The following is a 44,949-nucleotide window of genomic DNA, read 5'->3' as shown; positions in this document are numbered from 1 at the left end:
CGGTGGAGCGGATGATGCGGGACGCGAAGATCACGCAGATCTACGAGGGCACCAACCAGGTCCAGCGCATCGTCATGGCCCGCAACCTCCCGTAACCACCCGGCCCGGCCGAAGCGAGACCACCCGGCCCGGCCGCGGCGAGCGGCCCAGGTGCCCACGGCCCCCGACCGCCCGTCCGCGGTCGGGGGCCGTTCGCGTCCCGCGCCTCGGCGTCCGGGGCCCCGCCGTCCCGCCCCGACGAAAATCGCGCGACGGCGGGCGCCCCGCTCCCTAGGCTGCCCGCCATGTCCTCAGCGTCGTCCGCGTCCTCCGTGTCCTCCGCGCCCTCCGATTCCGCCACGACCTCCGGGCCCGCCAGGCTCAGCCTGGCCGCCGTCACCCCCGCGAACATCGACGCCGCCCTCGCCCTGCGGGTGCGCCCCGACCAGGAGGACCTGGTCGCGCCGGTGGTGAAGTCGCTGGCCGAGGCGTACGCGTACGGGGAGACCGCCTGGCCCCGGCTGATCCTGGACGGTGAGAAGCCGGTCGGCTTCGTGATGGCCTTCTTCGACATCCGCTTCAACCCGGAGCGGCCCGACGACCACCCGCGCTCCGGCCTGTGGCGCCTGCTGATCGACGCCGACGCACAGCGCGGGGGCTACGGCCGCTTCGCCGTCGAGCAGGTGTGCGCCGAGATCCGCCGCCGCGGCGGCACCCGGGCCACCGTCACCTACGTGCCCGGTCCGGACGGCCCGGAAGGGTTCTACGCCCGCCTCGGCTTCCGCCCGACCGGCGAGCTGAGCCGCGACCAGGCGGTGGCGGAGCTGGACCTCTGAGGTCCGTAGCCGGGGTCCGACTCCGGGCCCCGGCTCAGTCGAGCAGTGCCGCCGCCTGCTCCCGCGCCCGCCGCAGCCACTCGGCGCGGTCGGCGGCGGTCGAGTCGGTGACGGTGCGGAGCACCGTCCGCCGTACGTCGGTGACGCCGACGTACGGCAGCACGCAGGCCGCCCAGATCCGCTCCAGCGGGTCGCCGAACTCGCTGCGCTCGCGGTCCTCGGGCGTGTCCGAGGTGTTCAGCACCAGGGCCCGCCCGGCCCGCAGCAGCCCGGCCGGTTCGCCGTCCGAAGTGCCGAGCTTGTAGGCGACGCCGGGGGCCAGCACCCGCTGTACCCAGCCGGCCAGGACGGCGGGCGGCATGCCCCACCAGTTGGGGTGGATCAGCACGAGCGCGTCCAGCGTGGCCACCTCGGCGCGGTGCAGGGCGAGGCCGGCATCGGCGGACGGGTCCGCCGTGTCCACCGTGCCGGTCTCCTCGGCGGTCAGCAGCGGCGCGAAGCCCTCCGCGTAGAGGTCGTGCGCCCGTACCTCGCAGCCGCGCCCCCGCAGTTCGTCGACCACGGCCTCGTACAGCGCGTGGTTGAAACTGCCCGGTCGCGGATGCGCCAGATAGACCCCGATCGTGCTCATCGCCCGTTCCCCTCCCGCTGGTTGACGAAGGCGATGCTACGTTCCGGGGGCGGCGGGTAGGGTGCCGGACCATGACCGAGCCGGACTTCCTCACCACGACCAGGGCCTTCTACGACACCATCGCCGCCGACTACGCCGACCGCTTCCGGGACGCGATGGACACCATGCCGACGGACCGCGCCGTGCTGGCGCTCTTCGCCGACCTGGTCCGTGCCGAGCGTCCGGACGCCAGGACGGCCGAACTCGGCTGCGGACCGGGCCGCGTGACGAGCCACCTGCACGGATTGGGCCTGGACGTGCGCGGGATCGACCTCTCGCCGCGGATGGTCGAGCTGGCCCGGGCGGCCTACCCGGAGGTCCCGTTCGAGGTCGGCTCGCTGTTCGACCTCCCGTTCCGCGACGGCGAGTTGACCGGCGCGGTGGCCTGGTACTCGATCATCCACACCCCGGCGGAGCGCCTCCCGGAGGTGTTCGCCGAGTTCGCCCGGGTGCTCGCCCCCGGCGGCCGGCTGCTGCTGGCCTTCCAGGTCGGGGACGAGCCCCTGTACCTGGAGGAGCCCTTCGGCCACCCGGTGTCGCTGGACTTCCGCCGGCTGCGTCCGGAGCGCGTCGAGGAGTTGGTCCGCGGGGCGGGCCTGCTGATGACCTCCCGTACGGTCCGCGAACCGGACGGCGAGGAGAGGACCCCGCAGGCCTACCTGCTGGCCCGCAAGCCCGCAGCCGACCGCCGGCCGTCCGTCGCCGCTCCGGTCGCCCCGGCCGCCCCGTCGTCCTAGGCGGCCTCGGACGACGGCTGCGAGGGGTGCGACGGCTGCGAGGGGTGCGAGGAGGGAGACGGCTGCGACGGCGCGCCGGAGGCGGTCACGATCACCTCGTCCAGCACCTCGCGCGAGCGCAGCAGGTCGTTGATCGTCCGGTCGATCCGTTCCCGCTCCGCGGTGAGCTCCTCGACCAGCAGCGGGGTGGCGATCTCGCTCGGGCTGCCGTCGGAGTCCCGCATGCAGGGGAGGATCTTGTAGATGGTGCGGCTGTGCAGCCCGGCCGCGAACAGCTCCTGGATGTGCACCACGCGGTCGACGGCCGCCTCCGGGTACTCCCGGTGGCCGCCGTCGGTGCGGCGGGCCACCAGCAGGCCCTGCTGCTCGTAGTAGCGCAACGAGCGCTCGCTCACGCCCGTCCGCCGGGCCAGTTCGCCGATCCGCATGCCGTCCACCCCGTCGTCCGATCCGAGCCCCGAAAGGGCTTTGCCCCGTGGGGACTTGAACCTGACACCGATGTTAGCTTCTACGGTTTCCGGCATGACGACGAACACCGAAACCACCGGTCTCTTCGAGCCCGCCGACCTGGGCCCGCTCCGCCTCCCCAACCGCCTGGTGATGGCACCGATGACCCGCACCCGGGCCGGCGCCGACGGTGTTCCGCAGCCGATCATGGCCGAGTACTACGCGCAGCGCGCCGGTGCCGGGCTGATCATCGCCGAGGCCGCCACCCCGAACCGGGTCGGCCGGACCTATACCAACATTCCCGCGGTCCACGCCCCCGAGCACGTGGCCGGCTGGCGCACCGTGACCGGGGCGGTCGCCGCGGCCGGCGGCCGGATGTTCCTGCAGCTCCAGCACGGCGGCCGGATCGGCCACCCGGAGAACAGCGGACTGCACCCGGTGGCGCCGTCGCCCGTCGCCCTGCCGGAGACCATCCACACGCCGAGCGGGCACCGGGAGGCCGTCGTCCCGAGGGAGCTCACCGCGGCGGAGATCCGGCAGACCGTGGCCGACTTCGCGGCCGCCGCCCGCAACGCCGTCGAGGCGGGCTTCGCCGGGGTCGAGGTGCACGGCGCCAACGGCTACCTGCTGCACCAGTTCCTCGCCCGGAACACCAACCGGCGCACCGACGCGTACGGCGGCCCGGTGGCGAACCGGATCCGCTTCGTGGTCGAGGTGGTCCGGGCGGTCGCGGCGGAGATCGGCCCCGAGCGGGTCGGCCTGCGGGTCTCGCCGGGCTTCACCGGCCAGGGCATGGACGAGGGGGACACCGCGGAGATCTACCGCGCGCTGGTCGGCGAGCTCGCCGACGACGGCCTCGCCTACCTCCACGTGGTCTTCGCCGACCCGGAGGACGCCGTCTTCCGGGAGCTCCGCAAGGCCTGGCCGGGCACCGTGATCGCCAACCCGGTGCTCGGCTGGGGCGGGCCGCTGCCCGAGGACGGCGGCCGGGCCGCCGCCGAGCGGCTGCTGGCGGCGGGGGCGGACCTGATCTCCTTCGGCCGCGGCTTCCTCGCCAACCCCGACCTGGTCGAGCGCCTGCGCACCGGCGCCCCGCTCAATCCGCTCCGCGACGGGCTGATGTACACCGGGGGCGCCGAGGGGTACACCGACTACCCCGCGCTGTCGGGACGGCTCGCCGGATAGCACGGTGCCCCTGACCTGCGGGCGCCCGGGGGCACCACGCGGTCGGCGAACGTTCGTGCCATGATCCCTGTATGAGTTCCAACGTTTTCTTCGACATCACCATCAACGACGAGCCGGCCGGCCGCATCGTCTTCAAGCTGTTCGACGAGGTCGTTCCGAAGACGGCCCAGAACTTCCGCGAGCTGGCCACCGGCCAGAACGGCTTCGGCTACGAGGGCTCCGGCTTCCACCGCGTGATCCCCTCGTTCATGCTGCAGGGCGGTGACTTCACCAAGCACAACGGCACCGGCGGCAAGAGCATCTACGGCGAGAAGTTCGCGGACGAGAACTTCCAGCTCAAGCACGACCGCCCGGGCCTGCTGTCGATGGCCAACGCCGGCCGCAACACCAACGGCTCGCAGTTCTTCATCACCACCATCGTCACCGACTGGCTGGACGGCAAGCACGTCGTCTTCGGCGAGGTCGTCGAGGGCATGGACGTGGTGAAGAAGGTCGAGTCGCTCGGCTCGCAGAGCGGCCGCACCTCCGCCACGATCAAGATCGCCAAGTCCGGCGTGGTCGAGTAATCACCGCTGCCCCTGGTACGCCTGCCGCCCCGGGGTGGGAAGTCGGTTCCGCCGACTTCCCACTCCGGGGCGGCGGCGTTCCCAGCCGCGCCGAGTCCCGGTCCTAGGCCCAAGGACCGATGGCCGGGTGCCCCCGGCCCGGCTGGAATGGGCGGATGGACGACGACACGGTGTACGAAGGCCTGACAGCCGCCGCACGGACGGCCTACCTGGCGCGGATCGGCGTGCCGGACCCGGGGGAGCCGTCGGCGGAGGCGCTGGCGCGGCTGCAGGAGGCCCATCTGAGGGCTGTCCCCTTCGAGAACCTGAGCCTCCACCTCGGCGAGACCGTGGTGCTCGACCCGGCGGCCCTGGTGGCGAAGCTGGTGGAGCGGCGGCGCGGCGGGTTCTGCTACGAACTGAACGGCGCCTTCGCCGAGTTGCTGCGCTCCCTGGGCTACCGGGTGAGCCTGTTGTCGGGCCGGGTCTTCGACGGGGAGCGCCTCGGCCCGCCGTTCGACCACCTCGCGCTGCGGGTCGACCTGGACGAGCCCTGGCTGGTCGACGTCGGCTTCGGCCGGTTCAGCCGGCTCCCGCTGCGCCTGGACGAGCGCGCTCCGCAGCCCGACCCGCACGGCGCGTTCACCGTCGTCCCGTACGGCGCCCACGGCGAGCTGGAGGTCCGGATGGACGGCGCCCCGCAGTACCGCCTCGATCCGCGTCCGTACCCCCTCGCCGACTTCGGCCCGACCTGCTGGTGGCAGAGCACCTCGCCGGACTCGCCCTTCACCCGCTCGACCACCTGCTCCGTGCTCACCGAGGACGGCGGCCGCACCACGCTCAGCGGCACCCGGCTCATCCGCTCCGCCGCCGACGGCACCCGCACCGAGCGGCAGCTCACCGGGGCCGAGGCACTGAGCGCCTACCGCGAGCACTTCGGCATCACGCTCGACCGACTGCCCGGCTGAGGCCGGGGCCGACCCGCGGCCGCGGCGCGGGAGGGGCAGGGTAGCCGGGCGGGGCGGCCGCCCGGGCCGGAACCGCGCAATCATCCCGACCGGCGCCGACGCCGTCCTACGCTCTCCTCGGACATGGGCCGAGGCGCGGCCGAACCCGACTTCCCGGCAAGGTGGTTCAGCGATGATCGAGCAGGGCGCCGACGACGGCGAGGTGACGTACGAGCGGGTGACGGTGGTCTCCCTGGCCTCCTGCGAACCGGCTTCCCGCGAGCCGGCCGCCGGGGAGCCGGCCGGCCCGGCGCGGTTCGCGGTCCGGGTGGTCCGCGAGGGCATGACCGTCAAGCGGGTGGCGGGCTACTGGGTGCGCTGGGACGAGCGCCGGGGCGAGGAGGAGATCCACCACCACGCGCGCTGGGTCGCCGACGAGGAGTACGTCCGGCCGGGCACCGGCAGCCTGGACGGCACGCTCGCCGTGACGGTCGCCGCCTACTGGACGGACGGGGCGCGCGTCTTCACCCGCCGTCCGAGCACGGAGACCGCGGTGATCTTCCGGCCCGGCGAGACCGAGCACGAGCTGGTGCTGGAGCAGGCCGCGCCGCACCGCCCGGCCGCCCTGTCGGTGCAGTTGGCGCACGCCCGCTGGCTGGGCGGCGAGGGGCAGCCGATCCACTACGGCTACTCGGGTGCCACCGAGGACGCGGGCGGCGAGGGGGAGTGGCTGGTCCGCTTCCCGGAGTGCGGCACCGGCCTGCTGCCGTACGCCGGTCAGGCCGAGGCGGGATAGCCCGGCGCGGACCCCGGAACCGGCGAGACCGCCCCGACTGGCCCCGGCTCCCCTCCGCGCAGCCGCCTTGGGCGCGGGCGTGCCGGCCCCGCCCGTCGGCCCGATCGCGCGGGCGGCCGGCACCCCCGTCCCGTGGAAACGCCGCCGCCTCCCGGACCGAGTGGTCCGGGAGGCGGCGGCGTCGGTGGTGGCGTCGGATCCCCGAGGCGGCAAGCGGGCACCCGCTCACCGCGGCCCCGTCGCCACCCGGGGCGGTCGCCTACTTGACGTCCGGCACCGCGGTGTCGTTCTTGAAGGCGTCGAAGACCTGCTTGGACTTGTTGGCGTCCCACAGCACCGCGGACTCGCCGGTCTTGGTCCGGAAGTCCGCGTTGCCGATCGGCACGGTCATCGACTTGCCGCTGCCGCCGTTGACGTCCTTCATGGCGAGGAAGAGCGAGCCGAGGTCGGTCAGCCCGCAGTCGTCGTCCACGATCAGGGTGCCGAGCGCCGAGTCGACCAGCGGGTAGAAGGTGAACGGATCGAGCAGGTTGCCCGGGGAGGCGGCCTGGTGGGCGAGGGCGCCGAGGAACTTCTGCTGGTTGCGCATCCGGCCGAGGTCCTGGTCGGCCATCTGGTGGCGCTGGCGGACGAAGGCCAGGGCCTGCTTGCCGGTGAGGGTCTGGTCGCCGGCCTGGAGGTCGAGGCCGGAGTCCTTGTCCTTGACCGGCTGGTCGATCTTCATCTCGACGCCGCCGATCGAGTCGACGATCCCGACGAAGCCGGCGAAGCCGATCTCGGCGTAGTGGTCGATGCGGATGCCGGTGTTCTGCTCGACGGTCTGGACGAGCAGGCGTCCGCCGCCGGCGCCGAAGGCCGAGTTGATCTTCGCGGTGGTGCCCTTGACCGGCTTGCCGTTGCTGCCCGCGTGCTCGGGGATCGGCACCCAGGAGTCACGCGGGATGCTCATCAGGGTGTTCCCGTTGTCCCCGACGTGCAGGATCATCATCGAGTCGCTGCGCTTGCCCTCGTCGTGGCCGGTGTGCAGGTCGTCCTGCTCGCCCTCGGTGAGGCCCTGGCGGCTGTCCGAACCGACGATCAGCCAGTTGGTGCCCTTGCCCGCGGCCGGGCGGCCCGGGTAGTCGGCGAGCACGTTCTCGTGGTTGAGCTTGGAGTCCGCCCAGAACCAGGTGGAGACGGCGGTCACCATGACGGCGATCAGCAGGCCGAAGACCGTCCACTTGACGATCCGGCGCCGCGGCCAGCGCCTGGCCTGCGCACCGGCCGGCCGGGCACCCGCGGGGCCGCCCGGGCCGCCGGGGCCACCCGGACCGCCGGGGCCGCCCGGGCCACCCGGACGCCCGGGACCGGCCGGACCGCCGGGGCGGACGCCCGGGGCGCCGGCCCCCTGCTGCGGAACACCACCGAGCCGGGACGGCCCCGGCTGCCCCGCCGGCTGCGGCGCGGGCGCCGCCGGCCCGCGCGGGTTCAGGGAGGCCGGAAGCGGCGGCTCGGCCGCCGCGCCGCCTCCGCCGTTGCCGCCGTACGGGTTCCCGCCGCCCCCCGGGCGGCCTTCCTGCCACGTGTTCATGCCGTCGAGGATGCCCGACCCCGGTCGGGCTGACTCCCCCCGGGGGCCCCACCGGGCCTCTTGTAGCAGTTTTGATGCACGTACCGGATCGTTCCGCCGCAAGGTCCGGACACCCCCGGCGTTCCACCGGCTGAAACGATTCTTGACCAGCGCGAACACGCCGTGCTTGCATGCCAGGCATGGATCAGCCTGCACTCACGCGTCGGCGGCACGTCGACCTGCGGCGCGGTGTGGCCTGTTCGCTCTGTCGCGGCTGACGCGCGCCCGTCGAAACCCGCCCGTCCTCCGACGTGGCGCCCCGGCACCGGACCCCACCCCGGTGACCCCACCGCAGCGCCTCCCCCGCTGCGCAGCGCCGCCCCGCTTCCAGCCAGAGGTGAACCCATGGCCGTCGTCCTGTCCGTTTCCGGATCCCCGTCCGCCACCTCCCGCACCACCCGCCTGCTGCGCCACGTCGACGCGCGGCTGACGGACCGCGGCCACCACGTCGTCCCCTTCGAGGCCCGCGGCCTGCCCGCGCACGCGCTGCTGTCGGGCGACTTCGACCACCCCGAGATCGTCGACGTCACCGAGCTGTTCGCCCGTGCCGACGGCGTGGTGATCGGCACACCCGTCTACAAGGCCGCCTACTCCGGCCTGTTGAAGGCCCTGCTGGACGTGCTCCCGCAGTACGCGCTCGCGGGCAAGGCCGTCCTGCCGCTGGCCACCGGCGGCTCGCCCGCGCACGTCCTCGCGGTGGACTACGCGCTGCGCCCGGTGCTCAGCTCGATGGGCGCCGGCCACATCACCCAGGGCTGGTTCGTGCTCGACCGCCACATCACCGCCGGGGAGGACGGGGCGACCCTGCTGGAGCGCGAGAGCGAGATCCTGCTGGCCCCGGTCGTCGACGGCTTCGCCACCGCCCTGGAGCGGCTGGCCGCACCGGCGCTGACCGCCTGCTGACCGGCTGCCGGCCATCTGCTGACCTGCCGGGCGACCGTCGCCGCGGCCCGTACGGGGCGTCCCCGAGACGGGCCGCCGCGACCCCTAGGGGGAGGCGCGCCGCGCCCCGTAGAACCTTGGTTGAGGCGCTTCATTCCGTCGGATGACGAGCCGTCCGCCGTCCACTCCTAACGTGGTTCACACATCCCCACCCGCCGGGAGGCGGCCCGAAATCGTCGGGTCCGGCAGCCAGGTCCACCGGGAGGGTGGGGCTGACTCCCGGTCGAGGACTACTGCCAGCACCATGTCGTGAGGCGGGCGGGCCCGTGAGGCTGGGGACCAACGGGTGAGCGCACCCTTCCACGAGGAGACTCCAGTGACGACGGCAGCAGCAGCCGTGTACGACCCCCAGCTTCCCGGCGGAGGCTCCGCCGTCGCCGCATCGGCCCGGCAGGTCACCAAGGCGTACGGCTCGGGCGAGACCAAGGTCACCGCGCTCGACGCGGTCGACGTCGACATCCAGCGCGGCCGGTTCACCGCGATCATGGGCCCCTCGGGCTCCGGCAAGTCCACCCTGATGCACTGCCTGGCCGGGCTCGACACGGTCAGCGGCGGACGGATCTGGATCGGCGACACCGAGATCACCGGCCTCAAGGACAAGCAGCTGACCAGACTGCGCCGCGACAAGATCGGCTTCATCTTCCAGGCGTTCAACCTGCTGCCGACCCTGAACGCGCTGGAGAACATCACGCTCCCGATGGACATCGCCGGCCGCCGGCCCGACCAGGCCTGGCTGGACCAGGTGGTGGAGACCGTCGGCCTGGCCGGCCGGCTCAGGCACCGTCCGACCCAGCTCTCCGGCGGCCAGCAGCAGCGCGTCGCGGTGGCCCGGGCGCTGGCCGCCCGCCCCGAGATCATCTTCGGCGACGAACCCACCGGGAATCTGGACTCCCGGGCCGGCGCCGAGGTGCTGACCTTCCTGCGCCGTTCGGTGGACGAGCTGGGCCAGACCATGGTGATGGTCACCCACGACCCGGTCGCCGCCGGCTACGCGGACCGCGTGCTCTTCCTCGCCGACGGCGTGATCGTCGACGAGATGCACGCGCCCACCGCCGACTCCGTCCTCGAACGCATGCGCCGTTTCGACGGCAAGCGCACCAGCTGAGCGGCGGGACCACACCACCATGCTGCTCAAGACCTCACTGCGGAGCTTCTTCGCCCAGAAGGGCCGGATGGCGCTCTCGCTCATCGCCGTCGTGCTGTCGGTGGCCTTCGTCTCCGGCACCCTGGTGTTCTCCGACACCGCCACCAGCACCTTCGACAAGCTCTTCGCCGCCACCGCCTCCGACGTCTCCGTCCAGCCGCCCAAGCCGGCCGAGGACGAGGAACAGCAGGCCGCCGTCAAGCCGCCGACCGTCCCGGTCGCGCTCGCCGACCGGGTCGCCGCGGTGCCGGGCGTGAAGAAGGCCGTCGGCCAGGTCATGGTCGGGAACGCGATCCTGGTCGACCCGGCCACCAACAAGCTGGTCGGCCCGACCAGCGGCGCGCCCACCCTGCTCGGCAACTGGACCGACACCCCGCGCAACCCGGTCACCATCACCTCCGGCCACGCGCCGCAGAACTCCGGCGAACTGGTGCTGGACGCGGACACCGCGAAGAAGGCCAAGCTCGGCCTCGGCGCCAAGGTCCGGGTCGAGAACTCCGGCGGCAAGCACGACTTCACCATCGCCGGCATCGCCACCTTCACCGCCACCAACCCGGGTGCCGCGCTCGGCTTCCTGGACACCCCGACCGCCCAGCAGGTACTGCTCGGCGAGCCGGCCTACACCTCGATCGAGGCCTTCGGCGACGGCAGCCGCGACAACGACCGGCTGAAGGCCGAGACGGCGGCCCGGGTCGGCGGCGGTTACCAGGTCAAGACCGCGGCCGAGCAGAAGGACGAGAACACCAAGCAGGTCGGCAGCGGCCTCGACTTCATGAAGTACGCGATGCTCGGCTTCGCCTTCGTCTCGGCGATCGTCGGCGGCTTCCTCATCATCAACACCTTCTCGATGCTGGTCGCCCAGCGCACCCGGGAGATCGGCCTGCTGCGCGCCATCGGCGGCAGCCGCCGGCAGGTCAACCGCTCGGTGCTGGTCGAGGCGCTGATCCTGGGCGTGCTCGGCTCGACCCTCGGGGTCGCGGCCGGCCTGGGCGTCGCGGTCGGCCTGATCAAGCTGATGAACGCGATCGGCATGGACCTCAAGGCGGCCGACCTGCAGATCGGGCCGGACGTGTTCGTCGCCGGCTACGCGCTCGGCATCGTGGTCACCCTGGTCGCCGCCTGGTTCCCGGCGCGCCGGGCGAGCCGGATCTCGCCGATGGCCGCCCTGCGCGACCACGGCACCCCGGCCGAGGGCCGCGCCAACCTGGTCCGTACGGTCGTCGGCCTGCTGCTGACGGCGGGCGGCGGCGCCCTGCTGGTGCTCGGCGCGCAGTCGGACAAGGCGGCCACCGGCGGCCGGTACCTGGGCCCGGGCGTGCTGCTCACCCTGGTCGGCTCCGTGGTGCTCGGCCCGCTGCTGGCCTCGGCCATCGTCCGGGTGCTCGGCGCGGTGCTGCCGGCCGTGTTCGGCCCGTCCGGGAAGCTGGCCCAGCGCAACGCGATGCGCAACCCGCGCCGTACCGGGGCCACGGCCGCCGCGCTGATGATCGGCCTGGCGCTGGTGATCGCCTCCTCGGTGTTCAGCTCCTCGGCGGTCACCTCGGCCAACGCGCAGATCGACAAGTCGGTGGGCGTGGACTACATCGTCCAGGGCGGCCGCACCGAGGTCACCCCCGAGATGCTGGACATCGTGCGCCGGACCCCGGGCATCGACCACGTCACCACCCAGAAGTCCTTCATGTCGAAGGTCCGGCTGCCGGACGGGCAGCAGGCGAAGACCGACCTGACCGCCGTGCCGTCCGCCTTCTTCGGCACCGACTTCCGGCCGACCGTCAGGACCGGTGCGGTGGACTCGATCGAGCGCGGCTCGCTCGGGATCGGCGAGACCTTCGCCAAGGACCACCACCTGAAGGTCGGCGACCGGGTGACCGTCGACTACGGAAAGGGCCGCACCCAGGAGCTGCCGGTCGGCGCGGTCTTCGCCAAGGGCGAGCTGTTCGGCAACGGCTCCTTCGTCGCCATGGACACCATGGCCGAGGTGGTTCCGGCCGCCGAACAGCCGCCGGTGTGGACCTTCTTCGCCAAGGCCGCCCCGGGCGCCGACGTCGCCAGGACGCTGGCCGCGCTGCAGGACGGGCTCAAGGAGTACCCGCAGCTGGTCGTCAAGGACCAGGCCGGCTACAAGGAACTGGTGCAGTCCCAGGTGAACACCCTGCTGTACCTGATCTACGGGCTGGTCGCCCTCTCGATCACGGTCGCCGTGCTCGGTGTGGTCAACACCCTGGCGCTGTCGGTGGTCGAGCGGACCCGGGAGATCGGCCTGCTGCGGGCGATCGGGCTCTCCCGTCGCCAGCTGCGCCGGATGATCCGGCTGGAGTCCGTGGTGATCGCGGTGTTCGGCGCCGTGCTCGGCACCGGGCTGGGCCTCGCCTGGGGCGTCACCGTCCAGGGGGTCCTGCGGGACCAGGGCCTCGGGACGCTCTCCGTCCCGACCGTCACGATCGCGATCACCCTGGTCTCCTCGGTGGTGATCGGTCTGGTCGCGGCCCTCGTCCCGGCCTTCCGGGCCGGACGGATGAACGTCCTCGCCGCCATCGCGACGGACTGATCCGGCGCCGGGGGGCGTCGGATCAGGAGCGGGGAAGCAGGGGCCGGGTGCGCGCAGCACCCGGCCCTTGCGGCATGCGCCGGCAGGTCGCTCCGGGGGCCTCCGTTGCCTGCCGCGAGCGGTGCCCCTGACGCGAGTTCGGCCCCCGGGCGGCTGAGATGATCGTCCGATGTTCCCCTCGGACGCCCCGCCGCTGCCCAGCGCCGCGCCCCTCACCGTCGCGGCGGCCGCCCGCTGGCGCGCCGCCCGTACGGCCTGGCGGCTGGACGGCCGCGGGCTGGCGCTGCTGCCGCTCGCGTTCGCCGTCCTGGCCACCGCCGTGGAGCCGAGTGCCGCCCGGTGCAACGCCGAAGGGGTCTGCCGGGACACCTGGGGTTCGGCGCTGGCCGGCTGGTCGGTCCTGGCCGAGGTGGTCCTGCTGGCGACCAGGATCCGGGCTCGGGCGCTGGTCCCGCCCGTCGTCCTGGCCCTGCTCTGGTACCTGCCCGACGGCCTGGTCACCCCGCTCGCCCGCTGGTCGGCGGTGCTGATCCACGTGCTGCTCACCGCCGTACTGCTGGGCGCCGAGGCCGGCCGCCGCCGCGCCCGCCAGCAGCTGGACGAGCTGATGGCCCCGCCCGTCCCCTTCCCGTGGACGGCCGCGGGAGCGCCCTCGCCCGTCCACCGCGACGGACCGTCCGTGCTGCGCCGCGCCCTCGGCGTCCTGCTGCTCGTCGTCGCCGCGGCCTTCCCGCTGTACGGGCTCTGGGCGCAGGCCAGGACGGACGCCGCCGCCGAGCAGGCCGCCCGGGTGACCGGCACCGCGGGCACCGCCGACCGGGACGGCGTGCTGACCGTCCGCTTCCAGCCGCCCGACGGCGGCCCCGAGCGCACCGCCGCCCTCGACGTCTGGTGGCAGCGGCGGCCGCAGCCCGGCGAGCCCGTCCCGCTGCTGGTGGACGGTGACTCCGTGCGCGCCCTGGGCGACGACTACGACCTCTCCGGCCAGCTGAGCGCCGGCGGCCTGATCGCCCTGCCCGGCCTGGTGCTGCTCGGCTCCGTCGCCGTCGCCACCGCCCGCCGCGACCGGCCGGCCTTCGAGGGCTCCGCCCCCGCGCTGGCCGTGCGGGTGCGGGCCGACGCCCGCGGTGACCTGCTGGTGCAACCACTGGACGGGCCGCCGGACGGCCCCGGCCTCTGGCGGCTGGTCGAGCGCGACCGCTACCGCTGGGCCGGCGGCGGCGCACCGGACGGGCAGGGCCCGGCCTGGGTGCCCGAGTACCTGCCGACCTGTGACGAGGACGCCGACTACCCCGACCCGCTGGCCCACCACGACCCGGACGACCCGGATGACCCGGACGGCTTCGACGACGTGGACGACCCGGACGACCCGGACGACATCGACGACCTGGTGGACGAGGACGACGAGGACCTCTACGACCGCGCGACCCCCGCCCAGGCCGCCGCCCGGCTGGCCCGCGCCGGTCGCAGCGTGCCCGCCGTGCTGTACCGCGGCCCCGACGGCATCGACCACCAACTCCTCGTCCGCCCCGGCCTGTTGGACGGCGACCCGTGCTGGGTGGCGGCGGTGGCCGCCCCCGCCGCCCGGGCCCCGAGGCTCAGCCGGCGCACCGAGCGCTACCGCGAACGCGAACTCGCCGTCGCCGCGCTGACCGCCGAGACGGTGGCCGCCGCCCCCGCGGCCGGACCGGACGCCGAGCCGGTGGCCGCCCGCCGCTGGGAGATGCCGACGCCGCTGCGGGCGGCGGCCGGGCCGCTGGCGGCACTGCTGGTCGCCACCGCCGTGGTCCTGCTGGACGACGACGGCTGGTGGGAGAACCTGGTGCGGCCGCTCTGGATCGGCTCGCTGGCGATCCTCGCCTGCGCCCAGACGCTGTCCTGGCAGATCGTGGCCGACCGCAACGGCCTGCGGGTGGCCACCGCGCTGCGCACCCGCAGCTTCCGCTGGGCGGAGATCAGCGCGGCGGCCGTGCACCGGAACCTCCTCACCATCCGGCTGTGCCGCGGCCGGGAGTTCTCGTTCGCCAGCCGTCCCGCGGTCTGGCTGGCCGGCCGCTTCGGCGACCGGTTCGACCCGGAGGCGCTGGCCCGGACGGTGGCCACCGCCGCCCACCGGCCCGACCTGCGCCCGGACCGCGCCCTGCCGGACCGGCTGGGCGGCCCGCAGCACCTGGTGAACCGGATCGCGCTGGCCGGCTACGCGGTGTTCACCGTCGCCCACTACGCGCTCTGAAGCGGCACCGGACCGGCACCGATCCGGCGCCGGATCCGCAGGGGGACGGCACCGGCCCACCCCGGTGGGGGCCCGCTCCGACCGGGGATGACGGTGTTCTTGATCACAGTGCCGGTGGCGCGCCGCGAGGTGCGCGCTGCCGCCCGGACCGGGACAAGACGGAGACGCGTCCGCACCGGTACGGTTGGCCCCGATGAACACCAAGGCTGCTGAGGAGCTGCCGGCTGTTTCCGTGATCATGCCGGTGCTCAACGAGGAACGTCACCTGCGCACGGCCGTCCGGCGCATCCTGGACCAGGAGTACCCGGGGCCGATGGAGGTGGTGATCGCCCTCGGTCCCTCCAGTGACCGCACCGACGAGATCGCCGCCGAGCTGGTGGCCGAGGACCCGCGGGTGCGGACGGTGGCGAACCCCACCGGCCGGACGCCCGCCGGGCTGAACGCCGCGATCCGGGGCTCCCGCCATCCGATAGTGGTGCGCGTGGACGGCCACGGCCTGCTCACCCCCGGCTACGTCGCGACCGCGGTCCGGCTGCTGGGCGAGATGGACGCGGCGAACGTCGGCGGCATCATGCACGCCGAGGGCGAGACCGAGTGGGAGCACGCGGTCGCCGCCGCGATGACCTCCAAGCTCGGCGTCGGCAACGCGGCCTTCCACACCGGCGGCCTGGCCGGCCCGGCGGACACCGTCTACCTCGGCGTGTTCCGGCGCGAGGTGCTGGAGAAGCTCGGCGGCTACAACGAGGAGTTCATCCGCGCCCAGGACTGGGAGCTGAACTACCGGATCCGCCAGGACGGCGGCCTGGTCTGGTTCACCCCGCAGCTCAAGGTGACGTACCGGCCCCGGCCCTCGGTGCGGGCGCTGTCCAAGCAGTACAAGGACTACGGCCGTTGGCGCCGGGTGGTCACCCGCTACCACCGCGGCTCGGTCAACCTGCGCTACCTCGCCCCGCCGGCCGCGCTGCTGGCGGTCACCCTCGGACTGGTGCTCGGCGCGGCCGTCCACCCGGCCTTCCTCGCGGTGCCCGGCGCCTACCTGCTGGGCATCGTCGGCGGTGCCGTGACCGAGGGCCGCGGCCTGTCCTTCAAGGCCAGGACGATGCTGCCGGTGGCGTTCGCGACCATGCACCTCAGCTGGGGCTTCGGCTTCCTCACCTCGCCGCGTTCGCTGGCGCGCCGGGTGATCGCCAGTGTGAGCCCGTCCTCGAAGGACGTGCTCTCCAAGACCGGCTGACGCCCCGCGAGGACCCGGGCCGGGCACGGTCGTCGACGAACGGGCCGTCATCCGCTCCGGGATGACGGCCCGCCACCTCTCCCGGTCCGCAGGGCGGAGGAGATCCCGGTACCGGCCTGCCCGTACCGCTCTACTTGGCGCAGGCGTCGGTGTCGTCCGCCTGCACCCGCTGGAGGTCCTCGGGCGCCTCGGTCGGCACCGCCGCCGGGTCGGTGGGCGCGGCCAGGACGTCCTTGCCGAGCACCACCAGCAGTCCGGCCTTCGGGTCCGCCTTCGCGGCCGGCTTGACCGCGTCGCCCGGCAGCCCGAGGGCGGCGGCCAGGGCGCCGGCCGCGGCCTCCTGGCCGGCCTGGTAGGACACCGTGGTGCTCGCGGCGACGGGGGCGTCACTGCCGACCGCGGCCTTGGCGAATCCCTTCGCCTGGAGCTTGTCGACGGTCGGCCCGGACTGCCCGCGCTTCCCGCTGCCGTTGCGGACCGTCACCTGGACGGCCTTGGTGTCCACGGCGGGGCCGGCGGCGGGCGTCGTCGGTGCGGCCGAGCCGGCGCCGTCGGGGGCGGGCGGGGCGGCCGTCTCGGTCAGTGAGCGGTCGCCGGCGACCATCGAGAAGAGCTGCCCTGCGTCCGGCTGCTTGAAGATGACCCGTTCCGGTTTCTGGGGGTCGTCCACGACGGGCACGGTGGTGAAGGTGATGTTCTTGGTGTCCACCTTGCTGATGTCCAGCGCGAGGTCCTTGAGCTTGTCCACGCTGCCGATGCCGGCGTCCACGGTGAGCGCCTTCGTGGCGGCGTCCGCGAGCTTGTAGAGCTTGGTCGGGCTGGTCAGGGTGTCGTCGCTCTTGATCTTGCGGATCATCGAGCTGATGAACTGCTGTTGCAGCGGGATCCGGGTGAGGTCGCCGCCGAACCCGACGGCGTGCCGGGTCCGGACGAAGGCCAGTGCCTCCTCGCCCTGGACCACGTGCCGGCCCTTGGTCATCTTCAGGTGCGAGTCCGAGTCGTTGATGTCCTTGGCCGCGCAGACCTCGACCCCGCCGACGGCGGTGGAGAGGGTCTTCACCGCCTCGAAGTTGACCTGGACGAAGTGGTCGACCCGGATCCCGGTGTTCTTCTCGACGGTCTTCCAGGTGCAGCCCGCGTCCCGTCCGCCCTGTCCGAGACTGTTGTTGAACTCGTTCCGCGGCGAGCCGGGGATCTTCTTCCCCTGGGCGCTCTGGCAGTCCGGGATCGGCACCATCAGGTCGCGCGGGAGGCTGATCACCGTCGCGTTGGAGCGGTCCTTGGCGATGTGGAACAGCAGGGTGGTGTCGGCGTGCCCGACGCTGCCCGCGTCGCCGTACTCGCGTCCGAGGCCCTCCCGGCTGTCGGTCCCGATCACCAGGACGTTCAGCGCCTCACCGGCGGCCTTGGGGCGCTCGGCCTCGTCACCCAGCTGGACCTTGACCGAGGTCAGGTTGCTGTTGAAGTGCCGGTACAGGTAGTACACCCCGCCGCAGCCCGCGACCATCAGCAGGGCCCCGGTGCCGGCGGTCCACTTGAGCGCCCGTCGGCGGCGCTGCCGCTTGGCGGCGGCGGCCGCCCGCCGCCGGCTGTCCCGGCGGCCCTCCCCGGCCGGTGCCTCGGGTGCCTCGGCCGCCTGGCGGCGGCGCTGCCGGGGGACACCGGGCGCGGGGTCCACCCGGTACCGGCCGGCTTCCGGTTGCTCCTCGTGCACGGGGGTTCCCTACGTTCGACCGGTCACGGCTCCGGCCCGCCCGTCCTGACGGGCCGATCCGGACACAGTAGACGAGCCGAATGGGGGAATCGTTCCCGGTGTGATCTGCATCATGTTTGAACAAAGCGGAGGTAAATCACGTTCACCCGGCCGCATTTGCCGATCACAGCCACGCCGACCTGCGGTGCGGCGAAGCCCGGCTGTGCGCCGCTCGGCGCGGCCCGCTCAGTGCTGCGCGCAGGCGTCCACGTCGGCGGTGCGTCCCTCGAAGGTGGGCGAGGCGCCCGCCGAGGGTGACGCCGTGGCCGTCGCCGTTGTCGCTGCCGCGGCCGCCTCGCCGGAGCCCGCGCGCGGGCTCGCGTTCTGTGCGGCGTTCGGTCCCGCACCCGGGCTGGCGTTCGGTCCCGCACCCGCCCCGGCGCTCGCTCCCGACGACGGCGCCGACCCGGGCGGCCGGACGGAGACCGGCAGGTCGTCCCGCAGCGCCGTGAACAGCTGGCCGGTCTGCGGCTGCACGAATTCGTCCCGGTCCGAGTCGTAGCGGTACGGGCGGCGCGGCGCGGTCAGGAAGACCACGTTGGCCGAGGGGATGCCGCGCAGGTCCTGGGTGAGGTCGTACAGCGCGCCGAGCGAGGACAGCCCGCTGTCCGCCCGGACGGAGGAGGTCGCGGCGTTCAGCACCGGCCACAGTCGGGCCGGGTTCAGCAGCACCCCCTGGGACTCCACCTTGCGGATCAGCGCGGCCAGGAACTGCTGCTGACGGCCCATCCGCTGGGTGTCGCTGCCGTCCCCCAGGCTCTCCCGGGCCCGGACGTAGCCGAGCGCCTGCTCGCCGCGCAGGGTCTGCCGGCCGGCGGGCAGGTCGAGCTTGGCGTCCTTGTCGTGGATCGGCTGCGGCACGCACACCTCGACCCCGCCGATCGCGTTCACGATCGTCTTGAAGCCGCTGAAGTCGAGGATCACGTAGTGGTCGATCCGGATCCCGCTCAGCTGCTCGACGGTGCGGATCGAGCAGGCCGGGCCGCCCGTCTCGAAAGCCTGGTTGAACTGCATCAGCACGGGCTTGCTGCGGGTGCCGTCCGGCTTCTCGCAGGCGGGGACGGTGACCATGACGTCGCGCGGCACGGAGACCGCCGTCGCGTGCTTCCGGTCGGCGGCCAGGTGCAGCAGGATCGTGGTGTCCGAGCGTTCGGTGCCCGCCTGGCCGCCGTAGGAGCCGTTCGAGCCGGAGCGGTCGTCGCTGCCGATCAGCAGGATGTTCTCGGCGCCCCGGGCGCCGGAGGTGCGGCTCGGCCGCTCGGCCTCCAGCTTGGCGAGCAGCCGGTCGGTGGTCGAGTCGGTCCGGATGTTGCCGTCCAGCTTGCGGTAGGCGATCCAGAGCAGCACCCCACTGGCGACCAGCAGGAACGCGACGACGCCGGCGGTGATCATCAGCCACCGCCGGCGCCTGCGCGGGCGTCCGGGCCCGTTCGGGGGAGCGTCCTCGGGGGGCGCGCCCGTCGGGGGAGTGTCGGTCGGGGGGTGCTCGGTGTCGTCCTCGGCCATGGCAGGGATCCCTACCCGCCCGGCCGGGGCTCGGGGGTCACCCGAGGCGCAGTGTCACCCGTTCGGATTCGATCCGCTTCTCCCACTGCTCGGCGCCCAGCGCCTGGGAGTTGCGGCACAGCACCACCGAGGCGCCGGCGGCCAGCGGCGCCAGCAGGCCGGCCTCCAGGCCCGCCCAGTCGTCGTAGGAGAGGGTGGACAGGACCCGGTCGCCGGGCTTCAGGTCGAGGCGGGCCGCCCCCTCCCGGGCCAGCGCCACGGTCTGTTCGCCCGTCAGCTTCAGCGGCAGCCCGTCGACCGCGGTCTCCAGCGCCTGGCCGTCCGGGGCGACGGGGGAGTACGGCGCGAAGCGGTCGCCCTGGCCGGGCACCTCGGCGGCGTAGTCGAGGAAGCCGTCGGGGCGCTGCGGGAAGCGGCCGCCGAGCGGGCGCAGGGCGAGCGCCACCCGCTCGCCCTCGCAGGCCTGGGCGGCCTCCAGTCCGTCCGGGCCGCTGACCACCAGGTCCGCGGCGGCCGGGTCGCCGCCAGGTACCGCCGCCACGCCGACCGACCAGCAGGCGAGCAGCCAGACGGCGCTCTGCCAGTGGGCGGGCAGCAGCAGTGCCGCCCGGTCGCCCGGGCCGGCGTTCAACTCGTCCTGCAGGAGGTTGGCGGTCTTGGCCACCCAGTTGTCGAAGGTCCGGGCGGACAGCTCCACCCGTTCGCCGGTGGCGTCGTCGTAGAAGGTGACCAGCGGGGCCGCGGGATCGACCGAAGGGGTGCCGCCGCGCAGGAATGCGTGCAGCAGCTCGACGGGGGTGCGGGCATCGGCAGCGAAAGGCGCAGTCATGGTGCGCCCCAGCCTACGGCCTTCGAGTGGGAGGTCGGGAGGGGCGGCGGGCGGTGTGCGCGAGCGGCGTACGCTGACGTGGCGGCAGTAGCGAATTGTCGTCAATATCCGTTTTATGCGTATCTCACTTCTCGCCGGCGCGGCCACGAGCTGCGTCGCCGTCCTGCTGCTCCAGTCGACCGCCGTCTCCACCGCCGTCGCCGACCCGGTGCCGGCCGAACAGACCTCCGCCGGCGGCGGCACCGTGACGAGCATGTCGCTGACCGCCGCCGAACACAGCGTCACCCAACGTGCCACCAAGCCCTTCTCGCTCGTCGGGGTGAGCTGGGACGACCCCCGGCAGTCCCTCGCGGGCACCTCGATCCGGGTCCGCACCCACCGCGCCTCCACCGACACCTGGACCGACTGGCGTCCGCTCGCCGTCGAGAACGAGGACGCCCCCGACGAGCGGGACGGCCGCTCCGGCATCCGCGGCTCCACGGCACCGCTGTGGACCGGCCCCAGCAACGGCGTGGCCATCGAGGTCACCCCCGGGCCGAAGGGGCTGCCCGCCGGGCTCCGCGTCGAACTGGTCGACCCGGGCAGGGGCGCCGCCGCGCAGTCCGCCCCGCGCATCCTCCCGGGCGAGAGCGCGGCCGCCCGGACGCCGCAGGACCACGAGGCGCCCCGCCCGGGCATCGTCACCCGGGCGGGCTGGGGTGCCGACGAGTCGCTGCGGGAGCCGGGCTTCGTCTACACCGGGACGGTCAAGGCGGTCTTCGTCCACCACACCGACACCGCCACCGACTACGCGTGCAGCGACGCACCGCAGATGATCCGCGCGATCTACCAGTACCACGTGCAGAGCAACGGGTGGCGGGACATCGGCTACAACTTCCTGGTCGACCGCTGCGGCACCATCTACGAAGGCCGCGCCGGCGGCGTCTCGCAGCCCGTCCTCGGCGCGCACACCCTCGGCTTCAACAGCGACTCGGCCGGCGTCGCCGCGCTCGGCACCTTCACCACGGAGGGCCCGCCGCAGGAGATCGTGGACGGCATCAGCAAGATCGCGGCCTGGAAGCTCGGCCTGACCGGCCAGGACGCGGCCGGCCACACCAACCTGACCTCCGGCTCCTCGCAGAGCCGCTACCCCAAGGGCACGGTCGTCCCCTTCGACACCGTCTCCGGCCACCGGGACGCCTTCGCCACCGAGTGCCCCGGCGACGGCCTCTACGCCCGGCTCGACGACATCCGCTCCTGGGCCGCGCACCTCCAGGGCCGCTGAGCCCCCGTCGGCACCCCCGCGGTCGGACCGGGCGCCGCTACGCCGGCTCCGGTCCCCGCCCGACCATCGCCCGCAGCTCCTCCGTGAGCCCCTCGGTCAGATCCGGCCGGAGGTCGTACCGCGCCGGAGTGTTCTGCAGCAGCGCGATCCGCCACCCCGCCCCCGCGTCCACCGCGATCACCGTCTGCACCGCGTTCAGCCCCGGGTCCAGCTCCTCGGCGCCGTCCGGCACCATCCCGGCGGCGGCCTCCAGGTGCGCCACCCCCGGCGCCAGCGCCCGGACCCGCCGCACGGCGGCCACGTACCGGGGCGTCGCGTGGTCCGCGAAGATCCGCCCCAGCTCGGCGGCGATCACCGACCGGCCCCGGTGCCCGCTCCCGTCGAAGCCGATCACCTCGCCGTCCACCGCGAACGGCCCGGCGAAGGCCGCGCCGTCCCGTCGGTTCCACCCCTCCAGCATCCGGCGGTACAGCCCCCGCACCGCGATCTCGTCCCCGGAAGGCAGCTCCGGCAGCCGCGTATCGTTCATGTACCCATGGTCGACGACGGCGGCGGAGGAGGCGACGGCAGTGACGGGCGGGGCGGACGGTACCGGCAGCGGCTCGGTGCGGCGCTGGCGGCCGGGCTTCCCGCTGGACACCGCCCGGACCCTGCTGCCGCTGCGCCGCGGCCCCGCCGACCCGTCGTACCGGACCACCGGGGACGGTGCGGTGTGGCGCGCCTCCCGCACTCCGGCGGGTGTCGGCACCCTGCGGGTGCTGCCGCACCCCGCCGCGGGCGAGATCGAGGCGACCGCCTGGGGCCCCGGTGCGGACTGGCTGCTCGACCGGCTGCCCGCGCTGCTGGGCGCGCAGGACTCGCCGGAGGCGCTGGTGCTGCCGCCCGGTCCGCTGCGCGACGCCCAACGCCGTACCGCCGGGGTGCGGCTGACCCGGACCGGCCTGGTGCTGGAGTCCCTCGTCCCGGCGATCCTGGAGCAGAAGGTCACCACCGACGAGGCCTACCGCGCCTGGCGCACCCTGCTGCGGGACTTCGGCACCCCGGCGCCGGGCCCGGCCGAGGGGATGCGGGTGGCGCCGTCGGCCCGGGAGTGGGCGCTGGTACCGAGCTGGGAGTGGCACCGGGCGGGCGTGGACCCCAAGCGGTCCGCGACCGTCATGCGGGCCGTCCGGCTGGCGCCGCGCCTGGAGGAGGCCTCCGCGATGGGCCACGAGGAGGCGTTCGCCCGTCTCACCGCCGTCCCGGGCATCGGCGTCTGGACGGCGGCCGAGACCCTGCAGCGCAGCAACGGCGACCCGGACGCGGTCTCGGTCGGCGACTTCCACCTGCCCGACCTGGTCGGCTGGGCCCTGGCCGGCCGCCCCCGCAGCGACGACGCCCAGATGCTCGCCCTCCTGGAGCCCTACCGCCCGCACCGCCACCGCGTCTGCCGCCTCCTCCTGGCCGCCGGCGCCCGTGCCCCCCGCTACGGCCCCCGTCTCACCCCCAACGACCACCGCCACCGCTGACGCGATCTGCCGCTGCGCTGCCGAGCCGCCACGCCCCCAGGCCGACAGGGTCGCCCGGCGGTCCGGTGCCACCGATGGCCGCTCGTCGCCACGCCGTGCTCCCCGGACCGCTCGGCGGGGCGCAGCCGCTAGCGCACCTCGACGAAGGCGTCGGCGCTGCGTTCCGGGCGCCGGCGCGGGGGTTCGGCGGGGCGGCCGACGGCGACGGCGCCCATCGGGTCCCAGCCGGCCGGCAGGTCCAGGGCGGCGCGGACGGTGTCGCGGCAGAACATGGTGGACGAGACCCAGGCGGAGCCGTAGCCCTCGCCGGTGAGGGCGACCAGCAGGTTCTGCACGGCGGCGCCGGCGGCGACGGTGAACATCTCCCGTTCGGCGGCGGCGCGCCGGGCGTCGGGGTAGTCGTGCGAGCCGTCCATCACCAGGCAGGGCACCACCAGGTACGGCGCGTCGCGCAGGACGTTGCCGCGGGCGGTCCGGCGGGCGATCTTGGCCTCGTCCCAGCCGTCGAGTTCGCGCAGGTCGCGCTGCCAGGCGGCGAGCATCGCGTCGAGCAGCCGGGTGCGGGTGTCGGGCGACTCCAGCAGCACGAACCGCCAGGGCGTGGTGTGGTGCGGGGCGGGCGCGGTGACGGCGGCCGCGACCGCGCGGCGGACGGCGGCCGGGTCGACCGGTTCGGCGGTGAAGGAGCGGACGGTGCGCCGCAGGGTGACGGCCTGCCGCAGTGCCTCGGAGGTGCCGAGCCGGAACATGTCGTCCGCGGCGGGCCGGACCAGCGGCCGGGTGCCCGCGCCGTCCTCGGCGGTGACCAGGTGACCGAGTCCGCGGACGACCGCCACCGGGACGCCGGTCGCCTTGCCCTTCACCAGGTCGGCGGCGGCGGCGAGTTCGTCGGCGGTCGCGGTGACGGTGAGGGTCAGCTCGTTGCCGTGGCTGTCGGTGCTGCCGCGGTGGTCGTCCAGCACGGACAGCCCGGCGGCGCCGATCGCGACGTCGGTGAGCCCGTTGCGCCAGGGCCGACCGAAGGTGTCGGTGAGGACGACGGCGAGTCGGCGGCCGGTGAGCTGCTGCAGCCGGGCCCGCAGCGCGCGGGCCGAGGCGTCCGGGTCCTCGGGCAGCAGCAGCACGGTGCCGGGGGCGGTGTTGGAGGCGTCGACCCCGGCGGCGGCCATGACGAAGCCGTTGCGGTTCTCGACGATCCGGGCCGGCCCGCGCCGGGCGACGACCCGGACGGTCTCGGCGTCGATCGCGGCCTCGCGGTCGACGTCGTGCAGCAGCCGGCCCTCGGCCTTGCTGACGATCTTCGAGGTGACCAGCAGGATGTCGCCGTCGAGGTAGGTGCCGGCCTTGGCGATGAGCGCGGCCAGGTCGGCCCCGGCGTCGACCTCCGGGATCCCCTCGATCCCCAGGATCCGCAGCGGCTCGGTCACGCGCGGACCTGCTCCGCCAGGGCCAGCGCCGCCCGTGCCATCTCGGCGGTGGCCTCGACGTCGGTCATCAGCAGCGGGACGGCCCGGCAGGCGATCCCGGCGGCTTCGACCGCGGCCACCGACGCCTCGTCGGCGGTGTCGACCAGCCAGCCGTCGATGAGCTCGGAGCCGTAGTTCAGCGCGACGGCCTCGGCGGTGGCTTCGACGCCGACGGCGGCGAGCACCTTGTCGGCCATGCCCCGCACCGGCGCCCCGCCGATGATCGGGGAGAGCCCGACGACCGGTGCCGCGGCGGCGGCGACGGCTTCCCGGATGCCGGGGACGGCGAGGATGGTACCGATCGAGACGACCGGGTTGGACGGCGGGAAGAGGATGACGTCGGCCGCGGCGAGGGCCTCCAGCACACCGGGCGCGGGCTTGGCGGTGTCCGCGCCGACCGGGATGATCGCCTCGGCGTCCACGGCGGCGTGCAGCCTGACCCAGTACTCCTGGAAGTGGACCGCCCGGGTGCCCTGCTCGTCGGTGATCCGCACGTGGGTCTCGACCCGGTCGTCGCTCATCGGCAGCAGCCGCACGCCGGGCTTCCAGCGCACGCACAGCGCCTCGGTCACCTGGCTGAGGCTGTACCCGGCGGTGAGCATCTGGCTGCGGACGAGGTGGGTGGCGAAGTCGCGGTCGCCGAGCCCGAACCACTCGGGGCCGACGCCGTACTCCTTCATCTCGGCCTTGATCGACCAGGTCTCGTCGGTCCGGCCCCAGCCCTGCTCCTCGTGGATGCCGCCGCCGAGGGTGTACATCACGGTGTCGAGGTCGGGGCAGACCTTGAGGCCGTAGAGGTGGATGTCGTCGCCGGTGTTGCCGATGACGGTGATCTCGTCCTGCGGTCCGACCGCCGCGCGGAGTCCGCGCAGGAAGCGCGCCCCGCCGATTCCGCCTGCCAGTGCCACGATGCGCATGGGGTCATCCTGCCACGGTCCGACCGTCCGTCAGCCCGGCGCTCAGTGCGTCCCGGCCTGCGCCTGCCGCTCGGTGTGCTGCTCGGGGACGGCGTGGGCGCCGTACTGGTTCATCTCGGTGAGGCCCGGGGTGTAGAGGTGGATGGAGACGGCGGGTTCGAGCGCGCCGTTGACCACCTCGTGCAGGTAGCCGGACGAGAACACCCTCCCCCAGCCTCCGGCCGGGGGTACCCCCATCCCGCCGGGCCGCAGGACGCGGGAGGACTCGCCGGCGCCGGTGAGGGAGCGCTCGATGAGCTCGCCCCGGACGACGGTCATCACACCGGAGGAGTCGCCGTGGTCGTGGAAGCCGCTGCTCTGGCCGGGCAGCCAGCTGAGCAGCCAGACCTCGTAACCGGGGCCGGTCTCCAGCCGGGCGTACCAGCGGGTCAGCGCGTCGTAGCGGACCAGCGGCTCCCAGCGGGCGCGGTCGGCGGCGATCTCGCGGACCAGCCGGGCGTACTCGGCGACGGTGGTGGGGTGGGCCGGCAGGTCGGTGCGGGCCAGGTGCGGGAAGGCGAGCGGGTCGCCGGCGATGGAGACGTCGCTGAGGCCGTCGTGCCAACGGGCGGTACGGGCGGTGGGGGCGGTAGGCGCCAGGCCACGGCGGGCGAGCTTGTTGCGGTCGCGGTTCCGCTTGCGGATGCGGATCATGCGCACGGGAGTCGTCCTCGGAAGAGTCGGCTGGTTCGTCGGGATCAGCCGGATCCGGGATGTCCTGGGGCGGGAATCGCGGGCGGCCTCTGTGGTTCCTGGGGGCGGCGCGCGGTGGGACGCGGGCGCCTAGATACAGCAGGAACAGAGGCGACAACAAGAGTTCACGGCACGGCGAAGCGTGGAACCGCTCCGGGGGCTGGCGAACTCTGACATAGGGGAAAGGACACCGCATCCGTAGGGTCGGTGTCAAACCGAATCGTGCGGCATTCGAGTGGGTTCGGCCCGGATCTTGCCCTGATGGGGTGATTCATCACTCTCTATGTTTCGATGGGAAGATCGCCGGGAAGGCAGGCCGATGACCGGCCTGTGGCGGTGACTGAGCGTCACCTGGCGAATGGTTGCGGACGGTTCGGCACTGTTCAGGGCCTTGAAGCAGAAGGTCCGTTGTGTCCGGATATGTACACTATTCGTAACGGCTTGGTGCCGGGGAGTGAATCCTGGCCCCAATACCAGAGCTCGGCTTGACTGGGCCAGAGTGACGCAACTGTAATTTCACTCGTGTCGTCAGCCGCACGAGGCAACGGCAACCACGGGGACGCCAAGTAGGGGCAGAGGAGGCGCGCCACATGAGCGAGCTCTTTGAGCTGTTGATCGGGGACGGCATCGCGGAGGACGAGGAGGAACTCGGTTGGCAGGAGCGCGCATTGTGCGCCCAGACCGACCCCGAGTCCTTCTTCCCCGAGAAGGGCGGCTCGACGCGCGAGGCCAAGAAGGTCTGCCTCGCCTGCGAGGTCCGCTCGGAGTGCCTGGAGTACGCCCTCGCCAATGACGAGCGCTTCGGCATCTGGGGCGGTCTCTCCGAGCGCGAGCGCCGCCGGCTCAAGAAGAGCGCGGTCTGACGGGGCGGCCCCCCGCCTCCGCTGACCCTTCGACAACGGCGGACAACCGCACAGCTGTACGGGCGCCTCACCGCGGTGGTGGGGCGCTTTCGCGTTCCCGGCCCGTTCCGCGCCGTCGCGGTCCCGGTCTCCGACGCCCCTCCTCCACGGCCTCCTCCACGGCCCCCTCCGCGGCCTCCTTCACCGTCCCCGCACCGGCGCCCCGGACGAACCGTCCACCCGGAGCCGTTAGTGTGGTGCGCCATCCGGTTGCCGTTCACCGGCTGTGTCCACCGAGAACTGGGGCCCGCGCACTCGATGACCGTCTACAGCCACCAGAGCGGCTTCACCGCTTCCAGGCCGCCCGCCTATCCGCGCCACCTGGTCACCGCGGTGATCGTCTCGCACGACGGCGCCCGCTGGCTCCCGCAGGCGCTGGCCGGCCTGCTCGGGCAGGACCGCCAGGTCCAACGCGTCCTCGCGGTCGACACCGGCTCCACCGACAGCTCCGCGCAGCTGCTCGCCGACACCCTCGCCGACTGGCTCCCCGAGAGCGGCCCGCTCGTCCTCGGCCGCCGGGCCGGCTTCGGCACCGCCGTCGCCGAGGCCGTCTTCAACAGCCCGCCGCTGCGCCCCGAGGACCTGCCCTACCGGCTCGACCCCTCGGGCTACGACCCGGTCACCGGCGGCTGGGACGACTTCGGCGACCCGCTCGCCCAGGAGGACGACCTCGGCCGCGGCGGCCCGCGCGAGACCCAGCCGATCGAGTGGCTCTGGCTGCTGCACGACGACTGCGAGCCGCAGACCGACGCGCTGCGCCGCCTGCTCCAGGTCGCCGACTCCACCCCCAGCGCCGCCGTCGTCGGCCCCAAGCTGCGCAGCTGGTACGACCGCCGCCAGCTCCTCGAGGTCGGCGTGACGATCGCCCGCTCCGGGCGGCGCTGGACCGGCCTCGACCGCCGCGAGCAGGACCAGGGCCAGCACGACCAGGTCCGTCCGGTGCTCGCCGTCTCCAGCGCCGGCATGCTGGTGCGCCGGGACGTCTTCGAAGAGCTCGGCGGCTTCGACAAGGCCCTCCCGCTGATGCGGGACGACACCGACTTCTGCTGGCGGGTCAACGCCGCCGGCCACCGCGTCGTGATCGCCCCCGACGCCGTGCTGCGGCACGCCGAGGCCGCCGGCCGCGAGCGCCGCGCCATCGACTGCGCCTCCTCCCACCCGCACCGGGTGGACAAGGCCGGCGCCGTCTACACCCTGCTCGCCAACTGCCGGGGCGCGCTGTTCCCCTACGTCCTGCTGCGGCTGGTGCTCGGCACCCTGCTGCGGGCCGTCACCAACCTGCTCGGCAAGGACCCGCGCCAGGCGGTCGACGAACTGGCCGGCCTCGGCCACGAACTCGTCCGCTTCCCAAGGCTGTTGGCCGCCCGCAAACGGCGTGCCCGGACCAGGGCGGCCGACGCCCTGGACGACCGCACGCTCTTCCCCGCGCCCGGCGCCACCACCCGGCTGGCCGTCGAGGGCGTCATCAGCTCGCTCGGGATAGGGGGCGCCGACGACACCGGCAGCCGGCACGGCTCGGTCGAGGCCGGCGGCGACGACGACTCCGAGGACCTCGTCGTCGAGCAGTTCGCGCTGATCAAGAAGCTCGCCCGGCGCCCCGCGCCGGTGCTCTTCGCGGGCCTGCTGGTGTTCGCCCTGGTCGCTTGCCGTGGCCTGCTCGGCAGCGGGGAGCTGTTCGGCGGCGCCCTGCTGCCCGCCTCCGACGGCGCGGGCGGCCTCTGGTCGATGTACGCGGACGCCTGGCACCCGGTCGGCACCGGCTCCACCGCCGCCGCGCCGCCGTACCTCGGCGTGCTCGCGGTCTTCTCCTGGCTGCTGTTCGACCACGCCGACCTCGCGCTCACCGTGCTCGTCGTGCTCACCGTCCCGCTGTCCGCGGTCAGCGCCTACCTGGTGTCCCGGCCGCTGCTGGACTCCAAGCTGGTCCGCGCCTGGGCCAGCGCCACCTACGCGCTGCTGCCCGCCGCGACCGGCGCGCTCGCCCAGGGCCGGATCGGCACCGCCGTCCTCGCCGTGCTGCTGCCGCCGCTGGCCCGCGCCGCCGCGATCGCGGCCGGCCTCGGCATCCGGGACGAGAGCGCCGCCAAGGGCGCCCGCCCGGGGTGGCGGCCGGTCTGGATGGCCGTCCTGCTGCTCACCCTGGCCACCGCCTTCGTCCCGCTGACCTGGGCGCTCGCCGTCCCGCTCTGCCTGGCGATGCTCGTCGCCGCGGTGCTGCGCGGCGGTGCCTTCGGCTCCGGCGGTACCGCGCTGCGGCTGCTCGGCCTGCGCATCCTGGTGATCCTCGCCGTCCCGGTCGGCGTGCTGGCCCCGTGGTCGCTCAAGGTGCTGTCGCACCCGCAGTCGCTGCTGCTGGAGGCCGGGCTGCCCGGCCTGCACGGCACCGGCGCGAGCGCGGCCGGCCTGCTGCTGGTCAACCCGGGCGGCGCCGGTGTGCCGCCGATCTGGCTGTCGGCGGGTGTCGTCCTCGCCGCGCTCGCCGCGCTGCTGCGCGCCGACCGCCGCCGCGCGGTGCTCGCCGCCTGGGGCGCGGCCGGCGCCGGCCTGGTCTTCTCGGTCGCGGTGGCGGGCACCTCCGTCACCCCGGCCTCCGGCGGCCCCGCGGTGCCCGCCTGGGCCGGCCCGGCCACCCTGATCGCCGGGATCGCCCTGCTGGCCGCGGCCGCGATCGGCGCCGACGGCGCCAACGCCCGCGTCGCCGGGATCGCCTTCGGCTGGCGCCAGCCGGTGGCCGCCCTGGTGGTGGCCGCGGCCGTGCTGGCCCCCCTGGGAACCGGCCTGTGGTGGGCGCTGACCGGCGCCGGCAAGCCGCTGAACCGCGCCGAGGCCGGCCAGGTGCCCGCCTTCATCGCGGAGGAGGCCGGCACCACCGACCGGTCCCGCACCCTCGTCGTCACCGGGGAGAAGGGCGGTGGCGCCGTCCGCTACACCGTGCTGCGCGGCGCCGGCCTGACGCTCGGCCAGGCCGAGTCCACCGTCGACCCGGCGACCGGCACCCAGGACGGCCTGAACCGGATGGTCGGCAGCCTGCTGGCCGGCTCCGGCGCCGACCAGGCCGGTGCCCTGGCCGGCTACGGCATCGCCTACGTGCTGGTCGAGCAGCCGGTGATCGACGTCTTCAAGGACGTCCTGGACGCCACGCCCGGCCTGGTCAAGGCCAACCAGGACAACGGCACCGCGCTCTGGCAGGTCAGCGGCGCCCCCGCGGTCCGCGCGGTGATCACCACCCCGGGCGCCGGCCCGGTGGTCGTCCCGTCCGGGACCCGCGACCTCGCGACCACCGTCCCGGCCGGCCCCGACGGCCGGGTGCTGCGCCTCGCCGAGTCCGCCGCACCCGAGTGGAAGGCCACCCTGGACGGCACCGCGCTGGAGCCCACCACGGTCGACGGCTGGGCACAGGGCTTCAAGCTCCCGGCCTCCGCCGGCAAGCTCAGCGTCACCCGGGAGGGCAGCCTCGCCCACACCGGCTGGATCTGGGCCCAGGTGCTGCTCGGCCTGACCATCCTGGTGCTGGCCCTGCCCGGTCGCCGCAACCACAACGACGACGACCTGCCCGAGGAGGTGGTGGCCGCCGCCGCGCTGGCCGCCGCCGCCCAGGCGCAGGCCCCCGCCCCCGGCAGCCGCCGGGCCCGCCGGATGGCCGAGCGCGGCGAGGGCGCCGAGCCCGGCGCCGACGACGCCGGGGTGTACGAGGGCCGGCCGGGCGCGATCCCGGCGCAGCCGACCGCCGAACCGGTGACCGAGGCGGTCCAGGCGGCCGCCGCCGTCCAGGAGGCCGAGCCGTACACCGACCCGTACCAGACGTACCAGCAGGCCGACCCGTACAGCTACGACCAGTACGCGGCCCAGCCGCCGGTGGCCGCGCCGTACGGCGGCCAGGGCTACGAGGCCCAGGAGTACGACGGCCAGGGCTACGACGGCCACGGACAGCAGGCCTACCCCCAGCAGGGCTACGAGCAGCCGTACCAGTCGGAGCAGCAGTACGGCTACGACGCGTACCGGCAGCCGGATCACCAGCAGCCCTGGCAGCCGGGACAGCCGCCGGCCGAGCAGCCCTACTACGACCCGAACGACCCCAACGGGACCGGCCGGTACCCGCACCAGCCCGGATCGGGGAGCTGACCCGCGATGAAGAAGCCCGCATTCAGGAAGAAGTCCGGCGCCGACGAGGCCCCCGAGCCCGTCGGGACCGCCTTCGCGCCGGAGCCGGCCGCGCCCGCCCCGGCCGCCGGGCCCGGCCGGTTCGCCGGGAAGGCCGGCGGGACCAGGACCACCCAGTCCCTGCTCGCCGCGGCCGTGGTGCTCGCGGCGGTGTTCGGCATCGCCCAGGTGCGCCCGCCGGCCGCCCCGGCCGCGGCGGACGGCGGAGCGGCCCCGACCACCGCGCAGGTCGAGCGGACGGGCGCGGTCTGCCCGCAGCCGCTGCAGGGCCTGACCGGCTCGACCACGCTCACCGCCTACACCCCGTCCGGGACGGGCTCCGCCACCGGCGGCACCGGCTGGCTCTCCGACGAGGCCGCGCCCGCCGCGCCCGCCGCGCCCGCCGCGCAGCCCTCCGGCACCCCCTCGGCCGCGGCCACCCCCACCCCCACGGCCACGGCGACCGCGACCCCGGCCCCGACCGGCTCGGGCGCCCCGAGCGCCCAGGCCAAGGACAAGAACGCCGCGCCCGCCGACGCCCGGCTGACGCTGGCCAAGCCGGGCACCCCGGTCACCGGCCCGGCGGCCAACGGGGACACCGCACCCGGCACCGGCGCCCTCGCCACCGGCGCCCTCGCCCCGGGCTTCACCGTCACCCAGACCACCGTCGTCACCGAGCCGCGCGGCCTCGGCCTGTCCGGCCTCACCTGCACCCCGGCGGGCACCGGCTTCTGGTTCGCCGGGGCCAGCACCGCCGCCGACCGGGTCGACTACCTGAGCCTGGTCAACACCGAGTCCTCCGCCGCGGTGGTCGACATCAAGCTGTACGGCGACAAGGGCCTGATCGAGAACGACGCCGCCAACGGCCTCACCGTCGCCCCCGGCAGCTCCCAGTCCGTCCTGCTGTCGACCCTCAGCAAGGGCGCCGTCACCGACCTCGCGGTGCACGTGGTGGTCCGCTCCGGCCGCGTCGGCGCCGCACTGCACGCCGCCGACGGAAGCAAGGGCGCCGACTGGATCCCGGCCTCGGCCGCCCCGGCCGCCACCCAGGCGATGTCCGGCCTGCCCGCCGACACGGCCGCCGCCCGACTGGTGGTCTGGGCACCACCGGAGGACGACGCCGACCTGAAGATCCAGCTCTCCGGCAAGAACGGCTGGTTCTCCCCGGCCGGCAACGAGTCGATCCACGTCAAGGCGGGCATGGTGGCCGCCGTCGACCTCGGCAAGGTCACCCGGGACGAGGTCGCCGGGCTGCGGCTGTCGCCCAGCGACCCCAAGCACCCGACCCCGATCGTGGCCGGGCTGCGGATCGACCGGGCGGCCGCCAACGGCAAGTCCGACGCGGCCTGGCTCACCGGCAGCGACCCGGTCGGCGCCCGCGGCAGCGTCGCCGACAACCGGGCCGGCGGCTCCACGCTGTACCTGACCTCCACCGGTGACGCCGCCACCGTCCGGGTCACCGCCTCGGCCGGCAGCGGCGGCGGCACCCCGGCCACCAAGGAGGTCCAGCTGCCGGCCGGCGGCACGGTCGCCCTCCCGGCGCCCGAGCCCGCCGGGCTGAACGGCGTCTTCGCGCTCAGCGTGGAGACCGTCTCGGGCGGCCCGGTGGTCGCCGCCCGGATGCTCTCCGTCCCCACCAAGGACGTGCCGATGTTCACCGTCCAGGCACTGCGCGACGACCACAGCACCGTCAAGGTCCCGCAGGCCGCCCAGGACCCGGGCGTCGTCCTGCACTGAGCGAGGACGGCGGGGGCGGCACCGGTTGGGTGCCGCCCCCGTGTCAGTCCTCGTCGTAGCGCGGGTCGATGGCGTCCGGCGAGAGCCCCAGCAGCTCGGCGACCTGCTCGATCAGGATCTCGTGCACCAGCGCCGCGCGGTCCTCCCGGGTCTTCGCCCGGATCTCCACCGGCCGCCGGTAGACCACGATCTGGCTCTTGCGCCCCTGCTTGCCCGGCGACACCCGCCCCAGCGGCACGCCGTCCTCGGCGTCGGCGCCGTCCGGCTCGTGCAGCGGCACCTCCTGGACGGCGAACTCCACCTCGATCAGTTGCGGCCAACGCCGCTCCAGCCGCTCCACCGACTCGCGCACGTAGTCGTCGAACAGTTCGGAACGGGTGAGCGAGATCGGCACCTGCGGCGGCGCCAGCGGGCCGCGCATCCCCCTGCCGTGCCGGTCGCGGTGCCGGGGGCGGCGCGCTGGGCCTGTCGATGACTGCGGTGCGGAGCTGTCCATATCACTGCCGAGAGTAGTCCTTGGACGGTCGGAAGTGGACCACTCCGGCGGGGAATCGCCCGGGGCGGCCGATACGCGTCCCCGGCGCTCGGAGGGCGACACGGCACACCCTCCGGGCAGGCGGTCTTCGCTCCCCGGCGGGGAGTGCGGTACCGTCCACCCTCGTGAGCTCTGTACGTCGTTGTTCGCGGACCGCGTGCGGCCGGCCGGCCGTCGCGACGCTGACGTACGTCTACGCGGACTCCACCGCCGTCCTCGGCCCGCTCGCCACCTACGCCGAGCCGCACTGCTACGACCTGTGCGCCGAGCACGCCGAGCGCCTCACCGCCCCGCGCGGCTGGGAAGTCGTCCGGCTCGCCGCCGAGGCCGGGCCGCTGCGCCGCAGCAGCGACGACCTGGAGGCCCTCGCCAACGCCGTGCGCGAGGCCGCCCGCCCACAGACCCCCCGTCAGGGCCGCGCGCCCGAGGGGGAGTCCACCGAGGGAAGCCGCCGCGGCCACCTCCGGGTGCTGCGCTCGCCCGACAACTGACGCCTCTCCCGGCACGGGGCGTTCGTCCGGCCCGGGTACGCTGCCGGTCTACCGCCACCGCGCCCGTCGACCGGACGGGCGGTGGCCGTACCGTGACCGACCAGTACAGAGACCAGGGTGGAGCCGCAGTGCGCGACCTCAAGCAGCTCGTGAAGGCGTACGACGTCCGAGGCGTCGTCCCGGACCAGTGGGACGAGAGCCTGTCCCGGGCCTTCGGTGCCGCGTTCGTGCAGGTCACCGGCGCGTCCGCGATCGTCGTCGGCCACGACATGCGCCCCTCCTCCCCGTCGCTCAGCCTGGCCTTCGCCGAGGGCGCCGCGGCCTACGGCGCCGACGTGGTGCAGATCGGGCTCTGCTCGACCGACCAGCTGTACTACGCCAGCGGCAAGCTCGACCTGCCCGGCGCGATGTTCACGGCCAGCCACAACCCGGCCCAGTACAACGGCATCAAGCTGTGCCGGGCCGGCGCCGCCCCGGTCGGTCAGGACACCGGCCTGTCCGAGATCCGCGAGCTGGTCGAGTCCTGGACCGCCGAGGACGACACCGTCACGATCCCGGCCAAGGACGTGAAGCCCGGCGCGCTCTCCGAGCAGGAGACCCTGCGCGGCTACGCCGACCACCTGCTGGGCCTGGTCGACCTCACCGCGATCCGCCCGCTCAAGGTCGCGGTGGACGCCGGCAACGGCATGGGCGGCCACACCGTGCCGACCGTCTTCGACGGCCTGCCGATCGAGCTCGTCCCGATGTACTTCGAGCTGGACGGCACCTTCCCGAACCACGAGGCCAACCCGCTCGACCCGAAGAACCTGGTCGACCTGCAGGCCAAGGTCCGCGAGGTCGGCGCCGACATCGGCCTGGCCTTCGACGGTGACGCCGACCGCTGCTTCGTCGTGGACGAGCGCGGCGAGCCGGTCTCCCCGTCCGCGATCACCGCCCTGGTCGCCGCCCGCGAGATCGCCCGCGCCCGGGCCGCCGGCGAGGCCGAGCCCACGATCATCCACAACCTGATCACCTCCTGGACCGTCCCCGAGGTGGTCCGCGAGCTGGGCGCCAAGCCGGTGCGCACCCGGGTCGGCCACTCCTTCATCAAGCAGGAGATGGCCGTCACCGACGCCGTCTTCGGCGGCGAGCACTCCGCGCACTACTACTTCCGCGACTTCTGGCGCGCCGACACCGGCATGCTGGCCGCGCTGCACGTGCTGGCCGCCCTCGGCGGCCAGCCGGGCACGCTGTCCGAGCTCACCGCCGAGTACGACCGCTACGCCGCCTCCGGCGAGATCAACAGCACCGTCGCCGACCAGGCCGCCAGCACGGTCGCCGTCCGTGCCGCCTACGCCGGCCTGGAGGGTACCGCGGTGGACGAGCTGGACGGCCTGACCGTGGCCGGCCCGGACTGGTGGTTCAACCTGCGTGCCTCCAACACCGAGCCGCTGCTGCGCCTGAACGTCGAGGCCAAGGACCCGGCGAAGATGGCCGAGCTGCGCGACGGCGTGCTCGCCATCGTCCGCGGCTGAGCGGACACACCGAGCGGACAGACCGAGCGGACGTGCCTGAGCGGGCGCGGCTGAGCGGACGCGCCTGACCACGGCGCGCGGTGCCCCGGCCGGTAGGGTTTCCTATCGGCCGGGGCACCTCCGCGCCACCACCGAACTTTGGAGAGCCCCCATGAAGCTCGAATCCTTCCTGCTGGAGATCCTGGTCTGCCCGCAGTGCCGGGCCGCGCTCGCCGAGGGCGGCACCGAGGAGCAGCCCGAGCTGGTCTGCACCGGCGCGGACTGCGGCCTCGCGTACCCGGTCCGCGACGGCATTCCGGTCCTCCTGGTGGACGAGGCCCGCCGCCCGGCCTGATCCTTGGGGGCGTAGCCCCACCCCGCCAGCCGCCCAGGACCGCAGCCGGAGGCCCGCCGCATGCTCGACGACACCCTGCTCGACGATCCGGCCGCCCTCCAGCGCGCCGACCAGGACCGCGCGCTGCTGGCCCTGGCCGGTGCCGGCGCCCGGGTCCGCACCGCGCTGCGCCAAGCCGACGCGGCCGGCCTCGACCGGCTGAGCCCGGACGGCCGCCCGCGGGCCGTCCTGGTCGCCGGGCACGGCAGCGCGCTGACCGCGGCCGGGATGCTGGCCGCGCTGGCCGGCACGGCGAGCCTGGTCGTCCCGCTGCCGCCGACCGAGGCGGCCGCCCCGCGCGCCGACCGGGCCGGTGCCCCGCCCGCCTTCACCGCCGGGCTCGGCTGGCAGCTGCCCGGCTGGGCCGGCCCGCTCGACCTGCTGGCGATCAGCTCCGCCGACGGCGGCGAGCAGGGCCTGGTCGCCCTCGCCGAACAGGCCTACGCGCGCGGCTGCGCGATCGTCGTCACCGCCCCGGCGGGCAGCGCGCTGGCCGAGGCCGCGCTGCAGGTGCGCGCGCTGCCGCTGCCGTACGTGACCTCGGTGCTGCCCGAGGACGGCCCGCCCGCCGCGGCCGCCGAGCCGGACCTCCCGGCCGAGGACCCGGCCGCGCTGTGGTCCCACCTCACCCCGCTGCTGGCGCTCGCCCAGAAGATCGGCATCACCCAGCTGCCGTACGACGCGCTGCCGGGCGTGGCCGACCTGCTGGACGCCACCGCCGTGCGCTGCCGCCCGGACGCCGCCGCGTACACCAACCCGGCGAAGGGCCTGGCAGCGCGGCTGGCCGGGACGGTTCCGCTGCTGTGGGCGGAGGGCCCGGTCGCCGGGGCGGCCGCCGCCCGCTTCGCCGCCCAGCTGGCCGACCGGGCCGGGCGGCCGGCGCTGGCCGGGGAGCTGCCGCAGGTGCTCACCGCCCACCGCGGCATGTTCACCGGCCAGTTGGGCGCGGGCGCGGACCCGGACGACTTCTTCCGCGACCGGGTCGAGGAGCCGGACCCGCTGCACCTGCAGGTCCTGCTGCTGCGGCACGCCCCGGGCACGGCCGGACCGCAGGGCGAGCAGGACGGCCCGGTCGAGGTGCCGGAGGAGGCCGCGGGCCCGCGCAGCTTCGGGGTGACCCGGGCGCACCGGCTGGCCGCCGCGCACGACGTCCGGCTGACCGAGTACGCCAGCGGCCGGCCGGACGCGCTGCACGGGCTGGCCGACCTGGTCGCGCTGACCGATTTCGCCGCCGTCTACCTGGGCCTGGCTGCCGCGCAGTCCTGAGACGGTCGAACGGGCCGGGCCGTCGGGCCGGTACGGTAAGCGATCGAGGACGCCGACCCGAACCCGTGAAGGACATTCAGGCATGAGCACCGAAGGCGGCACCAAGGCACTGGTGGCGGCGCTGTCCGCGAATCTGGCGATCGCGGCGGCCAAGTTCACCGCCTTCGGCTTCACCGGCTCCTCCTCGATGCTGGCCGAGGGCGTGCACTCGGTGGCCGACTCCGGCAACCAGGTGCTGCTGCTGGTCGGCAGCAAGCGGGCGCGCCGGGAAGCGGACGAGGAGCACCCCTTCGGGTACGGCCGCGAGCGCTACGTGTACGCCTTCCTGGTGGCGATCGTGCTGTTCAGTGTCGGCGGCCTGTTCGCGATCTACGAGGGCTGGCACAAGATCAACCACCCCGAGGCGCTGGACTCCTGGGTCTGGGCGGTCGGCGTGCTGGTCTTCGCGATCGCGATGGAGGGCTGGTCCTTCCTCACCGCGATGCGCGAGTCGGCGAAGCTCAAGGGCGGGCAGAACTGGATCCAGTTCATCCGCACCGCCAAGGCGCCGGAGCTGCCGGTCGTGCTGCTGGAGGACACCGGCGCGCTGATCGGCCTGGTGCTCGCGCTGTTCGGTGTCTCGCTCACGGTGATCACCGGTGACGGCGTCTGGGACGGCATCGGCACCCTGTGCATCGGCGTCCTGCTGGTGGTGATCGCCGTGGTGCTCGCCCTGGAGACCAAGTCGCTGCTGCTCGGCGAGTCCGCCGACAAGGACTCGGTGCGGCGGATCCGCGAGGCGCTGGTGGACGGCCGGTCGGTCACCGGGGTGATCCACATGCGGACCATGCACCTCGGCCCGGAGGAGCTGCTGATCGCCGCCAAGATCGCCGTCAACGCCGAGGACAGCGCCGCCCGGGTGGCGGAGGCGATCGACGCGGCGGAGGAGAGGGTCCGGGCCGCCGTCCCGATCGCGCGGGCGATCTACCTGGAGCCCGACGTCTACAGCGCCGAGAAGGCCGCGGCGGGCGAGGACCCGGCCGCCACGCCCGGCGGGCCGGGCCCGGAGGCCGCGCACTGACGGGCCGGGCCGGGGCTCGGGGCCCGGGTATCCGGAGGCCTCGCCGAGGTCCTGGGGCGGGGCTTGAGCCCCGGTCGGATCGGGGATCGAAATCGGTCATCGGCAGACGGCCCGTGGGGCCGTCGGTGTAGATTCGTCACCAGAGCCAGAACGTCGCTGCTGATGGCGGTCGATCGGCGGCCCGCGCCCGTAGGGTGTGCGCCGGTCGAGGGAGAGAGGTCCTCCGACGGTTTGTGCTGCGCAGGGAGCCGGTCCGCCACCGCGGGGATCCGGTGGCCCCGGCGCGGCCGTGCACCCGTACGGCCTGCCGCGCGCGACGCACATCCGGACCTTCGGCCCCACCCCCATCAGCGAGGAGCAGACGCATGTCGACCGACATCACCGGTGACTTCAAGGTCGCCGACCTTTCCCTGGCGCCGTTCGGCCGCAAGGAGATCCAGCTGGCCGAGCACGAGATGCCCGGCCTGATGGCGATCCGTGCGGAGTACGCCGAGTCGCAGCCGCTGGCCGGCGCCCGCATCACCGGCTCGCTGCACATGACGATCCAGACCGCCGTGCTGATCGAGACCCTGACGGCGCTCGGTGCCGAGGTCCGCTGGTGCTCCTGCAACATCTTCTCCACCCAGGACCACGCGGCCGCCGCCATCGCCGTCGGCCCGGAGGGCACCCCGGAGAACCCGCAGGGCGTGCCGGTCTTCGCCTGGAAGGGCGAGACCCTGGAGGAGTACTGGTGGTGCACCGAGCAGGCGCTGACCTGGCCTGACGGCAAGACCCCGAACATGATCCTGGACGACGGCGGCGACGCCACCCTGCTGATCCACAAGGGTGTCGAGTTCGAGAAGGCCGGTGCCGCGCCGGACCCGTCCACCGCGGACAACGACGAGTTCCGGATCATCCTGGAGCTGCTCAACCGCACCCTCAAGGACACCCCGAACAAGTGGACCGAGGTCGCCGCCACCATCAAGGGCGTGACCGAGGAGACCACCACCGGTGTCCACCGCCTGTACGAGATGCACCGTGACGGCCAGCTGCTGTTCCCGGCGATCAACGTCAACGACGCCGTCACCAAGTCGAAGTTCGACAACAAGTACGGCTGCCGCCACTCGCTGATCGACGGCATCAACCGCGCCACCGACGTGCTGATCGGCGGCAAGGTCGCCGTCGTCGCCGGCTACGGCGACGTGGGCAAGGGCTGCGCCGAGTCGCTGCGCGGCCAGGGCGCCCGCGTGATCATCACCGAGATCGACCCGATCTGCGCGCTGCAGGCGGCGATGGACGGCTACCAGGTCACCACCCTGGAGGACGTCGTCTCGATCGCGGACATCTTCATCACCACCACGGGCAACAAGGACATCATCCTTGCCTCGCACATGGAGAAGATGAAGCACCAGGCGATCGTCGGCAACATCGGCCACTTCGACAACGAGATCGACATCGCGGGCCTGGCGAAGCTGCCCGGCATCGTGAAGACCGAGGTCAAGCCGCAGGTCCACGAGTGGCGCTTCGCCGACGGCCACACCATCATCATGCTGTCCGAGGGCCGCCTGCTGAACCTGGGCAACGCGACCGGCCACCCGTCCTTCGTGATGTCCAACTCCTTCGCGAACCAGACGATCGCCCAGATCGAGCTGTTCACGAAGACCGAGCAGTACCCGATCGGCGTCTACGTGCTGCCGAAGCACCTGGACGAGAAGGTCGCCCGCCTGCACCTCGACGCGCTGGGCGTGAAGCTGACCACCCTGACCCAGGACCAGGCCGACTACATCGGCGTTCCGGTCGAGGGCCCGTACAAGGCGGAGCAGTACCGCTACTGATGCGGCGCCGCTGAGGCACGAACGCCGGTGGCCGGCATCCCCGCGCGGGGGTGCCGGCCACCGGCGTGTTCCGGTTCTGCGCAGCGCCGTTCCGGTCGTGCTCAGCGCAGGACGTCGGTCGTCCAGGTGCTCGCGTCCGGGCCGAGGGCCGTGGTGTGGGCGAGCAGCCAGGGGAGGCCGCCGAGCTGCGCCAGCGAGGGCGGCAGCTCGGCCCCGGCTCCGACGCACACCTGCACCCCGTTGTCGGCGGAGCACGGGCCGGTGATCGGCGACCCGTCCTTCCCGGTCGGCGATGCCGTTGACCCGGCGGCGGACGGCTTCACGGACAACCAGACGGTTTTGCCCTCCGCCTCCAGCATCAGCCACATGCTCCAGGGGACCTTGGCGTTCGCGTCCGGACGCGCCAGCTGGACGTTGGTGACCTTGAACGCCGCAGGCAGTCCGGTGATCCGCACCGGCAGCGGGACGTCCCACGTGCCGTACCGGACCCCGGCGGCCACCTTGTGCAGGACCTCCCGGGCGATGTCGGCGGGCCGGCCGTCGGTGCCCGCGAGCTCCGCCCAGCGGCCCGAGGGCGTCAGCCACCGCAGGGTGGGCTGGTGGTCGTACGGCGGCGCGTCGGAGACCACCCAGTAGGCGCTCCGGCCGTCGACCGGCTCGGCCTCCTCCGCCCGGACCGTGCTTCCGGGCGTCCCGGTCATCGAGGGCCGCGCCCCGGCCGGGTACAGCCTGAGCTGCAGCCGCGGGGCGTTCCCGCCCCGGCCGTTCGCCTCCAAATCGAACCCGTGGAAGGCGGATTGGTACCCGACACCGTTGTCGCCGTCGGCCCACTCCGGCAGCCAGCCGAACCGGAGCTCAGGGGTCAGCGGGTCGGCCCCGGCCCGGGTCGGTGCGGCGGTCGGTGACGGCACGGGCGTCGGGGGCGCGGTGGTGGCCACCGCGGGTGCGGCGGGCAGCACGGGTGCGGCGGTGCCGGGGCCCGGAAGCAGGAGGGCGCCGCCGGCCACCACCGCGGCCGTCGCGCCCGCGACGGTGCCGAGCACGGCCAGTCTGCGCCGGCGAAGCCGCGTCGCGCCCTCGGCCAGGGAGCGGCCGGCGTCGAAACCCGGAGGCGGTGCGGGTTCGTCGGCCAGGGCCGTCAGACGGTTGGTCAGGTCGTGGGGATCGGTGGTGGTCATGACATCCTCTCGGCGACGGCGGGACGGGCGGTGAGCTTGCTGCGGAGGGTGTCCAGCGCACGGGAGCTCTGGCTCTTGACGTTGCCGGAGGAGCAGCCGAGGGCCTCGGCGGCCTGCTCGATCGACAGGTCGCAGTAGTAGCGCAGCACCACCGTGGCCCGTTGACGGGGCGGAAGGGCGGCGAGTGCCCGGTGCAGGTCGAGGGCGGCGTCCAGGTCGGCACCGTCGGCCGCCGCGTCCGGATCGGTCCCGGAACGGACGGTGCGGCGCCACCACGGGGAGCGCTGCTCGGCCAGGAAGGTGTTCACCAGCACCCGGCGCGCGTAGCCGTCCCGGTTCTCCATCCGCGAGGCTCTCGCCCAGTTCACGTACAGCTTGGTGATCGTCTCCTGGACCAGGTCGTCGGCCCGGTGCCAGTCCCCGCACAGCAGATAGGCGACCTTCCGCAGCCAGCCGCTCCTGGAGGCCACGTACTCCGTGAACTCCGCGTCGCGCGTCTGCTTCGCCATCTGCACCCCCTCTCGTAGTGGCGGCGGCACCGGTTCGGTGCCGTCCACCCCCCTAATGCGCGGGCCACCGCAGAACGTTGCACGTGAGTCGGACGTGAGATGCGCACGTAGTCTTTCGGGCATGCCCAATGGCCGGTACTCGCTCCACGACACGCACGACCACGTCCTGCTCGGCGAGGAGCGCTTCAGCTGCGCTCCCGGGGCGGCCGGGTGGCGGTACGTCTCCAAGACCTACGCACCGGACGGCCGGGTGATCGGCGGCGTCGACCTCACGCTGGACTCGCGGGCCCGGCCGCTGCGGATGGAACTGCGGGCCGGGGGCTGGCAGGTGCGCGGCGGGGCGGTGGACGGCGTGGCCTGGGTGCGGACGGACGCGGCGGACCCGGGCGGCGAGCACGCGGTGGAGGGGCACGACCGGGCGCACGCCTTCACCGGCCGCTCGCCCGGCTTCCTGGTCGCCACCGCCCGGCTGCTGCGGCTGCGGGAGGGGGCGAGCGCGCGGGTGCGGCTGGTGGCGTTCACCGAGCCGGTCCTGGCGCCGCGCACCCTCGACCAGGGGTGGCTGCTGGAGGGCGTCGACACCCACGAGACGGACTCGGGGCCGCTGCTCGTCGAGCGGTACCAGGTCGCGGACCTGGAGACGGGGGAGCAGCAGGTCGTCCACCTGGCGGGGGACGTGGTGCTGGCGGCGGGCGGGATCGAGCTGGAGGAGCTGGAGTCGCAGCCGAACGCCTGGCGGGTGGGGGAGGACGAGGAGGAGTAGCGGGGCGCCGGGTCTGGCTGTGACTCGGGCCGGCGCGTGGCTCGCGCCGGCCTGTGGCTCGGTCGGCCTGCGGGCCAGGAGGGCCTGTGGGTCAGGAGGGCCTGTGGTCGGGAGGGCCTGTGCTCAGGAGGGCGGGGCGAAGCCGGTGCCGGCGGGGGGCTTGTCGAAGGACGGGGCCGTCGGTGCGACCGGGGCGGGCGCGGTCGGTGCAGCCGGGATGGGGGCGGTGGGCGCCGTTGCCGTGGGAGTGGGCGCCGTCGGTGCGGAGGCCGGCGGGGCGGGGGCCGTCGGAACGCCGAGGACCCGGTGCGGCCGGCCGTCGGCCGTGCCGGGCACCGGACCGGAGGCCGGGCGGGGCGCGGGCACCTGCGGGGGTATCGGTCCGGCCGCCCACAGCTGCTGCTGGGCGCGCGTCCACTCCCGCCGCTGGCGCTCGGTGAGCACCGCGCCGAGGTACGCCGCCGGGTGCAGCCCCGGGGGAACGGGGTGCCCGATCCGGGCGGACAGGTCCTCGGCCAGCCGGGCGGTCATCCGGTTCATCACCGACTGGTCCAACTGGCCGATCCGACTGAGGAGTTGGCGGACGGCGAGCCAGAGCGGCTCCGGAACGGCGGAGAAGTCCATCGCGATCAGCTCGGGGCCCATCGTCTGGAGCAGGTGCGGGTGCACCGGCGGCAGCGGGGTGGCGGAGCCGCCCGCGCCCGGGGTGCGCTCCCGGACGACCACCGTCCCGGCGAAGATGTCGCCGAGCCGCTTGCCCTCCGAGTTCACCGCCGAGGTGATCACGGCCGGGGAGCCGGACAGCGCGATCAGCTCGAAGAACCCGACCAGCCCTCGCACCAGCGAGTGCCGGAACCGCACCGGGCCGCCGTCGGTGCGCACCACCCGCAGGCCGAGCGCGGCCTTGCCGAGCGAGCGCCCGTGGCTGAAGGTCTCGACCATCACGGGGACGGCGACCAGGAAGAACACCGTCATGCCGATCATCGTGGCTGCCAGGGCAGCGCCGTCGAGGCCGACCAGCGCGACGCTCAGCAGCAGCGTGACCACCAGCAGGGCGGCGAACTCCACGAGCAGGTCGAGCACGATCGCCAGTGCCCGACTCGGAAGCTTCGCCGTCTGCAGGCCGAGGACGACCGCCTCACCCGTCACCAGGTCGCTCAAGACACCTGTCCGTTCACGCTCTTGGAGCCCGTACGGCTCGCCCATGGGGATCCGGGACCGCCGGGGGCGGCAGCGCTGTGGAGGGATTCGGTCCGGACCGGCCCCCCACGCCCCGCTCTCCGCAGTCTGATCCGCAGCCGCCAACATACGGGGCCCGGCGGGCGCACGGGAAGTGAGATCCCCGGGGGCGGCCGCCCGGGACGCTGCTGGCATGCTGGGCCGCACGTGTCCGTCCGTACCCGCCCGCGCACGCACGTCCGCGCCCACCGCCGATCATGGAGCCGCCGAATGGACCTGGACGTCTTCGTCGCCACCCACCAGGGGGAGTGGGCACGGCTGGACGCCCTCGCCCGCCGACGCCGGCTCACCGGTGAGGAGGCGGACGAACTGGTCACCCTCTACCAGCGCACCACCGGCCACCTCGCCAAGGTCCAGGCCGCCGCACCCGACCCGGCCCTGCTCAGCCGCCTGACCGGCCTGGTCTCGCGCGCCCGCAGCGCGGTGACCGGCTCCCGCACCAACGGGTGGCAGGACGTCGCCCGCTACTACACGGTGAGCTTCCCGGCCGCCCTCTACCGCGCGCGCCGCTGGTGGGTGCCGGTCGCGGTCCTCTCGCTGCTCGGCACCGCACTGCTCGCCTGGTGGATGGCCACCCACCCGGAGGTCCGAAACAGCCTCGCCACCCCCGACCGGCTGCGGGAACTGACCCGCCCCGGCGGACAGTACGAGGCCTACTACTCGGACCGGCCGGCCAGCTCCTTCGCCGCGCAGGTCTGGACGAACAACGCCTGGATCGCCGTGCAGTGCCTGCTCTACGGGATCGCGCTGGGCATCCCGGTGATCTACGTGATGTGGACCAACGTCGTGAACCTCGGCATCGGCGTCGGGCTGATGGCCTCCGCCGGGCGCCTCGACGTCTTCCTCGGTCTGCTCATCCCGCACGGCCTGCTGGAGCTGACCGCGGTCTTCGTCGCCGGCGGCCTCGGCCTGCGCCTGGGCTGGACCGTCATCGACCCCGGTCCGCGCACGCGTGCCGTGGCTCTGGCAGAACAGGGCCGCTCGATCATCGGGATGTCGATGGGCCTGGCCACGGTGCTGGCGGTCTCCGGCATCCTCGAAGCCTTCGTGACCCCGTCCGGCCTGCCCACCTGGGCACGAATCGCCATCGGTGTGCTGGCAGAGGTGGCCTTCCTCCTCTATGCGCTGGTCCTGGGCCGAAAGGCCGCGGAGGACGGCGAGTTCGGCGACGTGGATGCGGCCGATCGGGCGGATCTGCAGCCCGTCGCGGCCTGAGCAGAGTGATCACCACCCCTCTGAGCTGCTACTCTTCACTCATCTCGGCCAAACCATTGACGTGGTGGGGGTGGGCTAGTAGGTTTGAACGGTTGGGACTGACTGGACAACGGTCGGGCCCGGGCGTTAGTGTCTACGACACCGCCGAATCGAGGCGAGCGCGTTTCACGAAATGCGCGCCCTCCGACGAAGCAAATCCCACGGACTGAGCACACCGAATGCTTTGATAAGCTTCGGAGCGAAGTTTGCAGGAAATCCCGCCAGCGGGAATCGGATGAATGAAACTCCGGAAAACGGAGCGGAAAACATCTGGTAAGCTGGAAACACGAAAGAACGAAGCCCGGAGGGTCCGCTGGAAGGCGGTCCGAAGGAAGCGTCCGTTCCTT

General features: G+C 74.0%; 39 protein-coding genes. 25 read left to right on the top strand and 14 right to left on the bottom strand.

The features are described from left to right. Together ABTY56_RS34060 and ABTY56_RS34055 are read left to right on the top strand one after the other, a co-directional pair. A partial coding sequence (locus ABTY56_RS34060) for an acyl-CoA dehydrogenase family protein (RefSeq protein WP_132919430.1) occupies positions 1-95 on the top strand: 95 nt, incomplete at its 5' end. A gap of 189 nt (positions 96-284) precedes the next feature. Beyond that, complete coding sequence (locus ABTY56_RS34055; RefSeq protein ID WP_350633246.1) at positions 285-815, top strand: GNAT family N-acetyltransferase; 531 nt, start codon at positions 285-287, stop codon at positions 813-815. A 34-nt stretch (positions 816-849) separates the two neighbouring features. On the opposite strand, the gene ABTY56_RS34050 is transcribed toward ABTY56_RS34055, so the two are convergent. Next, positions 850-1,446, bottom strand: a complete 597-nt coding sequence (locus ABTY56_RS34050) for an NAD(P)H-dependent oxidoreductase (RefSeq protein ID WP_350633245.1) — start codon at positions 1,444-1,446, stop codon at positions 850-852. Between the two features lie 71 nt (positions 1,447-1,517). Between ABTY56_RS34050 and ABTY56_RS34045 the strand changes: the two genes are divergently transcribed. Further along, positions 1,518-2,222: a class I SAM-dependent methyltransferase gene (locus ABTY56_RS34045; protein ID WP_350633244.1), complete on the top strand. Its 705-nt coding sequence runs from the start codon at positions 1,518-1,520 to the stop codon at positions 2,220-2,222. Here ABTY56_RS34045 and ABTY56_RS34040 read toward each other — a convergent pair. Next, the gene (locus ABTY56_RS34040) at positions 2,219-2,650 is read right to left on the bottom strand and encodes a MerR family transcriptional regulator (RefSeq protein WP_350633243.1); all 432 of its coding nucleotides are present in this window, start codon (positions 2,648-2,650) and stop codon (positions 2,219-2,221) included. The two genes, ABTY56_RS34045 and ABTY56_RS34040, sit on opposite strands and share 4 nt — an antisense overlap. A 94-nt stretch (positions 2,651-2,744) precedes the next feature. Between ABTY56_RS34040 and ABTY56_RS34035 the strand changes: the two genes are divergently transcribed. The 4 genes from ABTY56_RS34035 to ABTY56_RS34020 all read left to right on the top strand — a co-directional run bounded on the left by ABTY56_RS34035 (position 2,745) and on the right by ABTY56_RS34020 (position 6,142). After that, on the top strand, positions 2,745-3,854 hold the full coding sequence (locus ABTY56_RS34035) for an alkene reductase (RefSeq protein ID WP_350633242.1): 1,110 nt from the start codon (positions 2,745-2,747) through the stop codon (positions 3,852-3,854). A 71-nt stretch (positions 3,855-3,925) separates the two neighbouring features. Beyond that, the gene (locus ABTY56_RS34030; protein WP_350633241.1) at positions 3,926-4,420 is read left to right on the top strand and encodes a peptidylprolyl isomerase; all 495 of its coding nucleotides are present in this window, start codon (positions 3,926-3,928) and stop codon (positions 4,418-4,420) included. Between the two features lie 155 nt (positions 4,421-4,575). Continuing rightward, positions 4,576-5,367, top strand: coding sequence for an arylamine N-acetyltransferase family protein (locus ABTY56_RS34025; protein WP_350633240.1), 792 nt, complete (start codon positions 4,576-4,578; stop codon positions 5,365-5,367). A 172-nt stretch (positions 5,368-5,539) separates the two neighbouring features. After that, positions 5,540-6,142, top strand: coding sequence for a hypothetical protein (locus tag ABTY56_RS34020; protein WP_350633239.1), 603 nt, complete (start codon positions 5,540-5,542; stop codon positions 6,140-6,142). A 259-nt stretch (positions 6,143-6,401) separates the two neighbouring features. Here the strand turns inward: ABTY56_RS34020 and ABTY56_RS34015 are convergent, their stop codons facing one another. Then, positions 6,402-7,712, bottom strand: a complete 1,311-nt coding sequence (locus ABTY56_RS34015) for an LCP family protein (RefSeq protein WP_350633238.1) — start codon at positions 7,710-7,712, stop codon at positions 6,402-6,404. Between the two features lie 384 nt (positions 7,713-8,096). Between ABTY56_RS34015 and ssuE the strand changes: the two genes are divergently transcribed. The 5 genes from ssuE (at position 8,097) to ABTY56_RS33990 (ending at position 15,852) form a co-directional block, all read left to right on the top strand. Continuing rightward, positions 8,097-8,654, top strand: a complete 558-nt coding sequence (ssuE, locus tag ABTY56_RS34010) for an NADPH-dependent FMN reductase (protein WP_350633237.1) — start codon at positions 8,097-8,099, stop codon at positions 8,652-8,654. 355 nt (positions 8,655-9,009) lie between these two features. Further along, on the top strand, positions 9,010-9,798 hold the full coding sequence (locus ABTY56_RS34005) for an ABC transporter ATP-binding protein (RefSeq protein WP_502893248.1): 789 nt from the start codon (positions 9,010-9,012) through the stop codon (positions 9,796-9,798). A 19-nt stretch (positions 9,799-9,817) separates the two neighbouring features. Continuing rightward, entirely contained in the window at positions 9,818-12,385 is a 2,568-nt protein-coding gene (locus tag ABTY56_RS34000) for an ABC transporter permease (RefSeq protein WP_350633236.1), read from the top strand. A gap of 169 nt (positions 12,386-12,554) precedes the next feature. After that, positions 12,555-14,618 (top strand): hypothetical protein, encoded by a 2,064-nt coding sequence (locus ABTY56_RS33995; RefSeq protein ID WP_350633235.1) that lies wholly within the window; start codon positions 12,555-12,557, stop codon positions 14,616-14,618. A 193-nt stretch (positions 14,619-14,811) separates the two neighbouring features. Then, positions 14,812-15,852 carry a glycosyltransferase family 2 protein gene (locus ABTY56_RS33990; RefSeq protein WP_350633234.1) on the top strand — a complete coding sequence of 347 codons (1,041 nt, stop codon included), beginning with the start codon at positions 14,812-14,814 and terminating at the stop codon, positions 15,850-15,852. Positions 15,853-15,982: 130 nt separating this feature from the next. Here the strand turns inward: ABTY56_RS33990 and ABTY56_RS33985 are convergent, their stop codons facing one another. The 3 genes from ABTY56_RS33985 to ABTY56_RS33975 form a co-directional block, all read right to left on the bottom strand. Then, entirely contained in the window at positions 15,983-17,566 is a 1,584-nt protein-coding gene (locus ABTY56_RS33985) for an LCP family protein (protein WP_350633233.1), read from the bottom strand. A gap of 225 nt (positions 17,567-17,791) precedes the next feature. Continuing rightward, a complete protein-coding gene (locus ABTY56_RS33980; RefSeq protein ID WP_350633232.1) occupies positions 17,792-19,111 on the bottom strand; it encodes an LCP family protein in 1,320 nt (439 codons plus the stop codon). A gap of 37 nt (positions 19,112-19,148) precedes the next feature. After that, positions 19,149-19,940: a TIGR03089 family protein gene (locus ABTY56_RS33975; RefSeq protein WP_350633231.1), complete on the bottom strand. Its 792-nt coding sequence runs from the start codon at positions 19,938-19,940 to the stop codon at positions 19,149-19,151. Between the two features lie 115 nt (positions 19,941-20,055). On the opposite strand from ABTY56_RS33975, the gene ABTY56_RS33970 reads away from it, so the two are divergent. Next, positions 20,056-21,204, top strand: a complete 1,149-nt coding sequence (locus ABTY56_RS33970; RefSeq protein ID WP_350633230.1) for a peptidoglycan recognition protein family protein — start codon at positions 20,056-20,058, stop codon at positions 21,202-21,204. 37 nt (positions 21,205-21,241) lie between these two features. On the opposite strand, the gene ABTY56_RS33965 is transcribed toward ABTY56_RS33970, so the two are convergent. Next, a complete protein-coding gene (locus tag ABTY56_RS33965) occupies positions 21,242-21,733 on the bottom strand; it encodes an SgcJ/EcaC family oxidoreductase (RefSeq protein WP_350633229.1) in 492 nt (163 codons plus the stop codon). 40 nt (positions 21,734-21,773) lie between these two features. Here ABTY56_RS33965 and ABTY56_RS33960 point away from each other — a divergent pair, with 40 nt between their 5' ends. Beyond that, positions 21,774-22,712, top strand: coding sequence for a DNA-3-methyladenine glycosylase family protein (locus ABTY56_RS33960; protein ID WP_502893247.1), 939 nt, complete (start codon positions 21,774-21,776; stop codon positions 22,710-22,712). Positions 22,713-22,840: 128 nt separating this feature from the next. Here ABTY56_RS33960 and ABTY56_RS33955 read toward each other — a convergent pair whose 3' ends face one another. From ABTY56_RS33955 to ABTY56_RS33945, 3 genes are read right to left on the bottom strand one after another with little or no spacing between them, the layout of a single operon-like run. Further along, the gene (locus ABTY56_RS33955; RefSeq protein ID WP_350633228.1) at positions 22,841-24,139 is read right to left on the bottom strand and encodes a coenzyme F420-0:L-glutamate ligase; all 1,299 of its coding nucleotides are present in this window, start codon (positions 24,137-24,139) and stop codon (positions 22,841-22,843) included. Beyond that, entirely contained in the window at positions 24,136-25,095 is a 960-nt protein-coding gene (gene cofD / locus ABTY56_RS33950; protein WP_350633227.1) for a 2-phospho-L-lactate transferase, read from the bottom strand. The genes ABTY56_RS33955 and cofD overlap by 4 nt, the downstream gene beginning before the upstream one ends. A gap of 42 nt (positions 25,096-25,137) precedes the next feature. Then, the gene (locus ABTY56_RS33945) at positions 25,138-25,794 is read right to left on the bottom strand and encodes a cysteine dioxygenase (protein ID WP_350633226.1); all 657 of its coding nucleotides are present in this window, start codon (positions 25,792-25,794) and stop codon (positions 25,138-25,140) included. Positions 25,795-26,417: 623 nt separating this feature from the next. Between ABTY56_RS33945 and ABTY56_RS33940 the strand changes: the two genes are divergently transcribed. The 3 genes from ABTY56_RS33940 to ABTY56_RS33930 all read left to right on the top strand — a co-directional run bounded on the left by ABTY56_RS33940 (position 26,418) and on the right by ABTY56_RS33930 (position 32,606). Further along, positions 26,418-26,690: a WhiB family transcriptional regulator gene (locus tag ABTY56_RS33940; RefSeq protein ID WP_030062195.1), complete on the top strand. Its 273-nt coding sequence runs from the start codon at positions 26,418-26,420 to the stop codon at positions 26,688-26,690. Positions 26,691-26,987: 297 nt separating this feature from the next. After that, entirely contained in the window at positions 26,988-30,851 is a 3,864-nt protein-coding gene (locus ABTY56_RS33935) for a glycosyltransferase (protein ID WP_350633225.1), read from the top strand. Positions 30,852-30,857: 6 nt separating this feature from the next. Continuing rightward, entirely contained in the window at positions 30,858-32,606 is a 1,749-nt protein-coding gene (locus tag ABTY56_RS33930; protein ID WP_350633224.1) for a DUF5719 family protein, read from the top strand. A 43-nt stretch (positions 32,607-32,649) separates the two neighbouring features. On the opposite strand, the gene ABTY56_RS33925 is transcribed toward ABTY56_RS33930, so the two are convergent. Beyond that, on the bottom strand, positions 32,650-33,102 hold the full coding sequence (locus ABTY56_RS33925; RefSeq protein WP_350520081.1) for a metallopeptidase family protein: 453 nt from the start codon (positions 33,100-33,102) through the stop codon (positions 32,650-32,652). A 164-nt stretch (positions 33,103-33,266) separates the two neighbouring features. Here ABTY56_RS33925 and ABTY56_RS33920 point away from each other — a divergent pair, with 164 nt between their 5' ends. The 6 genes from ABTY56_RS33920 to ahcY all read left to right on the top strand — a co-directional run bounded on the left by ABTY56_RS33920 (position 33,267) and on the right by ahcY (position 39,659). Further along, positions 33,267-33,632, top strand: coding sequence for a DUF3499 domain-containing protein (locus tag ABTY56_RS33920; RefSeq protein WP_350520082.1), 366 nt, complete (start codon positions 33,267-33,269; stop codon positions 33,630-33,632). Positions 33,633-33,760: 128 nt separating this feature from the next. After that, positions 33,761-35,146 carry a phosphomannomutase/phosphoglucomutase gene (locus ABTY56_RS33915; protein WP_350633223.1) on the top strand — a complete coding sequence of 462 codons (1,386 nt, stop codon included), beginning with the start codon at positions 33,761-33,763 and terminating at the stop codon, positions 35,144-35,146. A 151-nt stretch (positions 35,147-35,297) separates the two neighbouring features. Next, on the top strand, positions 35,298-35,480 hold the full coding sequence (locus ABTY56_RS33910) for a Trm112 family protein (protein WP_097237660.1): 183 nt from the start codon (positions 35,298-35,300) through the stop codon (positions 35,478-35,480). Positions 35,481-35,540: 60 nt separating this feature from the next. Beyond that, entirely contained in the window at positions 35,541-36,785 is a 1,245-nt protein-coding gene (locus ABTY56_RS33905) for an SIS domain-containing protein (protein ID WP_350633222.1), read from the top strand. 82 nt (positions 36,786-36,867) lie between these two features. Continuing rightward, entirely contained in the window at positions 36,868-37,845 is a 978-nt protein-coding gene (locus ABTY56_RS33900) for a cation diffusion facilitator family transporter (protein ID WP_350633221.1), read from the top strand. A 365-nt stretch (positions 37,846-38,210) separates the two neighbouring features. Beyond that, positions 38,211-39,659, top strand: coding sequence for an adenosylhomocysteinase (ahcY, locus tag ABTY56_RS33895; RefSeq protein WP_350633220.1), 1,449 nt, complete (start codon positions 38,211-38,213; stop codon positions 39,657-39,659). A gap of 101 nt (positions 39,660-39,760) precedes the next feature. Here ahcY and ABTY56_RS33890 read toward each other — a convergent pair whose 3' ends face one another. After that, entirely contained in the window at positions 39,761-40,837 is a 1,077-nt protein-coding gene (locus tag ABTY56_RS33890; protein ID WP_350633219.1) for a hypothetical protein, read from the bottom strand. After that, the gene (locus tag ABTY56_RS33885; RefSeq protein ID WP_350633218.1) at positions 40,834-41,346 is read right to left on the bottom strand and encodes a SigE family RNA polymerase sigma factor; all 513 of its coding nucleotides are present in this window, start codon (positions 41,344-41,346) and stop codon (positions 40,834-40,836) included. Before ABTY56_RS33885 ends, ABTY56_RS33890 begins: the two co-directional genes overlap by 4 nt. A gap of 121 nt (positions 41,347-41,467) precedes the next feature. Here ABTY56_RS33885 and ABTY56_RS33880 point away from each other — a divergent pair, with 121 nt between their 5' ends. Next, positions 41,468-42,109: a hypothetical protein gene (locus tag ABTY56_RS33880; RefSeq protein ID WP_350633217.1), complete on the top strand. Its 642-nt coding sequence runs from the start codon at positions 41,468-41,470 to the stop codon at positions 42,107-42,109. 123 nt (positions 42,110-42,232) lie between these two features. On the opposite strand, the gene ABTY56_RS33875 is transcribed toward ABTY56_RS33880, so the two are convergent. Next, the gene (locus tag ABTY56_RS33875; RefSeq protein ID WP_350633216.1) at positions 42,233-43,270 is read right to left on the bottom strand and encodes an RDD family protein; all 1,038 of its coding nucleotides are present in this window, start codon (positions 43,268-43,270) and stop codon (positions 42,233-42,235) included. A 288-nt stretch (positions 43,271-43,558) separates the two neighbouring features. On the opposite strand from ABTY56_RS33875, the gene ABTY56_RS33870 reads away from it, so the two are divergent. Further along, complete coding sequence (locus ABTY56_RS33870) at positions 43,559-44,563, top strand: stage II sporulation protein M (protein WP_350633215.1); 1,005 nt, start codon at positions 43,559-43,561, stop codon at positions 44,561-44,563. The last annotated feature ends 386 nt before the right edge of the window (positions 44,564-44,949 follow it).

Origin of the sequence: Kitasatospora sp. NPDC097691 (genome assembly GCF_040302665.1) — a bacterium.
GTDB lineage: Bacteria > Actinomycetota > Actinomycetes > Streptomycetales > Streptomycetaceae > Kitasatospora.
This window is presented reverse-complemented; position numbering and strand designations above follow the sequence as displayed.

What these genes read in the sequence shown, in the direction of transcription:
- ABTY56_RS34045 (WP_350633244.1), top strand. Translation starts at nt 1,518, where the DNA reads ATGACCGAGCCGGACTTCCTCACCACGACCAGGGCCTTCTACGACACC.
- ssuE (WP_350633237.1), top strand. Translation starts at nt 8,097, where the DNA reads ATGGCCGTCGTCCTGTCCGTTTCCGGATCCCCGTCCGCCACCTCCCGC.
- ABTY56_RS33925 (WP_350520081.1), bottom strand. Translation starts at nt 33,102, where the DNA reads ATGGACAGCTCCGCACCGCAGTCATCGACAGGCCCAGCGCGCCGCCCC.
- ABTY56_RS33885 (WP_350633218.1), bottom strand. Translation starts at nt 41,346, where the DNA reads ATGGCGAAGCAGACGCGCGACGCGGAGTTCACGGAGTACGTGGCCTCC.
- ABTY56_RS34055 (WP_350633246.1), top strand. Translation starts at nt 285, where the DNA reads ATGTCCTCAGCGTCGTCCGCGTCCTCCGTGTCCTCCGCGCCCTCCGAT.
- ABTY56_RS33930 (WP_350633224.1), top strand. Translation starts at nt 30,858, where the DNA reads ATGAAGAAGCCCGCATTCAGGAAGAAGTCCGGCGCCGACGAGGCCCCC.
- ABTY56_RS33940 (WP_030062195.1), top strand. Translation starts at nt 26,418, where the DNA reads ATGAGCGAGCTCTTTGAGCTGTTGATCGGGGACGGCATCGCGGAGGAC.
- ABTY56_RS34040 (WP_350633243.1), bottom strand. Translation starts at nt 2,650, where the DNA reads ATGCGGATCGGCGAACTGGCCCGGCGGACGGGCGTGAGCGAGCGCTCG.
- ABTY56_RS34015 (WP_350633238.1), bottom strand. Translation starts at nt 7,712, where the DNA reads ATGAACACGTGGCAGGAAGGCCGCCCGGGGGGCGGCGGGAACCCGTAC.
- ABTY56_RS33910 (WP_097237660.1), top strand. Translation starts at nt 35,298, where the DNA reads ATGAAGCTCGAATCCTTCCTGCTGGAGATCCTGGTCTGCCCGCAGTGC.
- ABTY56_RS33995 (WP_350633235.1), top strand. Translation starts at nt 12,555, where the DNA reads ATGTTCCCCTCGGACGCCCCGCCGCTGCCCAGCGCCGCGCCCCTCACC.
- ABTY56_RS33890 (WP_350633219.1), bottom strand. Translation starts at nt 40,837, where the DNA reads ATGACCACCACCGATCCCCACGACCTGACCAACCGTCTGACGGCCCTG.
- ABTY56_RS34035 (WP_350633242.1), top strand. Translation starts at nt 2,745, where the DNA reads ATGACGACGAACACCGAAACCACCGGTCTCTTCGAGCCCGCCGACCTG.
- ABTY56_RS33935 (WP_350633225.1), top strand. Translation starts at nt 26,988, where the DNA reads ATGACCGTCTACAGCCACCAGAGCGGCTTCACCGCTTCCAGGCCGCCC.
- ABTY56_RS33980 (WP_350633232.1), bottom strand. Translation starts at nt 19,111, where the DNA reads ATGGCCGAGGACGACACCGAGCACCCCCCGACCGACACTCCCCCGACG.
- ABTY56_RS34025 (WP_350633240.1), top strand. Translation starts at nt 4,576, where the DNA reads ATGGACGACGACACGGTGTACGAAGGCCTGACAGCCGCCGCACGGACG.
- ABTY56_RS33880 (WP_350633217.1), top strand. Translation starts at nt 41,468, where the DNA reads ATGCCCAATGGCCGGTACTCGCTCCACGACACGCACGACCACGTCCTG.
- ABTY56_RS34050 (WP_350633245.1), bottom strand. Translation starts at nt 1,446, where the DNA reads ATGAGCACGATCGGGGTCTATCTGGCGCATCCGCGACCGGGCAGTTTC.
- ahcY (WP_350633220.1), top strand. Translation starts at nt 38,211, where the DNA reads ATGTCGACCGACATCACCGGTGACTTCAAGGTCGCCGACCTTTCCCTG.
- ABTY56_RS33970 (WP_350633230.1), top strand. Translation starts at nt 20,056, where the DNA reads ATGCGTATCTCACTTCTCGCCGGCGCGGCCACGAGCTGCGTCGCCGTC.
- ABTY56_RS33900 (WP_350633221.1), top strand. Translation starts at nt 36,868, where the DNA reads ATGAGCACCGAAGGCGGCACCAAGGCACTGGTGGCGGCGCTGTCCGCG.
- ABTY56_RS34000 (WP_350633236.1), top strand. Translation starts at nt 9,818, where the DNA reads ATGCTGCTCAAGACCTCACTGCGGAGCTTCTTCGCCCAGAAGGGCCGG.
- ABTY56_RS34030 (WP_350633241.1), top strand. Translation starts at nt 3,926, where the DNA reads ATGAGTTCCAACGTTTTCTTCGACATCACCATCAACGACGAGCCGGCC.
- ABTY56_RS33975 (WP_350633231.1), bottom strand. Translation starts at nt 19,940, where the DNA reads ATGACTGCGCCTTTCGCTGCCGATGCCCGCACCCCCGTCGAGCTGCTG.
- ABTY56_RS33905 (WP_350633222.1), top strand. Translation starts at nt 35,541, where the DNA reads ATGCTCGACGACACCCTGCTCGACGATCCGGCCGCCCTCCAGCGCGCC.
- cofD (WP_350633227.1), bottom strand. Translation starts at nt 25,095, where the DNA reads ATGCGCATCGTGGCACTGGCAGGCGGAATCGGCGGGGCGCGCTTCCTG.
- ABTY56_RS33990 (WP_350633234.1), top strand. Translation starts at nt 14,812, where the DNA reads ATGAACACCAAGGCTGCTGAGGAGCTGCCGGCTGTTTCCGTGATCATG.
- ABTY56_RS33870 (WP_350633215.1), top strand. Translation starts at nt 43,559, where the DNA reads ATGGACCTGGACGTCTTCGTCGCCACCCACCAGGGGGAGTGGGCACGG.
- ABTY56_RS34020 (WP_350633239.1), top strand. Translation starts at nt 5,540, where the DNA reads ATGATCGAGCAGGGCGCCGACGACGGCGAGGTGACGTACGAGCGGGTG.
- ABTY56_RS33965 (WP_350633229.1), bottom strand. Translation starts at nt 21,733, where the DNA reads ATGAACGATACGCGGCTGCCGGAGCTGCCTTCCGGGGACGAGATCGCG.